The following is a 55831-nucleotide window of genomic DNA, read 5'->3' on the forward strand; positions in this document are numbered from 1 at the left end:
CCAGTAGGGAGTCGTCAGGTTGGAAATAGCTATCTATATTGTTTTGGTTATTTTTCTACTGGTAGTGGCAGCTTCACTAGCATGGTTAATGTGGCTGTTGGCGGCTAAGTGGCTTCCGTCAAAATGTGTCATGCCACCAAATCGGATGGCATTTGCGAGTGTGGTGCTTTCGTTGGTAACAGCTACGCTGTTTAATTTAGAACTTGAGAGTGGCGCATTATCAGCCCCGATATTTGTGTTGGTGTTTTCAGTCTTATGGTCGGCATTTTTAATACCGACAAGTGCTTTAACAAAGTATTTTGGGGGTATTAAACGTGCTTAAAAACACACATAACAAACCGCGGCATTCGGGGCCTACGGCCCCAGCGACGCTCACAAGTTCTCGCGCATGCGCACGGCGTTAGAGTTTTCTGGAGTTTCGATGAAATTTTTAGTGTCGTTGCTACTTTTATTTCCATTAATAACTTTTGCGTGTTCAAACACTGCAGTGCAACGTGAATTAAAGTCTTATGCACTGGTTTTATCTAAGGGTGAACTACTGGAAGTCGCAGTCTATTTCCCTTCCGAGGTCGAAAAAGCGAAAGCTTCGTCAACCAGAGTCGCGTACATGAAAAATAATAAAGTTGTGCTTTGGGTAGCAACGATGGTAGAGACACCATATCAGCTTGAAAACGAGCCAAAATTTGAGGGTTATAGTGTTTCATATTTAGTTGTTAATGCTGAAAAAATAAATGAAATTGAGTTGGCTGTTCAATACAGCTTTCCGACCGATGTATATGGTGGCGTAACTATGTGCGGACCTGTCCGCAATTACAAACTGTCTGAGTTATTAAGTGAAAAACTCTAACAATCGCCATCAAAAACGCGCCCGCTGGGCGCTCGACTCGCAACACGTTGCTCGCGTTTGTGGCGGGCGTTATGCATACATGGAAAATTTTGAGTCATGATTAAAACAATAATAGTCACAGAGAAAGATTACCTTAACTTCACAGATTATGTGTTTAGGCGCCTGTGTGCACCACAACAGAAGGGCGGTTCAGGTTTTCTCAAAAACATGATTATCTGGTGCATTTTAGCGATAGCTTTTATGTTTATATTTCAGATCGATTCAATATCATTATCTAGCTTCCATTGGCCGTCAGCGGCAATAGCTGTACTCCCTTTTGTTGTGTTTATTATCGCGTACTCTAGCAATATGCGTAAACTCCGTCAGTCGAGCACTCCCAATGAAAATGGCTTAATGCTTGGAGAGAAAACCATAGAGTTTGGTACTGGCGGAATTACAGAAATAAACCCACTTGGAAGTTGTTTCTATAAATGGGAAAGCGTTGAGTCAGTAGAAGATAATAATGGTGATCTTTATATTTTTTTAGATAAGCTTCTTGCCTTAATCATCCCAGCGTCTTCTTTTTCTTCAGATATAGAAAAAGCAGAGCTCCAAGCAATAGTGAAAAAGTATGTATAACAATGCCAGCCAAGGCGACGGCTTCTCCGTTGCAGCTTCGCCTACACTACGAAGCCGCGCTTGCTGGCAGCGTTATGGTTTTCCCAGTGGGAGGTATCAGTGCAAGACAATGAGATCGTAATCGGCATTGCCTGGTTTCAACCTGAAAGCTGGGTGCGGTTAAAGAAGATCGCTGATGATCGTGCTGATTTAGATGATAGCTACGACGAATGGAAGAAAAATGCAAACTCGGCATTAAGTGATATTCGCGCAACGGGCAAGATAGTGAAAAGAGTAAATGTTGATATTGACGAGCTACTTAGTTGGTGTAAGGCTCAAAATAAGCCAGTCAATTCAGCTTCACGGGCACAGTTTGTTTCGGGTAAGTTACGTGTTAAACCCAATAAACCATAACAAGGCCAGTCAGCAACGCTCCCGTTGGTCGCTGGACCTCAAACCTCGACTCGCAACACGTTGCTCGCGTTTGTGGCGGGCGTTATGCACTTTGAGAGGACGTCGAAATGACAAAACTATCTACTATTGGCCAAATTGCGATTACCGTTAGTGATGTGGAGAAAGCCCTAGCTTTTTACCGCGATGCATTGGGATTGGATTTTCTCTTCAGCGCTGGTCCCGAGCTTGCATTCCTGAATGCCGATGGGGTGCGCATAATGCTCAGCACTCCACAAGGAGCAGGAACGGTCGGCGCCAACTCTATTCTCTACTTCAAAGTCTCAAATATCGAAGCGGTCCATTCGTCTATCGTTGCGCGTGGTGCACAAAATGAGCGTGATCCACAACTTGCTGCCAAGATGTCAGACCATGAGCTGTGGACAGGATTCCTCCGGGACCCAGATGGGAACTTGGTGGGGCTTATGGAAGAAAAGCGGTAATGTTTGGCGTTGCGCATAACAAAGCGCAGCAATACGCGCCTGGCGGCGCCTTGGGTGCGCATGCTGCAAGCGTTAATGTCCGTTATTCGCTAATAGCAACCATCCGTAATAATTTTGGCTGCAAAAAGCCGTGCCGGCGTTTTAACAATACTGCCCGATAATACAGCATGCATTGTTGTGCTACTGTTATTGCAGCCAATATCTGTTAACGGGAGCCGGCTGATGGACGAAAAAAGCGCCGTTGTTGCAGAAATAGAACGTGAAATAAAAGCCCGCTATCGCTATTCCAAGTTCGATTTTGTGCTTAATCATCTGCTGTTATTGCTGGTGGTTGTGGCAAGCAGTTACCCGGCTTTTGCACAGATATTTGGTGATGGCCAGAGCAAGCTAACAGCTGCTATTGCGGCTATTCCGGCCTTTGTTTTACTGTTCCAGCGTACATTTAAATGGGAACAGCGTGGTGAATGGCATTGGGACTACCGCCGCAGGCTGATAGCAATACTGCGTGAAGTGCGCGACCAAGGGTTATCCGATAGCGATGCCAGTAAAAAACTGAATTTACTGGAAGAAGAGCTGGCCGGTAGTTTTCCTGGTGTTAATTATCCCGCCAGCAAAGAAAAGTAATAGGTTAACTTTTTTTGCCAGACCCTTCTACCATACCGCTGGTTTGGTAACTGCATGGCTGTGCTGTTATGCTTTATTGTGCGGCCTGGCACCATACTGTGCCTGGCCGGAATAAGCTGAAGGGGCGCTTATACCATGCACCATTGCGTACATCGCTTAACCCGCAGACACTGCCTTAAATTACTTACCGCCGCCATGGCGGCCGGCTTATTGCCGGCATGGCCCGGTTTTGCCGCCGATAGCATGCCTTGGCAAAAGCCGATTGGTAACAGCAATAACACCCTGCCGGTAATTGGTATGGGCACCTGGCGTACCTTTAACGTTGGCAGTGATCGGCAGCTGCTTGCTGCACGCACTGAACTGGTAAAAGCCTTTTTTGCACTGGGCGGCGGCCTGATAGATTCTTCCCCTATGTATGGCTCGGCACCGGATGTAATGGGGTATGCACTGGCGCAGCTTGGTAAAGCAGACAGCCTGTTTGCCGCCGAAAAAATCTGGAGCCCGGCCGGCGGCTCTGCCCGTGAGCAGGTGGCTGATTTGCAGCGGCGCTGGAATATAGCGCAATTTAATTTACTGCAGGTACATAACCTGACCGACTGGCGCGAACACCTGGCAGTGCTGCGGGAGTTAAAAGCCGCCGGCAAGGTGGGCTATATTGGCATTACCACCTCACATGGCCGCCGCCACGCTGAGGTGGAGCAGATAATGGCCGCTGAAGACATCGACTTTGTACAGCTAACTTACAATATTGCCCAGCGCGACGCCGAACAGCGGCTGCTGCCATTGGCGGCAGAGAAGGGCATAGCGGTAATAGCTAACCGGCCGTACAACGGCGGCAGTTTAATTAAAAACCTGAAACGCCGTGGCGAGCGCATACCCGGCTGGGCGGCAGAATATGGCTGCAACAGCTGGGCAGAGTTTTTGCTGAAATTTATTGTCAGCCACCCGGCTGTTACCTGTGCCATTCCGGCCACTACCCAGCTTGCGCATTTACAGGAAAATATGCGCGCCGGCCTTAATCCCATGCCAGCTGCCGCTGCCCGTCAGCAAATGGCGCGCTTTATCGAAGCGCTATGAACAACACCGGCGCGCTATGACAAGTTACGCCAGCTACCAGTTGCAGGATTTTGTCCCCTTTAGCGCTGAGGTGTATTTTCGCCTGCTTGAGCGTATCAGCGAAAGCTGGTGGCCACTGCATGTGCTCAGCCTGGCGCTGGGGATAGCAGCCGTTGTGCTGGCCTTAAAAAACCGTGGCCGGCTGGCGTGCCTGTTAATTGCACCGGTGTGGGCCTTTGTAGCGCTGGTGTTTTTCCGCCAGCACTATGCCCAGCTTAACTGGGCGGCTAACTATATTGCTTACGCTTTTTTTGCTCAGGCCATACTGCTGTTATTACCGGCGTTAACCGGCTTTGGCCTGAGTAAGAGCGCGGCGGCGACAATGCCTGGGCGTGGTGCGGTGGCAATTGCTATGGGGGGCGCTATTGCCGTTACCGGGCTGATTGTGCAGCCGCTTATTGCGCTGATGGGCGCTAGTGGCTGGCAAGTTCAGGTGTTTGGCATTCATGCCGATCCTACTGCTATCACCACGCTGGGCCTGGTGCTTATGCTGCTGCGGGGCTGGCGTGTGTGGCTGCTTGCTGCTATTCCGCTAATTTGGCTGTTGCTGTCAGGCCTGACCTTGTGGGTGTTACAGGCAACAGCAGCCTGGCTGTTGTTCGTGGTATTGGCCGCCGCGCTGAGCGCTTGCGTCCTTTTATGCCGATTTTTATCCGCAGCTGGCAGAACAAGATAGCCAAAATATGTTAATTTTGCCCTCTTTTAATCGTAACGGGCCCGCTATGGCTAATTCTGCTGCATCTGCTGCAATAGGTATTTTCGATTCCGGCATCGGAGGGCTCTCGGTCGCCCGTGCGGTGCGTGCACTGCTACCACACGAGCGGCTGCTTTACGTTGCAGATAGCGGCCATGCGCCTTATGGCGAAAAGACGGATGAGTATATTTACCAGCGCATGCATGTGATTACCCAGCAGTTGTTGGCGTCGGATGCCAAGGCGATAGTGGTGGCGTGTAACACCGCCACCACAGCAGCGATTGCTAAGCTAAGAGCAGAGTTCAGTGTGCCGATTATCGGTGTAGAGCCGGGGGTAAAGCCGGCAGTGCTGGCCAGTACAACCGGTGTGGTGGGGGTGCTTGCCACCCCGCGTACCCTGCAAACGCCGGCCTTTAGCCAGTTAAGTGCACGCTATGCCGGCAGCGCCCGTATTTTGCTGCAGCCGTGCCCTGGCCTGGTGCCGCTTATTGAGGCACTGGCGCTTAAAAGCCCAGAGCTGCGTCAGTTGTTGCAAAGCTATATTCAGCCGCTATTGGCACAAGGCGCCGACACCCTGGTGCTGGGCTGCACCCATTACAATTTTATCGCTGAGGTGATTGCCGACATTGCCGGGCCAGCGATCACTATAGTGCGCACCGAAATGGCGGTAGCGAAACAGCTGCAGCGCAGGCTTAGCGAGCTTGGTTTACTTAATAGCAGCGCTGAGCCGGCGCCTGACCACTTTAGCAGCAGTGGTGATAACGCCCTGTTTCAGCGTCAGCTACAGCAGCTCTGGTGTTTATAACACCAGATACTGCGGCCAGCCGAGTAACGGGCTGGTTAAACCCTGTTTGCCCTCGAAGGCATCGAGCTTTTCCGGTGAGGCCTGACTTGCCACCAGTTGCTGATACTTTTGCGCAAACTGCAGGGTGCGCAGCAGTGCCGGCATAAAATGCTGGCCTAAATCGGCGCGGATGGCGGCGGCATTGTCGGCCGGTAACTGTGCCAGGGCTGCATCGGTGTGGGCTTGAAAAAACGCCTCGTTAAACCACTCAGGCTTAAGCGTAATATTAACAATACGTTGTTTTAAATCGGGCCGCACTTTATCGCTGCCGGTCAACGCGCGGTAAAATACCACCTCGGCCAATACTTCCTCTAAGCTGAAATGCTCAAACTCATCAAACTGCTTACGGGCGTAAAATTGCTGCTGTAAAAGCTGCATTGACTGAGTACGCCGATGCTCGATAAGCGCTTGCTGATACTGCTGATAACCGTCCCATTCTTCGGCATCGGGCGGGCAGGAAATGCTTTGTAATAGCTGCTCGGCTACCTCACCATACAGTGAGGCTTTACCGGTCTTTTTGCTGACAGTGGCCAGCATGCTCCAGCCTTTTTGAAACGGCTTTACCAGACCTTCCGGTGCCTGCAATAGGGCTAATGCCCGGGCGGGGTCTTTTTCGCTCAGCTCCTGTAAACCCAGGCTTACCACGCCAATCACGTCATAAGCCGCTTGCTCCAGCAGGTGCATTTTGTACTTATTGTAGAACTTGTCGGCAAATTTCAGGCTCATTAGCACGGCTTTGCTTTTTATCTGCGCCAGCTCGGCGGATTTAAGTAAGCCTTCAGCACGGGCATAATTAAGCACCTGGCTTAAAAAAGGGCCGTTACTGCCATCACGAACGATTAACTGCATAACTGCTGACCCTTAATCCAGAAAGCTGAACATCTCGTCCACTTCGCTAAACGCATCGTCCGTAGCCTGGTTTTTCTCTTTGGCTTGTAGCACCAGCTCAGCCGCAAATTTGTTGATAATGCCTTCCCAGGGTGAATTTTCATTACGAATAAGTGCTTTAATGGCCGTTTCTACCTCAGGCGTAAGCTGGCGGATTAACGCCAGCAGGCTGCGCGGATCGTCAAAACCCAGATTGTGGGTATCTTCTGCCAGTTGCCGCTCGGTGTAGGCTTCGGCTTCTTCTAAATGCTCTTCATCTTCGTACAGCTTATCTTCCCAGTAGTTTTCATATTCGAGAATTTCACCACGGTAAATTTCGATAAACGGAATAGATAAATAGAACAAACCGGCCGGATCTTCGGCGATACAGGTTAAAATTTCGGCCTGCTTTTCTTCGCTATCCTGGGTGCGGATCAGATAAGTTAAAAAATCAAAGGTGTGCTGCTTTAACTCTTCGGCATTGTTTTTAATTTTCTCTTCCCAGTACAGCGGCTGCTGGCAGACAATGTCGCGAATACGCTCGGGCGTCATCAGTTCGGTCATGATTGACGGAAAAGAAATATCATGCTCGCTGTTAATCTGCGTAAGGGTAACAATATCAATTTGTTCAATGACTTCGGTTAACTGCTCATCGCTTAGGGTATTGGCAATCAGCTCGAACTTTTTACTGGCCTGCTTGGGGTCAACCACCGCCAGCTCTTTAATTTCCGCTACCGCAATTTCAATTAAACTGGTGCTCATTAAGCTTACTCTCCTTTAAAGCGGATATTGTCGTACTGATCGTCGTAGCCTTCTTCGTCACTGTCGTCGCTGTCATAGTCGTCGTTGCTGTCGTCATCAGCATAGTCGTCAGCATAGTTATCGCCGTCATTGGCGTCCTGGTCAGCGGCTTCAGCTGGGGCGCTATTGCGGCTTACTGCGCTAAGACTGGCGTTATCCAGCATAAATAACACGGCGCAGGCTTCAATTAATAAGCTTTGCGAGTAAGCGCGCACCGCTTTTACCAGCTCTAAATCAGCATTGGCAAAGGCAATAGCGGTTTTAAACTGGTCCCAGTGCGGCGCTTTGCCCGTTTGTAGCCAGCTTTGCCACTGGCTTTTGGCCGCTGGCGGAAACTTTACCCGGCCGTACAGCGCCATCGGCAGATATTCCGGCACCGAGTCGAGCATTTGGGGATCGGCCAGTAAAATGGCTTTCATTTTGGCGGTAAATTGCTCCAGCGCTTTGGGCGTATCCGGGTCCAGATAAGACTCGATGTTTTCCTGGGCATCGCGGTGAAGGGCGCGAATGCGCGCCAGATCCAGTTTTTCTGTCATAAGTGGCTCGTTTGGGCTTTGCTAATCGGCATGATTAAGGGTAGTACTGATCCCACAGTTCCTGCATGGCAGCAGCGGGGTCGGTTACAATGACGTTATTAAAATCTTTAATATAGGCCGCGCGTAGTTTGGCATCTGATAACACCTCATACGCGGCTTTTACCCGTTGCAACTGGGCGGCAGCAGCGTCTTTTTCCTCATCGCTTAAGCCGAGCAGTTTATCCGGGTGGTACTTATTGGCCAGACGGCGGTAAGCCTTTTTTATCTCATCTTCGCTGGCGTTACTTTTAACACCCAGGATGCGAAAGTGGTTAATCATAGCATTTCCTGCAACAACAACGATTTTATGCCGCTTAGCAAGTGCTGGCAACCGGCAAACAGCCGCTAATCATAGCAGAGCTGCGCCGGTTCACCTAGCTGTGTGCTGTCCGTTTTTACTAAGCGCAGGCGTTTTTACTCAGCAACGGCGCTTTTACTGTGTAGCGCCGATAAACCAGCGTGGGTCTACCGGCAGCGTAAACAGTAAAGGCGCAAATTTGTTAAAGTGAGCCGCATTGGCCGGGCAGTTAATATTGTCCGGGTAGTGCTTTTTCCAGGCATCATTTACCAGATAAACGGTATCGTTATACACCGCCACCCCCTCTATCGCGGTTTGCACCATAAATTCATAAGCCGGGCAGGGGCTGTCGGCCGGTGTGGGCGCATAGTAGGCCATTTGCTGCACAAAAGGCGCCTGCTGCTGGCTAATATCGATGATCCACAGCTGATCGTCATTACGCGCGGCCGCCACTAAATAACCCGGATGGCCGGCTTTTTTCGCCGGCAGATAATCCAGGCCGTTAATCGGGTGGTCTTTAGCGTCCGGTACCGGCAGCACAAAGCCGGTATCCTGCACCTTTACATAGCCGTCCTGTTGCCAAAAGGTTTTATCGTAGGGCGTTTTGAAAATCATTGGCGCATTGGCTGCATTTTGCTCCAGTGCCAGGTATAAATTGCCGGCATTATCAAAGGCTAAGCCTTCAATGCCATCGTTGGGGGCATTACCCACTAACGATGCCGCAGGAAACTGCACCGGCCGCACCGCGGTGATTTGTGCGCGGCTTAATGGTTTATCGGTGTCAATTTTTACCAGCAAAGTGGGGTAGTCTGTCGAGTTTGTTTCGCCATAGCGCGCTTTACACTCGGGGCTTAACTGCACAAAGGAGGAATCTTCCGTCACGCTGATAAACACGGTATCGTCGACTCTGTCCCAGGTTAGCGATTCAAAATCGGCATAGTGTTTAAACAGCTCGCCAAAACAGCCGTTTAGTACGCTATCGGCTACGGTGATGGGCAGTGGCTCTGCCAGCAGCTGTGCAGTTTGCGGGTTTATCCTCAAAAGCTTATTACGCATCGGCTCTGCCGCGCTATTGTCGCCTATATGAATAAGCTCACCGTGGCGCCAGGTAAAGCCAGAGCTTTGCGGATCGTTCAGGGTTTGGCCCTGTAAATCGGTGATCCATTTACCAGCGACGGGTTGCTCTGTGGCACCGATAGCGGCGGCGAAACATAAACTGGCTAAGTACAGGCTGGGCTTCATAGATGTTCTTCATAATCTTTAATTAACGCTATTTTGCCAGCCGAAGATGACAAATTAAACCCTGTTAGGTTTAGCAACGCTTAGGGTAGGTTTAGCTGCCGGCCGCCATCCAGCGCTATCACTTTACCGGTGATATAGCGACTGTTTAACAGATACTGCACGGCATTGCTCATTTCCTCGGCACCTGGCTCACATTGCAACAAGGACTTTCTCAGTGCTTTTTGTCGGTATGGCTCGTCGTCATGCTGGTTAAACATCAGTAGCGCTGGCGCTATGGCATTTACTTTTACTTTGGGTGCTAAGGCGCGGGCAAAGCTGTAGGTTAAATTCTCCAGCGCCGCTTTAGAGGCGGCATACGCCATATGTTTGCTGCTGCCAACGCTGGCAACAAAGTCGGTCAGGTGAATAATATCGCTGGCACCGTTTTGGGCCTGCAGTAGCGGCGTAAAAGCGCGGTTAAGTAAGTAGGGTGCTTTGGCATGTACGGCCTGCATCGCATCATAGATGGCAGCATCTTGCTTCAGGCCGTCTGGGCTTTGTGCGCCCGTTAAATCGGCTTTCCAGTCGGAAGCATTGTGAATAAGCGCGCGCAAACTGCCCAGTTGCTGCTGCATGCGGCTGATAAACGCCGCCAAGGCTGCTTGCTCAGTAACATCTAATTGCACACATTGCACGCCGGCGGCCCTTAACTGGGCCAGGCCGGGTTTTTCACTGCGGTAGGTGGCAATCACCTGATAACCGGCGTGCTGCAGTGTTAAAGCACAGTGCAAACCCAGCCGCTGGGCGGCGCCGGTGATAATAATGTTGTTTTCCATCAAAGAAGTTCCTGCTAATCGCTGCTAAGCTCAACGTTGTAACTGCTACGTGACAAAGATGATTTGGTTTGCCGACAGTGTAGAAAAAACCGACTAAACCAAGTCGCGCGCTAATCAGTACAAAACCACAGAACAATAAGGTCTTAAGGTAAACAAGACCACAAGTGCAGCAGTAACGTGACCATAAACAACATCAGAGGCAATATTATGACCAATAGCAGAAGACGTTTTCTTAAACTGTCCGCCGGCGGCGTGGTGGGCTTAAGCATGGGCGGCATCAGCTTAAAGGCTTTTGCCAACGAGCAGCTAGACCCGGAAAACCCGCAGGCTAAGGCACTGCAATATGTGCATAAATCAGCAAAGGAAGGACAAGACTGTGCCAACTGCGCGCTAATTCAGGGCAGTGACGGCGAGCCGTGGCGGCCATGCAGTATTTTCCCGGGTAAGCTGGTTAACAGCGAAGGCTGGTGTGCCGCCTGGGCGAAAAAGCCGGGTTAGTATTAACTATCAGGCCCGCTATCGCGGGCCTGATAAGTGTTAACATTCGATAATATTTACTGCCAAGCCACCGCGTGAGGTTTCCTTATACTTGGTTTGCATATCCTTGCCGGTATCCCACATGGTTTTGATTACCTTATCCAGCGACACCTTGTGATCGCCGCTACCGCGCAGTGCTAAGCGTGAAGCGTTAATGGCCTTAATCGCGCCCATGGCGTTGCGTTCAATACAGGGCACCTGCACCAAACCGCCCACCGGATCGCAGGTCAGGCCCAGGTTATGCTCCATACCAATTTCGGCGGCGTTTTCCACATGCGATGGCGTACCGCCAAGGACTTCGGTTAAGGCGGCAGCCGCCATAGAGCAGGCCACGCCCACTTCGCCCTGACAGCCCACTTCTGCGCCGGAAATAGAGGCGTTTTTCTTATACAAGATGCCAATAGCGGCGGCAGTGAGCAGGTATTGCACGGCAATATCCGGCGTAACCGGCTGAATAAACTTATCGTAGTACATCAGTACCGCCGGAATAATACCGGCTGCGCCGTTAGTCGGCGCGGTAACCACCCGGCCACCGGCGGCATTCTCTTCATTTACCGCCAGCGCAAACAGGTTCACCCAGTCCATTACCTGCAAAGGGTCACTGCTTTTTTCTGCCATCAGCTTTTTATACAGTGCCGGCGCGCGGCGTTTTACTTTTAAGCCGCCAGGCAAGATACCTTCAGTTTTAATGCCGCGCTCTATACAGGCACGCATGGTCAGCCAGATATTGTTTAGCTGGTCGGTAATTTGCGCCGGGCTTCTGAGAACTTTTTCGTTTTCCAGCATTAAAGCAGCAATCGACAAGCCGTGTTCTTTGCACAGGGCTAACAGCTCAGCGCCTGATTCAAACGGAAACGGCGGCGGGTTATCGGCAGCAAACTGGCTGGCGGCTTCTTTTTCTTTGGCGAAATCTTCGGCTTTAACAATAAAACCGCCGCCAATCGAGAAATACACGTCACTTAGTACGACGTTTTTGTCTTTGTCAAAAGCGATAAGCTCCATGCCGTTGGAATGCTCTTTTAGCGTTTTACGCCGGTGAAATACGATGGCGCCCTCGCGCGGGAAGCTGACCGGGTGGCTTTTTGCCAGCCGGATTTGCTGCTCATCATGCACTTGTTTTAACAAGCCCGGCACGGCATCCGGGTCAATGCTTTCCGGCAAATAGCCGGCTAAACCTAAAATCACCGCTTTGCCGGTACCGTGGCCAACACCGGTTTGGCCCAGCGAGCCATACAGCTCTACCTTGACGCTGGCCACTTTTTCCAGCAGGTTTTGCTCTGCCAAATCGTCGGTAAATTTTTTCGCTGCCCGCATTGGGCCCACAGTGTGTGAACTGGACGGCCCTATGCCGATGCTAAACATATCAAAAGCGCTGATAATCATAATTTATTCTGTTTGGTCGTTATCAAAGTAGCGTCATTGTAGCCCAAGCAGCGTGCTTCTGTAAGTCGGTTGGTAACTGGTCAGCGCTTATTACAGATGAGAAAAACTAATAGGAAATGCTAATGGCAAAAATTAATTCATTTAGCTTTTTTACGCCGATTAAAGCTTATTGCTTTGTGGTGTCACCTTAACTATATTCACGATTGTTATTTTTGAATATTTGAGGTGTGCTATGGCAACTACCAGCTTGAGTCTGGGTGAGCATTGGGAAGCCTTTATTAAGAATGAGATAGCCAGCGGGCGCTATGGCTCTGCCAGTGAAGTGGTGCGTGATGCACTTAGAACACTGGAAGAGCGTAAGAGTAAACTAGACGCCTTACGGGTGCATTTAGCTGAAGGAGCAAGGCAAGCCGGCAAGGGTGAGTTTGTCGAGAACTTCAGTATGGATGAGTTTATTCACCAGCTGGACAGCGACGTTTAATGGTGCGAAAGGCAAAGAAGCACTATCGGGTTACTCTTAGGGCCAGAGACGACTTGCTGAATATCGCGTGCTACACCGAAAGTTTATGGGGTAAGAAGCAACGCGATATTTATTTAAAACAACTCGAAAAACGTTTTGCCTGGCTGGCCGAAAACCCTTTACTGGGTAAACACCGCACGGATATCCAGCAGGGGTACTACAGTTTTCCGCAAGGTCAGCATGTAATTTTTTATCTGGTGGGTCAAAATGTTATTGATATTATCGGCGTGCTGCACCAACAGATGGACGTGATAGGCTACTTTAACGCACAGCTATAACAGCCACGCTTAATACTTATGCCAATTGCACACACAACCGATGCAAGATAGCGGCGGTAGCGCCCCAGATAAACTTATCCTGATAGGGCATGGCGTGTAGCTGCTGTATTTTGCCGCGCAGCGGCAGGCTGAATTGATAGCGGTTTTCCTGCTGCAAAAAATGCGTTAATGGCACTTCAAACACGCCGGCCACTTCGTCAACCTGCAAAATCCAGCGTCGCTGCGGTTTAAGCAAACCGACCCAGGGCTGAATGGTAAAACCGGTGCTGGTGCTTTGCAGTGGTAAGCGGCCTAAGAGTTCTACCGCGCTGGGTAATAAACCAATTTCTTCTTCGGCTTCTCTTAGCGCGGCCAGGCTACTGCTTTCGCCTGGCTCTATGCGCCCGCCGGGAAAGCTGATTTGCCCCGGGTGGTGGCGCAAATGCAGCGCACGCTGCGTAAACAACACCTGCAGTTTATCGCCGTAATCAACTAGCGGCACCAGTACCGCTGCCTGGTGTTTGTCACTGGCCGCGATCGTGTCGGCCGCAGCGGCTTGCTGTAGTATAAAGCGCTGGCGAAACTCACCTGCCAGCATCTTAGTGCTCCGTACCGGCCAGTACCGGCAGAATTTTATTTACTTTATCTAAGGTTTCCTGATATTCGCTATCGGCGTCAGAGTCAGCCACTATGCCGCCGCCGGCCTGACAATAAATGTGGCCATCGCTGCAAATCAGCGTGCGAATAGCGATATTGCTGTCCATATCACCGCTGCTGTTAATGTAACCGATAGCACCGCAGTACACCGAGCGCCGCTGTGGCTCCAGCTGCTCGATAATTTCCATTGCCCTAACCTTGGGCGCGCCGGTAATAGAGCCGCCGGGAAAAGCGCCGCGCAGTAAATCACAGGCGCTGTACTCGGGCGATAGCTCGCCGGTTACGGTGCTAACCAGATGATGCACGGCCGGAAAGCTTTCAATGGCGAACAGCTGTGGCACAGTAACGCTGCCTGGCAAGCAGACTTTGCCTAAATCGTTACGCAGTAAATCGACGATCATCACGTTTTCGGCGCGATCTTTGGCCGAATGGCGCAGGTTATCGGCTTCTACTTCGTCGGTCTGCGGGCAAATACCACGCGGCCTTGTGCCTTTAATCGGTTTGGTTTCTACCTTGCCACTGTGTAGCTGTAAAAAGCGCTCGGGCGAAATGCTCAGCACCGCGCCTTGCGGCAGGCGGATAAAGGCGGAAAAGGGTGCCGCGTTTTTATCGCGTAGCTGCAAATAGGCCTGCCATTCATCACCCTGATACTGTGCGCTAAAGCGCTGGGTCAGGTTTATCTGGTAACAATCGCCACTTAGCAGATATTGCTGCACCTGATTAAAGCGGCTGACATAGCCGGCTTTATCCATATTGGCCTGCCAGGGCGTGCTTAAGCTAAAAGCCGGCGTTGTCGGCACTTTTTGCACTAAGCGCTGGTGCAGCTTTTGCCAGCCTTGTAAGGCATTACCGCGATAATCGACATACCACAACTGCTTTTGCTGTTTATCCAGGATAAGCGCCCATTGGTAAAGGCCTACCGCCAGATCGGGCAGTTTGATATCGGCCTCTGCACGTACCGGCAGTTTTTCGATATAACGGCCTAAATCATAACCAAAGTAGCCCAGCGCGCCGCCAACAAAGGGCAGGGTGCTGTTAACCGGGGCAGGAAAATAGCGCTTTAGCGCGCAGTTAAGTACAGTAAACGGGTCTTCGTTGTAGGTATGCGCGCCTTGCTCATCCGTTAAAATGCTGACACCGTTTTTCGCCTCTAAGGTGGCGACAGGCTCTGCCACTAAGATGTCATAGCGGCTGTTAACGTGCTCTGGCGCAGCCGAGTCGAGCAGCATGGCCCACGGCTGCTGAGCGAAGTGGCTGAACTGCACAAGTAGGTTGTCCGGTGTTTCAGCGTAAATTTCCGCTGGAATAAGGTACTGCTGCATCAATGGGGCTAGCCGCTGTTTCTGATGCGCGCTATCATACCAGCACCCGCTAAAATAGTTAAACATGGCGCAGCCAGAGGCGTCAGAGGACAAGTAAAAATGACGGTTATTCGCCAGCAAGACTTTATCGACAGCATCGAAGATGCGCTGCAGTACATCTCTTATTATCACCCGCTGGATTTTATCAAAGCGCTGGAAGTGGCCTACCACAAAGAGCAAAACCAGGCGGCGAAAGATGCCATTGCACAAATTTTAATTAACTCGCGTATGTCGGCCGAAGGCCACCGGCCGATTTGTCAGGACACCGGTATTGTCACCTGTTTTGTCAAAATTGGTATGGACGTAAAGTGGGACAAAACCGATCTGACGGTGCAGCAGATGGTAGACGAAGGTACCCGTCGCGCTTATTTAAACCCGGATAACCCGCTGCGCGCCTCTATCGTGGCCGACCCGGCAGGCCTGCGTAAAAACACCAAAGATAATACGCCGTCAGTGGTGCATATCGATTTAGTGCCGGGCCATCATGTTGAAGTGATGATTGCCGCCAAAGGCGGCGGCTCGGAAAACAAAACCAAGATGGCGATGCTTAACCCGTCTGATTCTATTGTCGATTGGGTGCTGGAAACCTTACCGAAAATGGGCGCCGGCTGGTGTCCGCCGGGTATGCTGGGTATAGGTATTGGCGGTACCGCCGAAAAAGCCGCCGTGCTGGCCAAAGAAGCCTTAATGGAGCCGGTGGATATTCAGGAGCTGATTGCCAAAGGCGCAGAAACGGCTGATGAAAAGCTGCGCTTAGAGCTGTATGAAAAAGTGAACAAACTGGGGATCGGTGCCCAGGGTTTAGGTGGCTTAACTACGGTTGTTGATGTGAAAATTAACAGCGTACCGACCCATGCTGCCAGCTTACCGGTAGTGATGATCCCTAACTGCGCTGCCACGCGCCATGTGCACTTTCATTTAGATGGCACGGGGCCTGCCGATATTCAGCCACCAAAACTGGAAGATTGGCCGCAGGTGACCTGGGAGCTGGGCGCCAATGTGCGCCGGGTGAATTTAGATACGGTAACGCCGGAAGATGTGCAAAGCTGGCAAGCCGGTGAAACCGTGCTGCTTAGCGGCAAAATGCTTACCGGCCGCGATGCCGCGCATAAACGCATTGCCGATATGTTAAACCGTGGCGAGCCGCTACCGGACGGTGTGGACTTTAAAAACCGCTTTATCTACTACGTTGGCCCGGTGGATGCTGTGGGCGATGAAGTAGTAGGCCCGGCCGGCCCGACTACCGCGACACGGATGGATAAATTTACCGATATGATGCTGTCGCAAACCGGTTTGCTGGGCATGATTGGTAAATCTGAGCGTGGTGATAAAACTGTACAGAGCATTAAAAAACACAAAGCGGTGTATTTAATGGCAGTGGGCGGTGCAGCCTATTTAGTCTCCAAAGCGATTAAAAAAGCCCGCGTGGTGGCCTTTGCCGATTTAGGTATGGAAGCCATTTACGAGTTTGACGTGCAGGATATGCCGGTAACAGTAGCAGTTGACCCCAACGGTAACAATGTGCACCAGCAGGGGCCGGCTATCTGGAAGGCGAAAATTGAAGATCTGGATGCGGCACTAAAAGCCTAAACCTGACCAAGGCTACAGCACTGCTGTGGCCTTTATTTTTTCAGCTTATAACAACAAAAAATCAAGGGATACGCATGAAAAAGACCTTAGTTACGCTGGCGCTTATAACCTGCGCCAGCGCCATGGCCAAGGGGCCATTAACGGTAGAGCATTTAAACCGCTTTAATAAACTGCACGATGTGGTGTTGTCGCCTGATGGCCGTTTTCTGGCCTATGGTCTGACTAACGCCGGTTTTAGCCCGGCCGACAGCTCATCTGACTTGTACCTGATGGATTTATCCAACTTAAATAAAGTCACCCGCTTAACCCAAAGCGCCGGCCGTGAAAGCCAGCTGCAGTGGGCAAGCGACGGCCAGAGTCTTTATTTTATTGCCGATCGTAGCGGCTCGAACCAGGTATGGCAATTGCCACTGTACGGCGGTGAAGCGCTGCAGGTCACCGATTTGCCGCTGCCGGTAGAGGGCTTCAAAGTAGCTGCCGATGGTAAGCAAATTGCGCTGTCACTATCAGTTAAACCCGGCTGTCAGAATCTGCAATGTACGCTGGACGCCAAAGCCGCTGACACAGCGAAAAAAGACACGGCCATGGCCTATGACCAGCTGATGGTGCGCCACTGGGATCACTGGTTAACGCCGTACCGCAGCCATTTACATGTGGCGGCATTGGGGCAGGGCATCGTGAAAGACGCCAGCAACCTGATGAGTGAGTGGAACACTAATATTGCCGGTATGAAAGAAGTGGCCTTTACGCCGGATAATCAGCGGTTGGTGTTTAGCGCTAAGATCCCGGCAACAGATCAGGCCTGGCACACCAATTACGATATCTTTATGGTGCCGGTAACGGGTGGTGAAAAGCAGAATTTAACGGCCGCCAACCCGGCCTGGGATGCACAGCCGTCGTTCTCCAGCGATGGCCGCTTTATGGCCTACAAAGCCATGAGTAAACCACAGGCCGAAGCGGATAAATTCAGCCTGATGCTGCTGGATATGGTGACCGGGCAGAAAAAAGAGCTGGCACCCGAGTTTGACCGCTCAGTAAGCGATTATAAATTCGGCCCGGATAACCGCACTGTGTATGTCACGACGCAGGATGTCGGCCAGTACAGCATTTATGCTATTAACACCGGCTTTGGTGATGTGCGTAAAGTGTTTGGCGATGGCACCGCAGGCGCACTGAATGTCGCCAGCGATAAACTGGTGTTTACCAACCACAAGCTGGATATGCCGCCGGAGGTATTTCAGTTAAACCTCGATGGCAGCAATTTAACCCAGCTAACCGACATTAACGCCGACTGGCGCAAAGACGTGCAATTTGGTGACTATGAGCAATTTAGCTTTAACGGCGCCAATGATGAAACCGTGTACGGTTATCTGGTAAAACCGTGGAATTTTGATGCCAAGAAAAAATACCCGCTGGCCTTTTTAGTGCACGGCGGCCCGCAAGGCAGCTTCGGCAATATGTTTAACGAGCGCTGGAACGCGCAGATGTATGCCGCCCAGGGCTACGCGGTGGTGATGGTCGATTTTCATGGCTCTACCGGCTATGGCCAGGCCTTTACCGACTCGATTAGCCGTGACTGGGGCGGTAAGCCGCTGGAAGATTTGAAAAAAGGCTTTGAGTACATTGTAAAAGCCCAGCCCTGGATCGACGGCAACCGTGCCTGTGCATTGGGCGCGTCATACGGTGGCTATATGATGAACTGGATTGCCGGCAACTGGCCAACCGGCTTTAAGTGTCTGGTAAACCATGCCGGTTTATACGATATGCCAAGCTTTTACGGCAGCACCGAAGAGCTGTGGTTTCCGGAATTTGATTTAGGCGGCCCGGCCTGGAACGCCGACTCTGACTATCAGAAATTTAACCCGGCCGCACACGCCGACAAATGGCAAACACCAATGCTGGTTATTCACGGTTTAAAAGATTACCGCGTGCCTTATGCGCAGGGGTTAGGCGCCTTTACTAACCTTCAGCGCAAGGGTATCGACTCGCGTTTAGTGATTTTCCCGGATGAAAATCACTGGATCTTAAATAAAGATAACCGTGTGCGCTGGTACAACGAAGTGTTTCAGTGGCTGGAGAAGTACACTAAACCCTAAGTTAGTTTGACAGAACCCTGCATAATGCAGGGTTCTGAGTTTCGTGCAGGGGTAAAGCTGAATGCGACAAGAAGGCCGGTTTGTGCTAAACCAACCGTTGAAGGCATGGATGCCTGAGACGAGCCTACAGGGATGTATCTACGGCGTGTTGGTGTGTACAAACCGGCCTTCTATTTACAACACTATCCCCGGAGATCCCTATGGCTTTTGACTTTCAACAATGCCGTGATTATTGCCTGATGCAACTACAAAGCGTGGAAGACTTTCCGTTTGGCCCTGATATTTATGTGTATAAAGTCGGCAAAATATTCGCCATTCTAAGCGAACAGGATGGCGTGGCGCGGGTGAATTTAAAATGCGACCCTGCAGAAGCCGTTATGCTGCGCGATATTTTTCCGGCGATTACGCCCGGTTATCATATGAATAAACAGCACTGGAATACCGTGTTGCTTGATGGCAGCGTGCCGGATAACGAGATAAAACGCCAGATAGAGAATTCATATCAGTTAATCGTAAACAGCCTGCCCAAAGCGAAAAGGCCGCTGTTAACACAATAGGAAAAGAATATGCCGTTATCTGATGTCGTGATCTTAGCTGGTGCCCGCACCGCTATTGGCAGTTTTAGTGGCAGTTTAGCCGGCTTAAGCCCGGCGCAGCTGGGCACGGTGGCGGCACAAGCGGCAATACAGCGCGCTGGCGTAGTGGCAACGGATATCGACCATGCGGTGTTTGGCCATATCATTACTACCAGTGCTGAAGATGCTTATTTAGCCCGGCATATCGCGTTAAATGCCGGTATGGCGCCAGGCTCGGCCGCCTTTAATGTGAACCGTTTATGTGGCTCGGCGCTGCAGTCGGTGATCTCCGCCGCGCAGCTGATACAACTGGGGCAGAGCAAGATTGCCCTAGCCGGTGGTGCCGAGAGCATGAGTAACGGTGCTTATTTGCTGCCCAGGGTGCGGCGCGGGCTGAAAATGGGCCACAGTGCTATCACCGATTTAACCCTGGGTATTTTAAGCGACCCGTTTGGTAGCGGCCATATGGGCATTACCGCTGAAACCATAGCGGCGCAATATGGTTTTAACCGCGCCGATTTAGACGCCTTTGCGCTGCAAAGTCAGCAGCGGGCGGCTTATGCCCGGCAGCAAGGCTATTTTGACGAGCAGATAGTGCCACTAACAGTGCCAGCAGGTCGCAGCGAAGTGCTGTTTAACCGTGATGAGCATATCCGTGCTGATACCAGCCTGGATAGCCTGGCGCAGCTTAAACCGGCATTTAAAGCAGACGGCATCGTTACCGCCGGTAATGCTTCAGGGTTAAATGACGGCGCGGCGGCGCTGCTGCTAACCAGTCGGTTTGAAGCTGACAAACGTGGTTTACAGCCACAGGCGCGCATTCTTGGTTATGCCTTTGCCGGCGTCGAGCCGGGTGTGATGGGGCTGGGGCCAATACCGGCAGTGCAGCAGGTGCTGGCGCAAACAGGCTTAACGGTGGCCGATTTAGACGTGATTGAATCTAACGAAGCGTTTGCTGCCCAGGCGATGGCGGTAAGCCAAAGCCTGGGTTTTGACAGCAACAAGGTAAACCCCAATGGTGGCGCTATTGCCCTGGGCCATCCGGTGGGCGCGACCGGCTCGATATTGCTCATCAAACTCATAGCGGAGCTTAAGCGCATTAATGGCCGTTTTGGCTTGGTGACCATGTGTATTGGTGGTGGCCAGGGCATAGCGCTATTGGTAGAAGCGTTATAACAACGGCTTAGGTAAATCGTGCTAGTTAATTTAAAAAGACGTAGCGCAAAGCCTTTGCGCTACGTCTTTATTGTGTCAGGCCTGCTCAGCAGCAATCTGCTTTAACGCTGCCGCTAATTGCGCCGGCTCCTGCGCACCGGAAATCAGGTATTTATTATTAATAATAAAGGCTGGCACTGAGGAGATACCCGCTTGCTGATATTTGGCAATATCCTGCTGCACGGTATCGCGGTAAGCATCGCTGGCCAGTATGCGCTGTGCTTCGCCGCTATCCAGCCCGGCGCTCGCGGCGCAATCAGCTAATACTTTTGCATCTGATACATCTTTGGCCTCACCAAAATAGGCGTCAAACAGTGCCAGTTTCATTGCGGTGGCTTTTTGCTCTGTCGCCTCTGCCCACTTTACCAGCCGGTGTGCGTCAAAGGTGTTGCAGGTAAAGCGCTGCTGCATCCTGGTAAAATTAAGCCCTAAGTCAGCAGCTATTTGCATCATATTGGCCTGAGCTTGGCGCATTTCCTCTTCACTGCGGCCATATTTACGGCTTAGCGCCGGTAAAATAGGCTCCTTCGGCGCGTTTTTATCCGGGTTTAGCTCAAAGGCATGCCACTGAAGTTCAATATGTATATCCGGCAGACTAGCCAGCGCCTGCTGCAATCTGGCGTAGCCAATAGCACACCAGGGGCAGGCGATATCGGATACCAGATCAATTTTGATACTGCTCATTTTGTTTCTGCCTCTGCCGGTAAGCTCAGCAGGTAGTTGACCAGCGCATTAAACTGCTGCTGTGAGGAGACGGCGCTAATGTTGACCAGATATTTGTTGTTTACGACAAAGCTGGGTACTGAGCGGATATTCGCCGCTGCTACTGCGTCATCATATTCAGTCACCAGGCTATTAACGGGGAGGCTGTCAAAATGCGCATCCAGTTGCACCTGCTCTACACCAATACTGGCAAACAGCTTGGTGATATCGCTGCGGTTTTGTGGCGGTTTACGCTGTTGATGAATTTGATTAAACAGCGCGGCGGTAAAGGCGTCTTCAATGTTTAACAGCCCGGCAGTGGCGTGGGCGCGTTGCACAGTAGCGGCCATATTGCCGCCTAAAAACGCCACCGGCACCTTATGTAGCGGTGTGCCCGCCGGCAGGGCTTTTTTCAGCTCGGCGACAATAGGCTCAAAGTTATAGCAAAACGGGCAGTAGTAAGAAAAATATTCCACTACCTGTGCGTTTGGGCTTGGGGGCGTGGCCAGTAGCTGATAATGCTCGTCTTGCATAAAGCTATCGCTGGCAAAGCTTAGCTGGCTGGCTAATAACAGTAGTGCGGCAAAAAGAAATTTCATAGTGTGTCCAATACCTGATGACGTTAACTGAAACGCTATCACAGCGCAGGCGGCGAACCAAGTTGGCTGGCCAGATAATCGACCAAAACCCGCACTTTTGCCGACAAGTGCCGGTTTTGCGGGTACAGCGCCCAGATACCATCGTCGGGTTGGCGCAGCTCGTTGAGTACAGCAACCAGCTCGCCGCTGTTCAACTTATCAGCGACGTAATAATCGGGCAGTTGCACCAGCCCCAGCCCTTTAAGTGCAGCATCCAGTAGCGCCACACCACTGTTGCAGACAATACGGCCCTGAGGTTTGAACTGGACCACTTTGCCTTGTTGCATAAAACGCCACTGTGCCACTGTGCCGGTCAGGCATTGATGGCTGGCCAGTTCGGTTAAGTTGGCCGGGGTGCCATATTTGGCCAGATAAGCCGGCGACGCCACGACATACTGGGTGCGGCTGGCCAGTTTACGTGCAATCAGGCTGGAGCTTTCCAGCGTGCCTAAGCGAATGGCTAAATCAAAGCCGCCCTGCACTAAGTCCAGTTTGCTATTGCTAAGCTGTAAATCAAGCTCTGTATCCGGGTATAGCAGCATAAAATCATGCAGCAGTGGCGCAATGCGGGTTTCGCCATAAAACACCGGCGCAGTGAGTTTAATTTGGCCGCGCGGTGTCGCTTTTAAATTAGCCAGGGTGCGATTGGCTTCGTCTAAACTGGCGACCAAATGTTTGCAATGCTGCAAATACAGCAAGCCTTCTTCGGTTAAACTGACACTGCGCGTGCTGCGATACAGCAGTTTAATCGCCAGGCTGGCTTCCAGCTCGGCAATATTGCGGCTTACCTGCGCCACAGAGATACCCAGCTGCTTTGCGGCCTTGGTAAAACTTTGCAGCTCTGCTACTGCAACAAATTCGCTGATGCCGGTCCAGTGTTTCACTAAGCCCTATGCTCCGTCAACAGGCTGCTTGCGTTACAACACCCGCCCTGGCTCGCCACAGCAACTCGCCCTTGTGCCTACGGCAGGGCTCAGACACTCTGTGGCGACCAGAACGGGGTTCTAACCGCAGCCTTCCGTTCGGTTAATTGTTTCATATTTGAAAAACTGATTTGCATTTTAATGCTATTAGTACTGATATGGCAAAAATAAAAATCAGGTTACACTTGCTGGGTGTAGATGTTGCCTGTGCAAACAACAAAAAGGATAAATTGATGCAAATGATCAAAACACGCGCTGCGGTGGCCTGGGGCCCGGGCCAGCCATTATCGATTGAAGAAGTAGATTTAATGCCGCCACAAAAAGGCGAAGTGTTGGTGCGTATTGTTGCCAGCGGCGTGTGCCATACCGATGCCTTCACCTTATCGGGCGAAGATCCTGAGGGTATTTTTCCGGCTATTTTAGGCCACGAAGGCGGCGGTATTGTAGAAGCGGTGGGCGAGGGCGTCACTTCAGTGGCGGTGGGCGACCATGTTATCCCGCTGTACACGCCAGAGTGTGGCAAATGTAAATTTTGTTTATCCGGCAAAACCAACCTGTGTCAGGCCATTCGCGCCACCCAGGGCAAAGGTTTAATGCCGGATGGCACCACGCGTTTCTCCAAAGACGGTAAGCCGATTTATCACTATATGGGCACCTCAACCTTCTCGGAATACACCGTATTGCCGGAAATTTCACTGGCGAAAATTAACAAAGCGGCGCCGCTGGAAAAAGTCTGCTTGCTCGGCTGCGGTGTCACCACCGGCATGGGCGCTGTGGTTAATGCCGCTAAGGTGAAAGAAGGTGATACCGTCGCCGTATTTGGCTTAGGCGGTATTGGTTTATCGGTGATTATCGGCGCGGTGATGGCCAAAGCCGGCCGTATTCTTGCCATTGATATTAACGAAGATAAGTTTGATATCGCGAAAAAACTTGGCGCTACCGATGTGGTTAACCCGAAGAAATTCGACAAGCCGATTCAGGATGTGATTGTTGAGATGACCGATGGCGGGGTGGATTACTCCTTTGAGTGTATTGGCAATGTCAATGTCATGCGCTCGGCGCTGGAGTGCTGCCATAAGGGCTGGGGTGAGTCGGTGATTATTGGTGTCGCCGGTGCCGGCCAGGAAATTTCAACCCGGCCGTTTCAGCTGGTTACCGGCCGGGTGTGGCGCGGTACTGCTTTTGGTGGTGTAAAAGGCCGCTCGCAGCTGCCGGAGTATGTTGAGCGCTACTTAAACGGCGAGTTTGAGCTGGACACTTTTATTACCCATACCATGCCGTTGGAGAGGATCAATGAAGCTTTTGACTTGATGCATGAGGGTAAGTCGATTCGGACGGTGATTCATTTTTAATTCTGTATCTTTCCGAGTCAGGACGGATTACAACGCCCGCCCTGGCTCGCCACAGCAACTATGTCGGGCTATCCTGCCCGACACCAGAGGCCAGCCAACGCTGTTCAAATTCGTTCCAGACGAATTTGTCGCCAGCCTACGGCAGGGCTCAGACACTCTGTGGCGACCAGAACGGGGTTCTAATCCTCTTTATCAGAGAACTAAAGGTCACCCATTATGGCAGCATCCGAGACAACCAAATTAACCAAAGTGAGCGAACAGCTGTGTTTTGGCGGCAAACAAATCCGCTTTAAACATCCATCATCCGTATTGCACTGTGAGATGCAGTTCTCGGTGTTTTTACCACCACAAGCCGATAACGCCAGGGTGCCTGCACTATACTGGCTGTCGGGTTTAACCTGCACCGATGAGAACTTTTCCAGCAAAGCCGGGGCACAGCGCATTGCCGCCGAGCTTGGCATTGCCCTGATCATACCGGACACCAGCCCGCGCGGTGACGGTGTGCCGGATGATGACAACGGCGCTTATGATTTTGGCTTAGGCGCTGGCTTTTATGTTAACGCTACGCGTGAGCCATTCGCCCGGCATTACCAGATGTACGACTATATCGTCAGCGAATTACCGGCACAGGTAGAAGCAGAGCTACCGCTGTCAGATAAACGCAGCATTAGCGGCCATTCAATGGGTGGCCATGGTGCTTTGGTGATCGGCCTGCGTAACAGCCAGCGTTATCGCAGTATTTCGGCGTTTTCGCCAATTGGTAACCCGGTAAATTGCCCCTGGGGCATTAAAGCCTTTACCGGCTATTTAGGCGAAGATAAAAGCCAATGGCAGCAGTACGATGCTTCAGTGCTGCTGGCTGAGGCGCAAAAGCCGCTGCCGATTTTGGTTGACCAGGGCAGCGCTGACAGCTTTTACCCTGAGCAGCTGCGTACCGACAGTCTGATAGCGGCGGCAAAGCAAAGCGGCGCGCCGGCACAAATTCGGCTGCAGCAAGGTTACGACCATAGCTATTACTTTATTGCCAGTTTTATTGAGCAGCATCTTAAGTTTCACGCAGGATATTTACTCGGTTAAAACGCTTTGCTGCAACACCCGCCTTGGCTCGCCACAGCAACTCGCCCTACTGCCTACGGCAGGGCTCAGACACTCTGTGGCGACCAAAACGGGGTTCCAGCCCGCGTTTGAAAGCTCATTTGTATCGCCAAAGCTGGTTTTATCGCTTCAGTTACTGGCATACTTGGCTAACTATGTCCGCATAAAGGAGCACTGCATGAGCTACGATAACAACAATATTTTCGCCAAAATTCTGCGCGGCGAAATCCCCAGTTTTAAAGTGTATGAAGATGATTACACCCTGGCCTTTATGGACATTATGCCGCAGGCTGATGGCCACACCCTGGTGATCCCAAAATTTGCTGCGCAAACCCTGCTCGATATACCAGCAGACCAGCTAAGCCATACGATGACCACAGTACAAAAAGTGATGTCGGCGCTCAAATCTACCTTAGGTGCTGAAGGCGTGGTGCTGATGCAACTTAACGGCGAAGCAGCCGGCCAAACGGTGCCGCATCTGCACTTTCATCTGATCCCCGAGCATTTATCGAAGCTAAAAGGCCACGGTGCGGCGATGGGCGATATGGAAAAAATTAACGCCCTGGCGGAAAAAATTCGCGCCGCGTTGTAAATCGGCTTAAGCTTTGGCAAATATAACAATAATAAGCTGTCATGCCGTATTTTTATCACACCTTATCTGAGTTAACCCGGCGAGTGTCGGGCTCTGTGCTTTGGCGCAATCTGCTGCTATTTTTGCTTTGGTTAGCGGTGTGGATGTTAGGTTTGCTGGTCGAATATACCGAGCATGCCAGTGTCTGGTTTCCGGCGGCCGGTTTAACCTTTGCTGCACTATTTATTGGCGGCGTACGGGTAATGCCAGTGCTGGTAGCCGCTTGTGTCTGTATTACCTACTGGGCCGGGCATTACTATCAGCTAAACCTGAGTTTCTGGCAGTTAACCCAGGCCGGGTTGCTGTTTGCTATCGCCCATATTCTGCCGTATTACGTTGGCGCCCGGCTACTTCGGCATATTGCGCTGGGTACGGTTTTTAATTTGCCGCTGTTTGTCATTAGCTTTTTAGTCATCGCAGCGCTTGCAGCGCTGCTGGCAACAGCGCTGGTGATCTGTGCTTTGGTAATATCTGGCATGCTGCCATTAGCGGAGGTTAGCCGTACCTGGCTACCATTCTGGGTTGGTGATATGGCCGGTGTTATCGTGATAGCGCCGCTGTTTGCCAGTTTACTGAGTGCGTTATACCCAGCCCCCAAGTTTGTGTTAGATAATGTGCTGGGGCCGCAGCAACGTATTGCCAGCAACCAGTTTAAGTACAAATTACTGCTGAATATCAGCTTGCTCAGTCTGGCGATGCTGCTGGCCTGGTATGCCGATACGCCGGAAAGCGCCTTTGCTATCTTCTTTTTAGTGATCCCGCATATGTGGATCGCCAGCACCGAAGCGCCGTTTTATAACGCAGTCAGTGTGGCGTTAAGCAGCTTTGTGATTGCCTTATTAGTAAACCTGCTGGCGCTGATGGATTATGTCATGGTGTACCAGTTTGCCATTAATGTGATTGCCGCCAATGCCTTGTTTGCCCTGGCCGTACCCAGTTTAACGGCGGCTAATCAGCAGCTTAAACTGGTAGCCTCTACCGATAGCCTGACTCAGGTGGCCTCGCGTGAGCACTTGCAGCAACGGGCGAGTTTAGAGATTAGCCGCAGCCTGGAGCAACACCAGGCTTTGTGTTTAATGGTGTTTGATATCGACCACTTTAAGCAAATTAACGACAAATACGGCCACAGTAAAGGCGATGAAGTGCTGCAGCAGGCGTGTCTGGCGGCGCAGCAAATGCTCAGGCCAACCGATGTGATAGGCCGCTATGGTGGTGATGAGTTTGTCGTGATCCTGCCGCATACCGAGCAGGACGTTGTAGTGGCGATAGGGCAGCGTATTATTGAGCGGCTAAAACACATTACACTGGATGAGCAGTTAACGGTATCGGCCAGTTTTGGTGTTGCCGCATTGAAAGCAGATGATAATTTTCGCAGCCTATTTGAACGTGCCGATACGGCTTTGTACCGCGCTAAGCAGCAGGGGCGCAGCCAGGTTGCCTGGCACTAGGCTAAATATGGCGTTGTCATGTTATTTTCACTTGAGCTGGCAGTGAATTCTGCTTAAGGTAGCCGGCCTGTTTTTATCCTTTACTGTATTGGGTTGAGTTATGAAGCGCTCACTGCACACTACCTTTTTGCAAATTGCCTTTCTGTGTACTGCATTGTGCAGTGTATTTTTTCTTCCTGCCTGCACTACGCCATCAGCAGACAACGCTGGCTTGACACTGCGCCTTATTCATATTAACGACACCCATTCACAGTTTGACCCAAGCCCGGCCGCCTTTAAAAACGCCGACAATCAGCCGCTTTATACCTTTATTGGTGGCCATCCGCGTTTGCTGACACAAGCAGCGCAATTGCGCCAGCAAGCCCGGCAAGATGCGACAGCTGCGCTATTTTTACACGGCGGTGATGCCTTTAAAGGCAGCGCCTATTTTGAGCTGTTCGAGCAGCGTATTAATATCGATATCCTGAATAGGATGAATATTGATGCGATGGCACTGGGCAATCACGAATTTGATATTGGCCTTAACAAACTGGCCGACTTTATCGACAACGTCAATTTTCCCGTGTTGGCGGCCAATGTCGACACCTCAGCTGAACCCATACTGGCAGACAGTGAAAACTTAAAGCCTTATCAGTTATTTGTGCTGGAAAATAACCAACTTAGCGCCATTGCATCCATAAGCCAGGCGGCCGGGCGTGAGCTGGTGGCGGTATTGGGTTTGGCGCTGGAAGATATGCGTGCGATATCGCCCGATACCGGCGCTTTAGTGTTTGACAGCGAAGTGGCCAGCGCGCAGCGCACTGTCGATAGCCTGCAACAGCAAGGCGTGAAGCATATTATTGCGCTGACGCATTTGGGCCATCAGCGCGACCTGGCGCTGGCCAGCGCGGTAAATGGTATCGACGCCATCGTCGGCGGCCATTCGCACAGTCTGCTGGGCGATTTTCGCCACTGGTATTTAGGCCAGCAGCGGCCCTATGCCGAGCTTATTACTAACCCCGACGGTGTTGGCCGTACCTGTGTGGTACAAGCCGGCCAGTTTGCCCAGGCAGTGGGGCAGGCTGAACTCACATTTAACCGCGATGGCCGCCTAACGGCCTGCAGCGGCGGCAATACCTTGCTGGCCAGCCGTGATTATTTCAGCTCAGCACTTCGCACCGACGACAGCCGTATTGATAGCCAGGCACAGCAGGCGACAGCGCGTTTTGTGGCCAGGTTGCCGGGTACCGCCATTGTTGAGGAAAACCTAATGCTGCGCGCTGTGTTGGATAACAGCTACTTGCCGGCGGTACGTGAGGCCTATGGCAAGGTCATTAGCGTAACAGATGCCGAAGTCGCGCATGTGCGTTTGCCTGGCTCGGGTGGCAGTGATCAGCATGGCTCTAAGCTTGCCGGCCATATTGCCGATGCCATGCTGTGGTATTTGAATACTGATGATGTGCAGCGGCTGATGAAAAAGCCGGTGCAGCTGGCACTGATTGGCGCCGGCAATATCCGTGCGCCGCTGCCGGCTGGTGAAATACGTGAGGGCAATATCCGCCTGGAAGTCTTGCCCTTTAATACGCCGCTCAGTGTGCTAAGTGTAACGGGCAGTGAGCTTAGAGCTTTACTTAGCGGCATTATCAGCCAGTCGGTGGTAGCCGGTGCCCATACCGGTAAATACCCTTATGTCGCCGGCATGCGTTACACTGCCAAGCAAAACGGGCCAGATACGGCAATTCTTACTCAGTTAGATATTCAGCAGCAAGGCCGTTGGCAACCTTTGGATGACAAGGCGCGCTATACGCTAGTCACCACCAGTTATCTGGCCGATGGCAATGACGGCTGGCAGCTACTGCAACAACTGCAGGCCGAAAAAACTGACCGCGTAGATATGGTGCTGCGTCAGCAGCAACCTGCGTTGTATCCGGTAACCAAGGTAGAAGCAAAGGCCGACAGCAGTGGCAAGCTTTCTTTTGCTGCCCGTTATTATAATTTGCCCGCACTGCCGTGTAATAGCGAAGGGGTAGATTGTAAAGTAGCAGCACAGGCTTTTATTGACTACCTGCAAGCAAAACCTGAGCTATGGCAGCAACAGCGCGAGCCGACGGTGACTCTGTTACGTTGAAAAGATCAAAGAAGAGATTAGGGCAGTGTAAACTGCCCTAATCTAAAGAAATTCCATATATATCACGCTGTAGATTACTGAGAACAAACAAGAACCCATCATCCACGCTGCCAGCATTTTGTCGCGTTTGGTCGAGATTTTGTGCAACAAGTAAGGGTCGATAAACATAGCGAACTCGCCCCAAATCGATGGCGGAGTAACCAGTTTTATTGCATAAGTGGCCACCCGCCAGCCGGGACCGTCCCATTGGCTAATGGTATCTTTGTTAAGTGCTCTAAGCTTCTTCTCCAGTGGCCGCATGCTTAATTGAGCAAACACCAACCAGGAGGCGGCGAAGTTGAGCATTACAAAGATGCCGAAGACAGTAGCAATATCCAGAGTATTATTTAACTCTGTAACAGACATTAGTGTTCAGCCCCTTGTGAAGTTCTGAAAAGCTAGTTATTCAATAAACAAGGTAAAGCCAATTGCCATTGCTATTGCTGTCAACCAAGAAAGCCAGAACCATACAGCTCTTTTGGTATCAGCGGATGTTGCCAGCTTATGTAGCAAATAGGGATCTAAAAACATCGTGTAGTTTCCCCAAATATGCGGTGGCAGGACTAGTTTTATCGCATAAGTGGCCACCCGCCAGCCAGGGCCATCCCAATCGCTTAGATTGTCTTTGTTAATTTCACGCAATTTTTTCTCAAGTGGTCGCATGCTGTAATGGGCAAAAACAAGCCAAGAGATTGCGGCGTTTAGCAGCACAAAAATACCAGCCAATAAATACTGTAATTCAAAGTCTGTGTGGTTAATGCCTTTGTCCATTAGCTTTTAACTCGTAATTTGAGCGCGCTTTTATTGTATGTGTTATGAAAATGTCTCAACGTACCAAATGCATAAAATAACGAACAACAGACCTGACAACATTAACCAAAACGCAAGTGTTTTGTCTTTAGTCGTAGCTAATTGTTTAAGTAAGTGAGGATCAATCAGCATCGTATTTTTACCCCAAAATGATGCTGGCAACACCAGTTTCATCGCGTAGGTAACCACCCGCCAGCCCGGCCCGTCCCACTGACTGATCGAATCTTTATTCAGCGCTTTTAACTTCTTCTCTAATGGCCGCATACTCAGGTGCGCGAATATCAGCCAGGAGAGAAAAAAATTGATCATAAATGCAAACATTAAGATGGTTGCTGTGAACAAAATATCGTCAGAGGTGAACTCTGAAATCATCTTCTCCCCCTGGTCGAATAATTTGCACTTCGATCGTAAATGACACCAGCACCAGTTTTTGCTGCTGAATTAACGTATTTAGCTGAGTAGTAACCTGCTGCTAATGCGGTTAAGCCTGCTCCGGCTAGAATAACCCATCCAGCAGGCGTCCAACCCAATGCAATACCTACTTTTGTCATTGCCGCAGCGGTAGATGCGAAAGCAATTTGTGCTGTATATGCACCTGCAGCAGTACTGGCACCAAAACCGGTAATTTCTTGTACTGCAACTCGATGATAATCTTGTCCTTGCTGTTTTGCATCTGCAACACTGTAAGCTCTGAGTCCAGCATCAATCAGGATTACACTGTTCCCAAGATATGTTGCTCGCTTGGACATATTGCGTAAAGTTTTAACATCAGTTGATTTTGTCACTTCAAGTTTGGCAACAGTAGATTGGTTTAACCTGCCAGACATAGCGATATTAGTGCCTCGGTTGGCACTAGCGATAGCGCTTCGGGCTCTGGGAGACTTGAAGTTAGCAAGGTGTCGCTTGAGTTGATATTCAAAGGTTTGCTGTAGTTTTCCATGATGAGTTTTAGCAATTTGTTCAAGGCGTCGTATTTCAACTTTGGTTGCGCCTTGCTTTCTGGCTTCGTATATCTGCAATAATGCTTTTTCATACTTAGCCATACTTTCCATCAAGCCGTTTCTGCTTGAGGAGAGTGTGCCTGCCAGCGCACCACTTAAGGTGGAACCATCGTCTTTTAAGTATGGATAAATATGCTCATCATACATAGCTGCCAGTGCCAGCGTATTGTCAGAACCGATACTTTCTACGGTATGACCGATCACTTCGCGCTGTTGCTGCGGAATAGTACACATTTGGCTGTAAAAATCATGAGCGTCTGCCGCCCCGGCATTTAGCACATAGGGCTGGTAGGGCTGCAGAATATCGGCAACTATGCTTCTGTTATTGCGATAAAACTGCTGCTGCCAGTTTTTATCTGCAAAAGCAGCATCAGCAAATAACCTATTCGTATGTTGCGGGCGGGTGTTTAACAGAATATCAGCCATAACCATGTCCTTATCGGTAAATAGGGCTGATTTTACGGTGTGGCTAAAATTGGTGCAATAATTGTTTACAATTAATTATCTGTGTATTTCTTTATTTATCACCTTAACGTTTAAATTTGGTTTCTAAAATCACCGATGAGTTAGTGCGCTCTACGCCGTCTAAATTACCGATATCATCCAGTATATGGCTTAGCTGCTCGGTGCTTTGCGCCTGCACTATAGCGATAAGATCGTACTCACCGCTGATGGCATACAACGCCGACACCTGCGGTATCTGTTTTAGCTCAACGTTGGTTTTGGCGGTTAGTTTTTGCCGCACTTTAATACTGACATGGGCCGATACTAAGGATGCCAGATAATCCTCGCCGTAATCGACCGAATAGCCTTTGATGACGCCGCTTTGCTCTAAGCGGGCGATGCGGGTTTGTACTGTAGAGCGCGATAAATTAAGCATCCGGGCCAGGTCAGAAATACTGGCCCGGGCATTGTGTTTCAGCGCTGCGAGTAACTTCTCATCTTCCTTGCTTATCATTTTGTAAAACCTGCACGTTAAATTGCAATATTAAGCTGTAAAATTGCTGATAATGATACTGCAATATGACATGGCTGACCAATATAATAAAGACACTTTTTACAGCGCCGCCAAGTATTATTCGAACCAAGGCCGGCTAAACGTAGGCAACAGTGAGGTTTTTATGCAGGTAACAAGAAGTTTGTTCGACGAGGTGATGGTACCTAACTATGCACCGTCAAAAATTATCCCGGTAAAAGGGGAAGGCTCACGGCTGTGGGATCAGGATGGCCGCGAGTTTATCGACTTTGCCGGCGGTATTGCCGTTAACTGTTTAGGCCATTGCCATCCGGCGTTAGTGACGGCGTTAAAAGAGCAGGCCGACAAGCTGTGGCACTTATCTAACGTGATGACCAACGAGCCGGCGCTACTGCTGGCCAAAGCGCTGGTAGAGGCAACCTTTGCCGAGAAAGTTTACTTTGCTAACTCAGGCGCTGAAGCCAACGAAGCGGCATTAAAGCTGGCACGCCGTTATGCCAAAGACAAGTACGGCGAGCAGAAAAACCAGATCATTGCCTTTAAACAGGGCTTTCATGGCCGTACTTTCTTTACCGTGACCGTAGGTGGACAGCCGGCCTATTCTGATGGTTTTGGCCCCAAGCCAGAGGCTATCGTGCATGGCGAGTTTAATAACCTCGATAGCTTAAAAGCGCTGATCAGCGACAACACCTGCGCTGTGATGGTAGAGCCGGTGCAGGGCGAGGGCGGTGTTATGCCGGCCACGGTTGAGTTTATTAAAGGCGTACGCGAGCTGTGTGATGCACATAACGCCCTGCTGATTTTTGATGAAGTACAAACCGGCGTTGGTCGCACCGGCGAGCTGTATGCCTATATGGGCTATGGCGTAACGCCGGATATTTTAGCCACCGCCAAAGCGCTGGGCGGCGGTTTCCCGATTGGCGCTATGTTAACTACGACCGAGATTGCCAAGCATTTGGTGGTTGGCACCCATGGCTCGACTTACGGCGGAAACCCGCTGGCCTGTGCGGTGGCCTTGGCGGCGCTTAACACCGTAAATACGCCAACCGTTTTAGCGGGCGTAAAAGCTAAAGCGCAGCTGTTTAAAGACGGGCTGAACAAAATTAACGAGAAATACCATGTATTTAGCGAAGTACGTGGCCAGGGCTTATTAATTGGCGCCCAGTTAAACAGCGATTACGCCGGCAAAGCACGTGACTTTATGCTGGCGGCGGCCGACCAAGGCTTAATGGCCTTAGTGGCTGGCACCAGCGTGATCCGCTTTACGCCATCGCTGGTTATTCCGGATGCCGATATCGCTGCAGGCTTAGCCCGCTTTGAGCAGGCGGTCGCACAAGTGGTTAAGGGCTAAGTTATGTTAGTGATCCGGCCGATAACGGCAGCGGATTTTGCTGCACTGAAGCAAATTGCTATTGAGTCTGGCGCGGGGTTTACCTCGCTGCCGGTGAATGATGCACGTTTGCAGCAAAAAATTGCCCATGCCGAACACAGCTTTGCTGCCAGGGTAGAGGGCCCGGGCGATCAGGGCTATCTGTTTGTGCTGGAAGATACACAAACCGGTGAAATTGTCGGCACCACCGGTATTGAGGCGGCAGTGGGCTTAAGTACGCCGCTGTATCACTTTCAGCAAAATACCGTTATTCACCACAGTGCTGAGCTAAACGTCTTTAACCAGTTAAAAACCCTGACGCTATGTAACGACTACACCGGCGCGTCAGAGATTTGTACCTTGTTTTTGCGTGAAAGCTACCGGCGTAACCATGCCGGCCGGTTTTTATCCAAGGTGCGGTTTTTGTTTATGGCCGAATACCCCGAGCGCTTTAGCGATCGGGTAATTGCCGAGATGCGTGGCGCGGCCGACAGTGACGGCCAGCCGCCATTCTGGCACTGGCTGCAAAAGCTGTTTTTAACCATTGATTTCCCCACTGCCGACCATTTAATTGGTATAGGTAAAAAAGCCTTTATTGCCGAGCTGATGCCGCGCCACCCGATTTATGTTGGCTTATTGCCCGAATGTGCGCAGCAGGTGATTGGTCAGGTGCATCAAAACACCAAGCCGGCGCTGAAAATGCTGGAAAATGAAGGCTTTGCCCACCGCGGCTATATCGACTTATTTGATGCCGGCCCTACGGTAGAAGCGCGCTTAAGCCAGATCAAATCAGTGGCGGCCAGTAAAAAAGTGCCGGTGAAAATAGCTGAGGTACAGGGCGAGCAAACGCTGGCGGTGGCGAACACTGAGCTGCAGGGCTTTCGTGCCAGCTTTAGTAAAAACGCAAAGTTTGATGCAGATCAGCAGCAATTGCTGCTAACTAGCGAGTTTGCCGATACACTGCGGCTGCGCGATGGCGACCTGGCAAGATTTATTGTATTGGACAAGGCCTGAGGGCCAAGCAAGTAATAACGTGTAATGAAAAGGCGGATAAAAAATGCATACTGATGTAAAAGTGTTGTTTGCCAACCTGTGGCAAGACTATGTAGCCGTAACTCCTTCTGCCAAAAAAGTACACCAGTTACTTGGCAGTTCGCAGCAGGATGATGTGATTAACGATCATATTGCGCTGCGTACCTTTAATCTGGAAAAAGTCGGGCTGGAAAAACTGGCCGCGCACTTTAAAGCGCTGGGCTATGAAGAGTGTGGTGAATACCATTTTGAGGCGAAAAAGCTGTATGCCAAGCACTATGAGCATCCGGATCGCAGCCTGCCAAAGGTGTTTATCTCTGAGCTGTTGCTGGATAAATGCTCGGCTTACCTGCGGGATACCATCACCGCCTTGGTTGAGCAAATTCCCGCTGAAGCAGTAACTGCCGATAACTTTCTGTACAGCGGTACGCACTGGCAGGTAAACCAGGCCACCTATGAAAAGCTGCTGGCAGAAAGCGAATACGCCGCCTGGGTTGCCGCCTGGGGCTACCGTGCGAATCACTTTACGGTAAGCGTGAACGAGCTGCACAGTTTCGATACGTTAGAGCAAGTGAATGCAGCGCTTAAAGAGGCTGGCTTCCTGCTAAATACGTCTGGCGGTGAAATTAAAGGCACGCCAGAGGTATACCTGGAGCAGTCATCAACGTTGGCCGATTTACATCCTGTGCAGTTTAGCGATACCGTTGCGACCATTCCAAGCTGCTTCTATGAGTTTGCCCGTCGTTATCCGCTGGCTAACGGCTTGCTGTACACCGGTTTTGTTGCGGCCTCTGCTGATAAAATTTTTGAGAGCACTAACGCCCGTTAATACGGTAGTGTGACGTGTAAAGTGATCGGGGCCAGCAGCTTTGCTGGCCTTTTTTATTGCTGCCCGGCGCGATTTTGGTTGATCTGCGGCAACTTTCGTTCTGTACTGCACTCTTAGCAAACGCAAACTACCGATAAGGGTTTATCTGCCAGTGGTTAAAACTATTTTTGCCATTACGCTGCTGGGTGTTGTTGCGGCATTGCCGCTAGCGCAGGCCAGCACTATCACCACACAAATTATTCCGCTGCCGCACCCGCCTAATGGCAGTGTGTTGCATTTGGCCGACAATAAACAACTGGCGGTGTCCGGCTTCAGCCAGTTTGAGCGTTGGTTAAGTGTGGTCAATTTAACCGATTACAGCAGCCGCATGCTGCCGATACCCGATGATGCACAATATTTTAGTCAGGCAAAACTGGCCGGTAGCAGTGGTGACACCCTGGTGTTTCTCGGGCTGGGCGGTGTCAGTGTATTAAGCGCTGACGGCAGCTATGCCCAGCGTATTGTCACCAGCGAGTCAATTTACCGGGTACTGGATAAAAACCGCCTGCGCGAAGCCGATTTTGTTGTCGATTTAGGTTCGGGCCTGAGTGACTTTTTAATTCCGGATTTTCAGCACACACATTTATACCGTCAGCAGAGTGACGGTAGCTTTGTGCATTACCCGCTTACTGTGTCCGCCCAGATGCGCAGTTGGCGTAATAGCCCGGACTATACACCCAGACGTCACTTTATTGCCGATGTGAATAACGATGGCAGGCAGGATCTTGTTTTTGTCGCTGACGGCAAGTTTCAGCTGTTTCTGCAGCAAGCCGATGGCAGCGTTAACACAGCACCTGTCGTTGCAGATTGGCCGGTAAGCCTGTCGACCGAGCAGGAAGCTGATCAGCGCAACGATGCCGGGCGCAGCTATAACGGCCAGAATATCGATACGCTGCGTGATATCACTGATATCGACGGCGATGGCATAGTCGATTTAGTGATTAACCGCGAGCAGCTGGCCGACGCACTGGAACGTAACAACAGCTTTCGTATTCATTTTGGCCAAATGACAGAGCAGGGGCTTAATTTTAACGCTGAACCAGAGACTTTTATTACTACGGATACCTCGCCAATTGATGTGGTGATAGACGATTTTAACGCCGATGGTCGCAAAGATTTTTATATCCCCAGCACCCATTTTGGTGTCGGCACTATCGTACGGGTGTTACTGCGTGGCAGTGCAAATTTAGATATCGATTTTTACCTGCTCAGCCAAGATCGGCAGTACCCGAAAAAAGCCGATTTTCGCCAGCAAGCCACTATCGATGTCAGCATTGGTAATCTGCGCTACGATATGCCGCTGTTTAAACTGGCGGATATGCAGGGAACCGGGCATAAATCGCTATTGGTGGGGGAAGGTAGCGGGCAGTTAAAGCTGTACCAGCACGAGGATAAACGTTTATTCAGCCGGCGCGCTGAGCGCTTTAAACTGGCGCTGCCGCGTGATGCCAGCCGCGCCAAAGTATTTGATTTAAACGGCGATGGTAAAGAAGATTTGGTACTGCCGTTTGACAGCCAGGAGGCTGAGCAATACCGCAATCAACTGCATTTGCTGATTATGCCATAGTGGCTTATTCCACCATTGCCATCACATCGTTAATCATGTCGTCCATGGTTAACAGGCCACTCAGCTGGTTATCGCGCAGCACCAGCAGCCGTTTTAATTTATGTTGTGTCATCAGGCTGGCGGCATGTTTTAGCGCCAGCTGCTCAGTAACTGCAATAGCCGGTTTAACGCAAACGTCGTAGACGTTGATAAGGTCAATATCGCCTTCTTCGGCAATAATGGTTTTCAGAATATTGGTGTAGGTAATAAGGCCGTAGGCATCGTGCTCATGTTGGCGGTCAACTACCAGGCTTTTTACCTTATGTTTTTTCATCAGGCTCATGGCTTCGCGCAAGGTGCTAAAAGGTGAAATACAAATTACCGGGCTGACCATCAAGTCTTTTACCAGTTTAACTGCCATGCTGTTGCTCCTAGTTGTCTTGCTCGCGCAAATGTTGTTCAAATTTCATGATCTGGCTCATATCAATACCGGTCAGATGGTCAATCGGCACAGTGAACGCTATACCGCGTGACTTACCGTCCTCAAGCAAAATAGCCTGCATCTTTTTTAAAATAGGCAAAGATAAATGCTTGGCGACTACCATCAGTAACACCGACTGGCTGCCTTCAAAGGTCATACCAAAAAAGGTTTTTTTACTCTCACCCCCTATGCCTTTACCGCTCAGAATAGTAATGCCGGTGGCGCCGGTTGCCTGGGCTTGTTCTATCGCCGTTTGCTCCAGCTCTTCCGGGGTAATCACGACAATGGCAGAAAATTTCATACCGGTACACTCCTGCGTTTTATAAGTTGCTCTACCACTATGGCGTACAACATAACGGTAATAATAGGAAAGATAGAGGCAAAGGCGATTAGACCAAAGCCATCAATTAATACATTGCGCCCTTCAATTGACGAGGCCAGGCCAATGCCCAGCGCGGTCACCAGCGGTACAGTAACCTCAGAGGTGGTAACGCCACCTAAGTCAAAGGCCAGTGCGGTAATATAAGCCGGCGCCAGAGCGGTTAGCAGTACCACCAGCAGGTAACCGGCCATAATGTAATAGTGAATAGCGTCGCCGCTGATAATACGATACACGCCAACGGTAATGCCTATGGCGACACCCAGTGCCACGATAAAACGGATCACCGAGCCTTTGAGCTTACCGGGCGATGCTTGCTCAGCCTGCTCGCCTATGGCAATAAGTGCCGGCTCGGCCATGGTGGTGGCAAAGCCAATCATAAAAGCAAACAACAAAATAAGCGCAGTATAGTTTTTTGCAATCAGCTGCTCTGCCATCAGGCTGCCAACCGGAAACAGGCCCAGTTTTAACCCCAGCACAAAGGCATAAAGCCCTAATAACACCATGCTAAAGCCCAGCACCACCTTGATTGGGTTTGCCAGCGGCCGGCGCAAAATAACATACTGAAACACCAGTACCACTAACATCATGGGCAGAATGTCTTTGAGCATAGTGGCCAGATCGATGAGAGCTTTTACCAACCAAAATACCGGTTTCGCCTCTGTCGCAGCGGCAACAACAGTGGCCGCCGTACTGTAGTTATATACCCAGATGCCGTACAGCTGTACGCTAATCATCGGTACCATCACCGCCAGTGCCACTAGCCCAAAGCCATCCATCAACGGGTTGCGGCCTTTAATTGAGCTGGCCAGGCCCAACCCCAGAGCGGCAATTAACGGCACCGTGACGATGTTGGTGGTCACGCCGCCGGAATCATAGGCCAGGCCGACTATTTCGGCCGGGGCAAAAAAAGTCACGGTAAGCACCAGAATGTAGCCACCAATCATTAACCAGTGAATTGGCCAGCCTAAAATAATGCGCAAAATACCCAGCGCCATCACCATACCGACCGAGCAAGCCACAATTAAGCGCAGCGTTAAGCCATTAACCCGGCCTTCGCTAATCAGCTGCGCCTGCTGTGCTACGGCAATCAACGCCGGCTCGGCAATCACAGCGGCAAAGCCGATAGCAAAGCCAAACAGCAGTAACAGCGGCAGCGAGCCTTTGCGGGCAAATTGGTTGGCCAGGTTTTTACCCACCGGAAAAATGCTTAAATCTAACCCGAGTAAAAACAGCGCTATACCAATAGCAACAATCAGTAAGCCAATAATAATGCTAAGCGGCTCAGGCGGTAGGGTTTGAAAAATAGCCAGCTGAAAAAACAGCACCACCGCCACTATTGGCAGCAGGTTTTTCAGCGCATGTAAAAATTGATGCAGAAACTGCTGCAGTAACAGCACCGGGGCTCCACGGCTTAAGGTTTAAAACTGCAACACAGTATAGGTTATTTTGTCTGGAACTGATTGATCAGGAACAAATAAAGTGCCTAAAGCTAAGGTTTATCTGCATAAACCTTAACGCATAAGACGAGGTAAAAGAGAGTCAATTATGACCAAGTTAGCCGACGTTATGATATGAATCTTCATAACCTGAGTTAACAGGCTAACAATCAGTGCAGCGGAGGGTTAGCTCCCTTCAACTTTGCTGCAAGTACGCACTTTTTTATTTGAACCTATCACTTTTTCATTACGGCACACTAATCTGCCTTCCTCTGAGTTCTCTGCAGCCGCTTGAGGGGCTGTCGTGGCCTCGGTAGAGGTAGGTGTCGCCTCTGAGCTAGCTTTTTCTGTTGATGCACAAGCAGTTAGCATGAAAATGACAATAGTAGTAACAAGAATACGCAAGATAAAATCCCTAAATTAGTTATATTGCTGCGACACAGTATTTAACTGTTAAGGTTTTTGCAATGCTAATAAATAAATATTTACAATTTAATCGGGTAGTGGGCGTTTTCATTAGCAAATGGGGTCAGAGTTCTCTGACCCCATTTTTGGCGATTAACGCGGTTCAAACTCAAATGGCAGGCGTTTTACCTCACGCAGGCCAATTTCGTTGAGGCTATTGGCATCGTACAAACGGCCATTCACCATCGTATGGGTTACCCGATCGCTTTGGCGGATATCTTCAAGCGGGTTGCCGTCAATCACGATTAAATCAGCCAGTTTACCCACTTCCAACGAGCCTAGCTGATGGTCCATACCAAAGGTTTTTGCCGGGTTGATGGTAGCGGTTTTTAATGCTTCCAGCGGGCTCATACCACCCTGGGCGAACATCCAGATTTCCCAGTGTGCGCCTAAGCCTTCGCGCTGGCCGTGGGCGCCGATATTGGCTATTACACCAACATCGCTCAGCTCTTTGGCGGTTTTAACCACATTAAAATGGTTGTAGTGATGCTCTGGTGCTTTTGGCCGGCGCATACTGCGTGGCGCCAGCTGGTCCATCGGCACATAGGTACGTAATTTGGGGTGTTTCCACACTTCGGTTTTGTCATACCAATAGTTTTCACCCCAGATACCGCCATAGGCCACGTTTAGCGTTGGGGTGTAGGCGGTGCCACTGGCCTGCCACAGCTGTTTCACATCCTCATACACTTTTGCCGCAGGCAGCGCGTGTTCTATGGTGGTGTGGCCATCGACTATCATGGAAAGGTTATGCTGCATTAACGAGCCGCCCTCGGGCACCACCATCATATTCAGCTCACGTGCCGCTTGTATTACCTGCTGGCGCTGGTTGCGCCGTGGCTGGTTATAGCTTTTAACGCTAAAAGCACCGGCTTTTTGCAAGCGCTCTAAGTGAAATTTGGCATCCTCCAGGCTGTCGATATGCGAGGTATAACCCGCGCCCTCAGCGCCATATAAAATGGTACCGGTGGAGAAAATACGCGGCCCGGCAATGCGGCCGGCCTTTTGCATTTCGCTGGCAGCGAATACTTCGCGGGTATCATTGGACGGGTCGTGAATGGCGGTTACGCCAAAAGCTAACGAGGCATAATTCAGCCAGTTTTGCTGTGGGATGATCTGATTACTGCCCTGGCTGCCATGGGCATGGGCATCAAATAAGCCCGGCATAATAGTTTTTCCAGTAATATCAAACACTTTTGCTTTGACTGGAATGGCAATATCAGCCCGTTTACCTACGGCGATAATCTTGTTGTTTTCAACTACGACCACGCCGTCCTGAATGACCTCATCGCCATTCATGGTAATCACCTGGCCGCCAACAAAGGCCACGGTGCCGCGTGGGCTGTCCACTGCAGCGTTAAAGCCAAGGTTAACGCCATTTTTGGCGGCAAAGTCGGTTTTACTGTCAAAGCCAAACAAGCCGTCGATGCTGGCATGGTAAAGCTCCGGCCCTAAGCTCCAGTACAGGTGACGGCTATCACCGGCCCAGCTGATATATTCACCGGCGCGCACCGACAGCTGTTTTACTGGAAACTGTTTATCGCTGCCGCTAACATCAATAGCGCTGCCACGCTCGGTAAAGGGCGTAACAAACACTTTAAAGCGATCGGCAAAGGCCAGGTATTTGCCATCTGGCGACAGTTTAAACTCGGTGCCAAATTTGGCCGTGTACAGCGTTTGCTGGCTGTGTTTGGTTAAATCGATACGGATCAGGCTGGGCGCTTTGCCATAGTCCATCGCATACACGGCGTCATTAGCAGCAGCAAACATCGGCGCGCGGCCATTGCGGCTGATAAGCTCCGGCGTGCCGCCTTTATGGCTGATTTTATACAGGCCGGTGTTTAACGACCACTGCCGGGGTAACAGGCTGCCGGCGCCGGTTTTGCGGTACACCACGGTTTTGCCATCCGGGCTGAACACCGGCTCGACATATTTGCCCGGCTCGCTGGTCAGTTTGCTGATACGGCCGTTACGTAAATTCAGAATATTCACCGCGCCCTGGCTGTTATCATTCCAGCTGACGTACACCAGCTCTTTGCCGTCACGGGAGAACTGCGGGTAATATTCAAAGTCGGTGCTTTGTTTGGTTAAGCGTCTTGGCTTGGGGTTAGCCACATCAGTAATATACAAATGCCCCAGCGCGGTAAATACCGCTTGTTTGCCATCGGGCGATACCTGCACAAAGCGCAGCATCTTAGTATCAAACTGCTCCTGATCCAGGTTTTGCTTTATCCGTACTGCGGTTTGAACTTGCTTAGTGGTATCTACGCTAAACGGCACAGTCGCCAGCTTTTTGTCGGCAACACTGAGCTGTTTAATTTCACCGCCGGACCAAAACAACAGCGCTTTGTTGTCCGGCGTCCAGGCCAGTGTAGGATAAACGCCATGAATAGCCCAGGTTTCCTGCATATCGCGGTCTAAGCCGTCATACAACTTAATATGCTCACCGTTTTGCAAGTCGTACAAAAACAGCGTGCTTTGAAAATCTACCCGGCGGATATAGGCCAGATATTTGCCATCCGGTGACGGCGTCGGGCGGATAGCGCCACCAGCGCCGTCTAATACCACTTCCCATTTGCCGCTTTCACGCTCAAAGCGCTTTATTTTATAAATGCCGCTTTCGGAGTCTTTGCTGTAATGGAAGGTTTTGCCCGGTGTGTCATCCTGTGAAAAGTAAATGTATTTGCCGTCGGGTGAAAATGCCGGCTCGCCTAAGTCTTTTTGATCGTTCGGCCGCTCGGTCAGCATAATGCCGCTGCCACCGGTTTTATGGTACTGCCAAATCTCACCGGCGCCCAACGAGCGGCTGGCGGTAAAGTGCTTGCGCGCCACAATAAACTCGCCGTCCGGGCTCCAGGCAGGGCTATTGAGCAGGCGGAAGGTTTCGTTAGTGACTGCGCGCTGGTCGCTGCCGTCAGCGTTCATCAGCCAGATATTATCGCCGCCGCCTTCATCGCTGGTGTAGGCAATATATTTGCCATCCGGGCTAAAGGTGGGCTGCATTTGCCAGCCAATGTCCGGCGTTAAGCGTTTAGCCTGGCCGCCGCTCACCGGCATGGTGTAGATATCGCCCAGTAAGTCAAAAGCGATTGTCTTGCCATCCGGGCTTATTGCCACGTTCATCCAGCTGCCCTGGTTAACCTTAATATTAACCTCATTAAACTGGCCCTGCGGCGCGTTAACATTCCAGGCCGGGGCTTTGTCGGTTTCGGCATGCAGAAAAAAACTGCTTAGCATCAGTGCCAGCAGACTGGGTGTAAAAGCTTTCATCATCGGTTCCTTGGAGGTGAGCTGTTATTATTATCAGAATATGGCTTACCAGAGTGACATAAACTGGTTGCAGAGTTAAGTTTTTGCTGGCTGCAGTGCGCTGAAAGTCACTACATAGGAGACAAAGTGCGCTATTGTTGCATTTTACTGCTTTGCAAGGATATTGCTGAGCCAGATCAAAGGTTCAGGAAATCAGTCTTGTAATATAGCCGCAACTGGTACAGATTTTACAGGGCACATAAGCGGAGTCTGAGATGAAATTTAAACTTATTATGGTGTTTACCGACATTGATAAAACCGACAAGTTGCTGGACGCCGCCCGGCAAGCTGGTGCTACGGGAGCGACGATTATCTCCAGTGCAAAAGGGCAGGGCCTTGGCAAAGCCATCGGTATTTTTGGTCTGGAGCTGTTAAACCCCCGTGATGTAATTCTGGTGCTGGTAGAGCAGCGCCGCGCCGACCATGTGTTGGAAACCATAGTAGATATTGGTGGGCTGGATGAAAAGCTGGATACCGGCATTGCCATCATGCTGGACGTTGAACGTGCGCTAGGGTTAACTGAACATATCCGCACGCTGGAACGTAACATTCCGGTTGAGTAACCCACCATTAGCCCTAAACAGACAAACCGGCAAATTTATCTGTTAGTACTGGTCAGCCGGACCGCGTCATTGCTATTATTGCGCTAAGTTATTGACATAGCATAAAGGTCTGCCAGTTTAGGCTGGCAGGCCAGCCGCTTTTCTGTTTAGCGAGAGCTCATATCATCATGTTTGTTGTCGACCAATTAATAATGCTGGCCGCTATTCTGATTTTGCTGGGTATTTTATCCAGCAAACTGTCGGCCCGGCTTGGCTTACCTATGCTGGTGCTGTTTTTACTGGTCGGTATGCTGGCAGGTGAGGACGGCATTGGCCGTATTGCCTTTGACAACCCGCAAGCAGCGCATGCGCTGGGTACGCTGGCACTGGCACTGATTTTGTTTGACGGCGGCTTACAAACGCCGGTGCAGTCAATTAAACAGGTGTGGAAACCTGCCTCTATACTCGCCACGCTGGGTGTATTGATTACAGCCGTGGCGACTGGTGTCGCAGCCAGTTACATCCTGCAAATTAGTTTACTGGAAGGTCTGCTGCTGGGCGCTATCGTTGGTTCAACGGATGCGGCTGCAGTATTTTCGTTGTTGCGTAATGCCGGTATTAACCTTAACAGCCGGCTTAAATCGACTCTTGAAATAGAAAGCGCCTCGAACGATCCGATGGCTATTTTCCTCACTGTAGGTTTGTTGGAAATTTTGGTTAACGGCCTAAAGCCTGGCGTGGGTTTGTTGCAGTTGTTTTTGCTGCAAATGGGGCTGGGTGCCATCATTGGCTTAGCAGTTGGCTACGGCATTATCAGTATTATCAATCGTATTCATCTGCAGGCCAGTGGTTTATATCCGATAATGGTTACGGCCGCGGGCTTACTGGCGTTTGGTGTGGCGGCCAACCTGGGCGGTAGTGGCTTTTTGGCGGTATTTATTTGCGGTGTTATTGTCGGCAATGCCCGCTTTGTATTTCAGCGCACCACATTTTTATTTCACGACGGTCTGGCCTGGCTAAGCCAAATAACCATGTTTGTTATGTTGGGCTTGTTAATTACACCTAGTTCGTTACTTACAGTATGGTGGCAGGGTTTATTAATTGCCGCGGTGTTAGTATTTGTCGCCCGGCCTATTGCGGTGCTACCTGTGCTAAAGCTGTTCGGTTTTAACAGCCGCGAAATGACATTGGTATCCTGGGTAGGGCTTCGTGGTTCTGTGCCGATTATTCTGGCGATTTTTCCGCTGATGTTTGGTCTTGGTAGTGCCGAGCTGATTTTTAACGTGGTGTTTTTCGTGGTATTGATTTCGGCAACCTTACAAGGCTCAACTTTGGCCTGGGTGGCGCGTAAGCTAAAATTGATTGAACCCTTACCGGCTAAAGCGCCAGCTACACTGGAGATTACCTCATTAGGTGAGGTAGACGCCGAGATTGTTGAATACACCTTGTCGGATAACTCGCGGGCAGCCAACCGTCGTTTAGCCCGTATGGCACTGCCCGAAGGTGTGGTGGTGGCGATGATTACCCGGCAGGAAAAAGTGATACCGCCGCGCGGGTCTACGGTGTTGCAGGCCAACGATCATCTGTTTGTGGTGATGAAAAACGACTATAAAGCCATAGTAGAGCAGGTATTTGCCGACAAAGGCTTCAAACCGGCCAAAGTAGCCACTGAGTTCAGACTTAAAGGCACCAGCACGCTGATGGATATCGATTGGTGTTTTGGCTTTAATTTAGCTCTGAGCCATGCAGATATGTCGCTGGAGCAATTGTGTAAACAGCAACTGGGTGACACCCTGGCAGAACAGCAACAGTTTAGCATAGAGCAGTATCAGTTTACTGTGGCCGAAATGGTCGGTGAGCGGGTCACTACGGTATTGCTGCATGTTGTTGCGCAGACTGAGGCCGATACGGCATCGTCTGGTGCAGACAACGCAGTGTCTGAATGAGAAAAATCTTGTGATTGAATCACCTTGTGTAGCCTGTTGCCGGCTAAACGCCGATAAAGTCTGTGTTGGCTGTTATCGTCATATTACCGAAATAGTTGACTGGAACCGGCGTACAGATGATGAAAATGCGGCTATATTACAACAAGTTGCTATAAGAAAACGTCAGGCTGAGCACACAGGTGATATTGAAGGCCTTACCAGCCCAATTACTCAGGCCGAGTGGCAGGCGGCAAAACAACAGGTACGTAACCGTTAAGGAATAACTATGGTTGACTGGCAGCTGGTGTTTAATATCAGTCCTTTTGCCTGGACTGAGCTGGGTACAGCATTACTGTGCGGTTTTATTATTGGCCTGGAGCGGCAGCTACGAGGTAAACCGGCCGGTATACGTACCAGTATTCTTATTGTGATGGGCACCTATGTGTTTATTGCCGCGTCGATGTCGGTGAACAGCAATATGACCGATCCGTCACGCATTATCGGCCAGGTGATTACCGGCGTTGGCTTTTTAGGTGCCGGTGTGATGCTGGCGCGTGATGGCATGGTACTGGGTGTAACCTCGGCTGCAACGATTTGGGTGCTGGCAGCTATTGGTGTCTGTATTGGCATCGGCCAGGATCTGGTAGCAATAAAACTGTCGGTACTGGTGGTGGCGGTATTGGTGGGTATAGATATACTGGAGAATTCATCGTCAGCGATGCGCCGTGGCGTGCATCGTACTTACAATGAATGGTTGCACCGGGCTAATGGGAGTTTGTTTGGCCGGCGGAAAGAGGATCAGGTTGCTGCGGCAAAGCAGGATATTGACGACCCGCATTAACAACGGCATGCAATTAAAAAAGGCGCTATAAAAGCGCCTTTTTTATGAAAATCAGTATATTAGCTGGCGCTACGCTCTTTGATCGTGTTAATGATTGGCGAGCTGGCAAAACCATTGCTATTGGCCCACTCGATATCACCTGAAGCGGCTACCTGGCTGCCTGGTAACTGGCTGATAATAAAGCCGGCAGCGTCTGCAGCGTTGTGCTTAATAGCGTGGCGAACCAGTGGTAAACCGTCACATACGATACCATCGTAAACGTTACGCAGACGTAAACGGTTGTCTGATAAGGCTTTGCGCAGGTTATTTTTGTTATCTGCAGCAACGTAAGAGCAGATAGACATGGCTAACTGGTCGTCGGCAGCAACCGGAGCACTGATAAATGAAGTAGTGGCGATAACAGCGGCTAAAGTGAATAATTTTGCTTTCATATTCAAGCTCCAAAATGAGTTAAGGTTCAATCATCAGTACAACAACTGTTGCAACACACGAAAGGACATAAGGCATGTCGTTTAACTCTGACAGAGCAGAATAAACATCGCACTTAGCGACGGCAGCCCAGCTATCGTAGAAGTCAGCTTACTGACAACCTTAGACCTGAAGCTTTGCGTGTTCACCCTTTCGGGTGACTTGCCTTTCGAGCGTGCGCATTCTAATAAGCGCTTAATTTTTATGCAAGCGAAATTTTCAGCAAAACAAAAATATTTTTAACTTTAATCGCTTAGCTAAACAGCCCTGATGGCGGCAGTGTTGCTGGCGCACTGCTGGGTAACCAGTGTTAGCGCCTCGCAGGTAAGCTTCGCACTCATGCTGGCAGCACCGGCAAGGCGGCAAGCTTGTTCTGGCAGTAACGGCAGTTTTAGCAGAGCACCCTGTAAATTAGTGTTCTGATGTTTGATATAGTGCATTAAACCATAATAAGCATGGTTGGCGACGCCAGTGCCGGCATGATAAGACAATTGAGCCGGGATCTGTTGCTGTTGCAAGGTACTGACCAGTGCTGCCAGCGGCAGGTTGCTAAAGTAAGCGGCCGGGCCATGTTGTGCGGTCAGGCTGTCTTTGGCAATCTGGTTATCCTGATCCGGGCTTAGGCAGTGGTTAATATTTAGCGCAACCTTTTCCAGGCTGATTTGTGTTTGTGCTGCATCTTGTGCCAGCAGCAACAGCACCGCCGGTTTATGCTGGGTAATCAGCTGCTCCAGCACGACTAAACTGCGTTTAAATGCATAAGGCAGTGCAGCTAACTGCAGCTGATAGCCGTCAGTGCTGCCAGTCTTCACCAGCGGTGTTAACGCATTAAATAAGGTGTGCTTATCCTGTGGGCTGGCCGCATCCAACGCGGCAAGTAGTATGGTACGCATCGGCGTTCTGCTCCTTCAGCTTAGCGCTGTTAACATACTACAGCCGTTAGTGTATTGCCAGATCCAGCACCAGTAGCGATGACACTGCGCGCTGCCAGCGCTGCTGCAACTGCTGTGCGCTGTCATTGCTAAGCTGTGGCGATAGCCTCTGGCCAGCGCGCCATACCTGGCTGATGTCCGTTAGCTTTGTAAACCAGCCCAGCTGCAATGCCGCCAAAAAGGCGGCACCCAGTGCGGTGGCGTCACTGTTGGCAGCGGGCTCAACCCTAAGCTGGCAGATATCGGCCAGCGCCTGCAAAAACCATTGGTTTACCGTCATGCCGCCATCAACCCGCAGCTGGCTAATATTAATGCCATCACTTTGCATCGCCTTAAGTAAATCCTGGCTTTGATAGGCCACGCTTAATAGTGCCGCGGCACAAAGTTGTGGCGCACCGCTGTCGCGTGTCATGCCAAGCAGTGCCGCTCTTACCTCAGGCTGCCAGTAGGGCGCACCCAGGCCGGTAAAGGCCGGGATCAGTAGTTCCGACTGCTGATAATAGCTTTGGCTGGCCAGGTGTTCTGTGTCACTGGCCTTTTGTATCACACCCAGCTTGTCGCGTAGCCACTGCACCGTGGCGCCGGCCATAAAAATGCTGCCTTCCAGTGCATAGGTCGCCTGGCCGTTAAGTTGCCAGGCTAGGGTGCTTAATAACTTATGCTGGCTACGTAGCACCTTTTTACCGGTATTGACCACCGTAAAGCAGCCAGTGCCATAGGTGCTTTTACTCATACCAGGCTCGGTGCAGGCCTGGCCCAGCAGTGCCGCTTGCTGATCGCCAATCATGCTTAATATCGGTATGGCAGTGCCAAACAGTTCTGCGCTGGTATGGCCAAACAAGCTGGCATTATCCTTAATGCTTGGTAGCAGCTGCGGCGGGATACTAAACAGCGTTAACAGCTCGTCATCCCAGTCTTGCTGTTGCAGGTTAAACAGCAGGGTGCGGCTGGCATTGCTGGCATCGGTGGCATGCACTTTACCGCCGGTCAGGCGCCACAGCAGATAGCTGTCGACGGTACCAAAACACAACTCGCCACGCTGTGCTTGCTGGCGTGCATCGGGCACGTGATCGAGCAGCCAACGTAGTTTAGTGGCAGAGAAATACGGGTCGGCTAACAGGCCGGTTTTTTGCTGCAGCAGCGGCTCCTGGCCGCTGGTTTTGAACTGCTGGCAATAATCGGCACTGCGCCTGTCTTGCCAGACAATGGCCGGATATACGCAGTGGCCGCTGTCTTTATGCCATAAAACGGTAGTTTCCCGCTGATTCGTTATGCCTAAAGCAGCAATATCGGCTGCGCTCAGTGTAGCTTGCTCAAGAGCCTGACGAATGCAGCTGACGACACTTTGCCACAGCTGCTCAGGGTCTTGTTCTACCCAACCAGGCTTGGGGTAATGTAAGCTAATTTCCTGCTGCGCTTGTGCCACCACCTCAAGCTGGCGGTTATACACTATGGCGCGGCTGGAGGTGGTGCCCTGGTCTATGGCAATCAGATAGTCTGGCATGGTGTAACGCTTAACCTTTTGCTTTAGTTATTGTTTAGCCTAGCAGCAAACGGCTACACTGCCTATCAGTAAAGCGGAGGCCATGATGATAGTAACGTTTAAAACCAAAGCCAGTGGTGATGTGACCTATACCGGTGACATTGCCCTGACGCTGCTGAAGATGATGGGGCGCGATGATAAAGTGCCTTCTGCTTTATATGCTGAGGATGTCACACCGGCGCTTGAAGCGCTGCGCGCTGCACTGGCGCAGTATGTTGCCCGCCAACAGGCTGAATCGGCTAACCATGACAAGGATCCTCATCAGGACGCTGCACAAAAGCGCAGCATTGCGCTAACGGTGCGGGCGCAGCCTTTATTGCAGTTACTGGAAAAAGCGGCGAAAAAACACTCCCCGGTGCTGTGGCAATAACTTAGTGTGCTGACAGCCTGTCGCTAGGCTGTGATCAGTTTGGCCGGGCCGGCAGGCTGAGCTGCACCTGTAGCCCGCTTTGGGTATTGCCAAGCCAGATATTACTTAGTTGGATACTACCGCCGTGTGCTTCTATAATGTCGCGGCATAAACTTAAGCCTATGCCCGAGCCACCGGTTTTACTGGTGTAAAACGGCACCAGCGCATGTTGTAGCTGCTCGTCACTCATGCCACCACCATTATCGCGCACACAGATTAACAGCTCTGTAGCCTGCTCGCTAAAGCTAAGGCTGATAAGATGTGGCGCTGAGCCAGACTCATGGGCATTTTTAATAATATTCAGCAACGCCTGCTGCAACTGCTGCGCATCGGCTTGCCAGGTGCGCATGGGCAACTCGCCGCTCAGCTCAAACTCGTATAAATCCTGTAACTGATTAACCAGTCTGGGCCAGTTAACCGGGCTAAGGTTGGGGCGGGGTAGTTTGGCAAACTGTATATAGCCCTGCACAAATTGGTTAAGTGCCTGGCTGCGCTCGCTGAGGGTGCTAAACAGGCCTGCCAGTTCGTTTTGTTGTAAGGCTCTGGCACGCTGCTCACCGCTAAACGCCAGCGATGACAGCGGCGCCAGGGTATTATTCAGCTCGTGGCCTATGACTCTTAGCAATTTTTTCCAGGCGTTTAGCTCCTCACGCTGAATTTCCCGTGTCATTGGTTTGAGTAAAATAAGCTGATGATGCTGCTGATTTAACTGAAACTGACTGAGCGACAAATGCCAGATGCTGTTATCGGGCAAATGCAGCAGGCCTTGCTGTTTGGCGGCTATAGCCTTCGCCAATAGCGGGTGGGCGCTAAGTACAGTGTTAAGCCTGGCACCGTCGAAAGCTTTACCCTGGCTTAGCAATTGGCGCGCTGCAGGGTTACTCATCAGGATAATATCTTGCCGGTCGGTTAGTAGCAGCGCACTGGGGCTGCTTTGTAACACGGTGTCCAGCAGTAATTCGCGCTGGTACAGCGTGGCACGCTCTTTTCGCAGCTGGGCTGACATCAAGTTTAAACTGCCGGCCAGCGCGCTTAACTCGTGTACAACAAGCTGATTGGCGTTGGTATTAAAGCTGCCATCCTGCAGGTTTTGTGCATGCAGGTTAACGGCGTTCACTTCGCGCCATAGCGGCGCCATTGCCCACCGTTGTAACAACGCCAGTACAATGCCGGCAGCAATAATACTGGCACTGAGGCGCCAGTCAGCTGTGTAAAACTGCTGTTGCAACACAAGTAACAGCAGGGTTAGCGCCAGACATACAAGGTCAAGCCGCCGTTGGCTGCCCAGGCGCAGTGCTTTGGCAACGTATTGGCGGTTAGGGCGCGGCAATGCCGTAATACTCCATGCGCCGGTACAAGGCCTGGCGGCTAATGCCCAGCTGCTTTGCCGCGCGGGATACCACACCACCGGCTTGCCGTAGCGCCTGCTCCAGTGCTGCGCGGTCAATATCGTCCAGTGCCCGCTTGCCACTTACCACATCAGGTAAGCCCAGATCCTGGCTACTGATCTCATTGCTGCGACTTAATAACAAGGCGCGCTGACAAACATTTTGCAGCTCGCGCACATTGCCCGGCCAGCTGTAGCTTTGCAGCAGCTGCTCAGCCTCGCTGCTTAGGGCTTTTTTAGCGGCTAAAAACAGCCGTGCCAATGGCAGTATGTCGTCTTTACGCTCGGCCAGGGCCGGTAACGCCAGCTGCACCACATTAATGCGGTAGTATAAATCCTGGCGAAATTCGCCGCGGCCTATCGCCGCTGTTAAATCGGTATTGGTGGCACTGATAAGCCGAACATCCACTTTGCGCGTGAGGCTTGAACCTAAGCGCTCGAACTCGCCGGTTTGCAGTACACGCAGCAACTTGGCCTGACCGGCCAGCGACAAATTGCCAATTTCATCTAAAAACAGGCTGCCACCGTCGGCGGCCTCAAAGCGGCCAATACGGGTTTTAGTGGCGCCACTATAGGCACCGGCTTCGGCACCAAACAGCTCAGCTTCCATTAAATCGCTTGGCAGCGCACCCATATTCAGTTTGATAAAGGCTTTATCGCGCCGGTTGGAATTGGCATGCAGCACATTGGCAATGCCTTCTTTGCCGGCCCCATTGGGGCCGGTTATTAGCACTGCGGCGTTTGACGGCGCCAGTTGCAGTGTCATCTGTAATAACTGTTGCATCTGGCTGCTGGCAAACACCAGGCCGCATAAGTCTTTACCGGCAAAGTTGCTATGGCGTGCCTGCTCGGCCTTTTGCTGCTGCAGCGTCAGTTGCTGCAGCTTTAGCGCATTGGCTACGGTAAGCAGCAGACGCTGATCATCCCAGGGTTTGGCGATGTAATCTGTAGCGCCGGCTTTTACCAACTCGACCACCATTTCCAGCTGAGTCCAGGCGGTCATCAGTACAATAGGAATGTCCGGATACTGCTGGCGTAGCTGGTAAAACAAGGTTTTACCCTGCTCACCTTGCATCTGGCCGGCGCTGAAGTTCATGTCCTGCAAAATCAGCTCAATCTGGTGTGCTGCCAATAGCTGCCAGGCCTGCTCGGGCGAGCCGGCGCACAGCACCTGGTAACCCTGCAGCGCGAACAGGGTTTGCAGCGCCTGGCAAATCGGTTGATTATCGTCAATCACCAATAATTTCAGCATGTTTTATAAGGCTTTAGTGGCAGTGGCCGGTGATACCCGGGTGGCAATGGCCGCAGGATACCATGTTGCTACCGTGACACAAAGTAGTAACACCGCTATGGTAATTAGCGGTAAATAGCCACTAAGTGCCGGTATTGAGATCACCTGCGCCAGCGCCTGGTTTAGCAGTAGCGCCAGCATAACACCGAGCAGGGCGCCGACAGCGGTGCAAAGCCAGTTTTCACTTAGCAGTTCGATAAAAATAGTGTTTTTGCTGGCACCTAACGCTCGTTTAATGCCAATTTCCTGCTGGCGTTTTAAAGCATGAAAATAGGTACTGCTGTAACTGGACACCATAGTGACCAGCAACATTAAGGCGCTTAAGATGGCCAGTAACATCGCCAGACCATATTCGTTGCGGTACAAGCGCTGATGCTGCTCTGCAAGGGTGCGGATATGAAATATTTCTATATTTGGCTCAACGGCACGTAACGTCTGAACAAGTTGCTGCCTGACTGCATCAGCGCGGCCGGGGGCTGTGCGCAGTAAGATGCTGTAGCCCCAGTCTACGCCAAAGGGGGGGGCAACCTGGATGCTGTTAAACATCACATTAGTGCCGCTGCGCTGGCCGTAAAAGTCAGAGATAACTGCAGCCAACCGGCCGCGGTTAAGCTGCTGGCCAATAGCCGGTTTGTCAGCAAATAACTGTCTGGCCAGGCTTTGTGTTATCACCACATCCGGCTGTACCGGGTTATCCAGCGATACCGACTGCTGTGGCAGTTCGCCTTGCAGTAACTTGCTGTCGAACACGTGGAAAAAGTCTTTTGAGACAAAATACATGGGCACCGATGGTTGATTGCTGCGGCCTTCTTCACCGTCCAGATAGACATTGCCGTTATTACCGCCCTGCAGGATTGCCGACTGGTTAGAATAAGCTGCGGCAACCACGCCAGGTAAGGCACTAACAGCTGCCAGTTGCCGGTTGAGTAACTCTTCCAGTGCCGGATACACCCGCAGCGAGGCCGTAGTGGGTTTAAGTTGCACCAGCACGATATTGTTCAGATCTAATCCGGTAGGCTGGTTTAGCTGCTGATGAGTTTGTTGTGCCAGTAATATACTGTTTAACAGCAGCGCCAGTGTCATGGCCAGCTGCAGTAATAGCAGGGCGGTGACCACCTTACGGCTGAGTAGGCCTTTTATCAGTAAATAGAAAGACATGAGGGTTATTCCTTAAGCTGCTGATTTAACGTACCAAAAGAGGCGCGAAGCGACGGATATAAGGTGACCAGATAGCTGCAGACAACGGCGATGGCAAGCAGGCCCAGTAGCAAGGGCAGATCCCAGTCTGAAAACAAACGGTTGGCAGGTAACAGCTGGTTCATCAGCTTGATACCGGCATAACCGGTAAGCAGGGCACCGGCAATGGTAAAGCTGGCCATCAGCAACACATCGACCAGCATCTGCAGTTGTAACTGGCTGCGGCTGGCGCCCAGCGCGCGGCGCAGGCTAAACTCATACTGGTTACTTAAATAGCGGTTTAACGATAAGTGGCTGGCATTAAACAGACACACCAGCAAAAACAACAGCGTAACTAAAGCAAAGGCCTTAATGTCGCTACTGTCGCCACCAAAGTAGCTGACAATATCCTGCATCGCGACCAGTTGGTTATTTGGCTCTGACGGGTGGCGGCCGGCCGCTTTTTCATCCATCACCAGATTGTGCATAAACTGACGATACGCCTGCTGTTGTGCCGGCGTATCCAGCTGTACCCAGTATTGCAGCTGATGCAGGGCACCGGTGCGGCCCTGGGTGCTTAACTGGCGATAGTCGGTATCATCAAAGGTGGATGACTGGCTGTTTGACAAATAATTCATGTCATAGCCGGTTTCCAGTGGCAGATAGATATCGTCAGCATCAGTTAAATGATTGCGGTTGTTGGCGTCATACAGCCGGGGTAGCATTTGCCAGCTATCCAGTACCGCGCTGACCGTAACATTGCGGTCATCCAGCAGCAGGGTTTCACCTATCACTTCAGTGCGGCCAAACAGTTTTTCCGCACTGGCCCGGGTTAAAATCACTTCGAGGCGGGCGCTGTTATCAGGCCAGATACTGCCATGCAGCAGCGGCACCTCAAACATTGTGAAAAAATCGCGCTGAGTTAGGCGGATGCTGACCGGCAATGGCGGTTGGTCGGCGTTTACACGCAGGTAACCGTCTGCACTGTACATGGCGGCAGCCTGAGTGGGAATGCCTGACTGGCTGAGCTTTTGCACATTACTGTAACTTAAAACCCGCGGTGTGCGGCAATCTGTAGTGCACTGATAAGGCACCAGATTTATCATCGGAAAAAACAGCTTGTCGCTTTTATGTGGCAAGGGGTCGCTGTTTAACTGATAGTAGAAAGTGGCATTGGCAAAAAATACCCCCAGACCCACGCTTAAAATAAAAATAGTCAGCGCATAGGGCAGCGGCGCACGCTTAATGCCTTTGAGGCTGACTTTCAGATAATAAATAAACTGTTCCATTTGCTTTACCTTATGCGCTATGTGCTGCCAGCGGCTCATACAAGGTGCTGTCGTGCAGCTGACCATCGATGATCTGAATATGCCGCCCGGCGCGGCGCGCCTGATCCGGGTCATGCGTCACCATTAAAATGGTGCAGCCTTGTTGGTTAATTTTTTCCAGCAGTTCCATCACCTGCCGTGCCATTAATGAATCCAGGTTACCGGTGGGTTCGTCAGCCAGCAAAATGCGCGGCTCACCGGCAATGGCGCGGGCAATAGCGACGCGCTGCTGCTGGCCGCCAGAGAGCTGGCCCGGCAAATAATCGCGCCGGGCATGCAGGCCTACCAGCTCTAATGCCTGCTCAATACGGCGTTTACGCTCGGCGGCATTAAAGCCGCGATAACGTAACGGCAGTTCGATATTGTCATAGATGCTAAAGTCTTTTATCAGATTAAAGCTTTGAAAGATAAAGCCGATTTTTTCATTGCGCAGTTTAGATAAGGCTGCATCGGATAAGCCTTTAACCGACTGGCCATCGAGTAAATAATCGCCGCTGTCAAAGTGCTCCAGCGTGCCAAGGATATTCAGCAGTGTAGACTTACCCGAGCCGGACGGGCCGGTCAGGGCGGCAAACTCGCCTTCGTTTACCTGCAGGTTTACCTCGCGCAGGGCATGGGTTTCAATTAGTTCGGTACGGAAAATCTTGCTTAAATTGCTTAACTTAATCATTTTGTAGTCCTTTTTTGCTAACCGTTAGTTCAGGTTTACTCTGTCCAGATCTTTAAACTCACTTAAGCTGGAAATAACCCATTGTTCGCCTTCAGTGGCGCCGCTTAAAATCTCTACCCATTGCACCGACAAGGCGCCCAGCTCGATATTTTTGCGCAGTGCCTGGTTATCCAGCACCTGATAGGCCTGACGGCCACCGCCGGAGCTGACAAAGTCGCCGCGGGCAATTTTCAATACATTCTGCTTGTGTTCCAGAATAACCCGGGCGGTTAAACGCTGGCTCTGGCGCAGGGCGGTGCTGTCGGCCT

Annotated in this window: 60 protein-coding genes and 1 riboswitch (1 of these 61 cut by a window edge); of the genes, 30 read left to right on the forward strand and 30 right to left on the reverse strand. The window is 51.0% G+C overall.

Annotated features, from left to right (window positions below; translation table 11 throughout):
- The first annotated feature begins 19 nt into the window (after nt 1-19).
- From RNAN_RS19060 to murI, 9 genes are all read left to right on the forward strand, one after another.
- The gene (locus RNAN_RS19060) at nt 20-322 is read left to right on the forward strand and encodes a hypothetical protein (protein WP_148275633.1); all 303 of its coding nucleotides are present in this window, start codon (nt 20-22) and stop codon (nt 320-322) included.
- A gap of 99 nt (nt 323-421) precedes the next feature.
- Nucleotides 422-847: a hypothetical protein gene (locus RNAN_RS02620; protein ID WP_040551475.1), complete on the forward strand. Its 426-nt coding sequence runs from the start codon at nt 422-424 to the stop codon at nt 845-847.
- 96 nt (nt 848-943) lie between these two features.
- Nucleotides 944-1465, forward strand: a complete 522-nt coding sequence (locus tag RNAN_RS02625) for a YcxB family protein (protein ID WP_040551476.1) — start codon at nt 944-946, stop codon at nt 1463-1465.
- A 99-nt stretch (nt 1466-1564) separates the two neighbouring features.
- Nucleotides 1565-1858, forward strand: coding sequence for a hypothetical protein (locus tag RNAN_RS02630; protein ID WP_040551542.1), 294 nt, complete (start codon nt 1565-1567; stop codon nt 1856-1858).
- A gap of 107 nt (nt 1859-1965) precedes the next feature.
- The gene (locus tag RNAN_RS02635) at nt 1966-2337 is read left to right on the forward strand and encodes a VOC family protein (RefSeq protein ID WP_040551478.1); all 372 of its coding nucleotides are present in this window, start codon (nt 1966-1968) and stop codon (nt 2335-2337) included.
- Nucleotides 2338-2559: 222 nt separating this feature from the next.
- A complete protein-coding gene (locus RNAN_RS02640) occupies nt 2560-2961 on the forward strand; it encodes a hypothetical protein (RefSeq protein ID WP_008218507.1) in 402 nt (133 codons plus the stop codon).
- Between the two features lie 135 nt (nt 2962-3096).
- Entirely contained in the window at nt 3097-4038 is a 942-nt protein-coding gene (locus RNAN_RS02645) for an aldo/keto reductase (RefSeq protein ID WP_040551480.1), read from the forward strand.
- Nucleotides 4039-4054: 16 nt separating this feature from the next.
- Nucleotides 4055-4753, forward strand: a complete 699-nt coding sequence (locus tag RNAN_RS02650; protein WP_008218513.1) for a DUF6064 family protein — start codon at nt 4055-4057, stop codon at nt 4751-4753.
- Nucleotides 4754-4799: 46 nt separating this feature from the next.
- Nucleotides 4800-5576, forward strand: a complete 777-nt coding sequence (gene murI, locus RNAN_RS02655) for a glutamate racemase (RefSeq protein WP_040551544.1) — start codon at nt 4800-4802, stop codon at nt 5574-5576.
- On the opposite strand, the gene atcC is transcribed toward murI, so the two are convergent.
- From atcC to folM, 6 genes are all read right to left on the reverse strand, one after another.
- Nucleotides 5571-6464 carry a cold adaptation protein AtcC gene (atcC, locus tag RNAN_RS02660; RefSeq protein ID WP_008218517.1) on the reverse strand — a complete coding sequence of 298 codons (894 nt, stop codon included), beginning with the start codon at nt 6462-6464 and terminating at the stop codon, nt 5571-5573. The genes murI and atcC overlap by 6 nt on opposite strands.
- Before the next feature lie 12 nt (nt 6465-6476).
- A complete protein-coding gene (gene atcB / locus RNAN_RS02665) occupies nt 6477-7244 on the reverse strand; it encodes a cold adaptation protein AtcB (RefSeq protein ID WP_008218519.1) in 768 nt (255 codons plus the stop codon).
- Between the two features lie 5 nt (nt 7245-7249).
- Nucleotides 7250-7819 (reverse strand): cold adaptation protein AtcA, encoded by a 570-nt coding sequence (gene atcA, locus RNAN_RS02670; protein WP_008218520.1) that lies wholly within the window; start codon nt 7817-7819, stop codon nt 7250-7252.
- A 34-nt stretch (nt 7820-7853) separates the two neighbouring features.
- Nucleotides 7854-8138 (reverse strand): cold adaptation protein ActJcold adaptation protein ActJ, encoded by a 285-nt coding sequence (atcJ, locus tag RNAN_RS02675; RefSeq protein WP_008218522.1) that lies wholly within the window; start codon nt 8136-8138, stop codon nt 7854-7856.
- A gap of 153 nt (nt 8139-8291) precedes the next feature.
- Nucleotides 8292-9398 carry a hypothetical protein gene (locus RNAN_RS02680; protein WP_008218524.1) on the reverse strand — a complete coding sequence of 369 codons (1107 nt, stop codon included), beginning with the start codon at nt 9396-9398 and terminating at the stop codon, nt 8292-8294.
- 80 nt (nt 9399-9478) lie between these two features.
- Complete coding sequence (gene folM, locus RNAN_RS02685) at nt 9479-10213, reverse strand: dihydromonapterin reductase (RefSeq protein WP_008218527.1); 735 nt, start codon at nt 10211-10213, stop codon at nt 9479-9481.
- Between the two features lie 207 nt (nt 10214-10420).
- Here folM and RNAN_RS02690 point away from each other — a divergent pair, with 207 nt between their 5' ends.
- A complete protein-coding gene (locus tag RNAN_RS02690; RefSeq protein ID WP_040551483.1) occupies nt 10421-10711 on the forward strand; it encodes a high-potential iron-sulfur protein in 291 nt (96 codons plus the stop codon).
- Nucleotides 10712-10750: 39 nt separating this feature from the next.
- Here RNAN_RS02690 and RNAN_RS02695 read toward each other — a convergent pair whose 3' ends face one another.
- Nucleotides 10751-12133, reverse strand: a complete 1383-nt coding sequence (locus tag RNAN_RS02695) for an L-serine ammonia-lyase (RefSeq protein WP_008218532.1) — start codon at nt 12131-12133, stop codon at nt 10751-10753.
- Between the two features lie 232 nt (nt 12134-12365).
- On the opposite strand from RNAN_RS02695, the gene RNAN_RS02700 reads away from it, so the two are divergent.
- Together RNAN_RS02700 and RNAN_RS02705 are read left to right on the forward strand one after the other, a co-directional pair.
- On the forward strand, nt 12366-12614 hold the full coding sequence (locus RNAN_RS02700; RefSeq protein WP_008218534.1) for a type II toxin-antitoxin system ParD family antitoxin: 249 nt from the start codon (nt 12366-12368) through the stop codon (nt 12612-12614).
- Nucleotides 12614-12931, forward strand: coding sequence for a type II toxin-antitoxin system RelE/ParE family toxin (locus RNAN_RS02705; protein WP_040551485.1), 318 nt, complete (start codon nt 12614-12616; stop codon nt 12929-12931). Before RNAN_RS02700 ends, RNAN_RS02705 begins: the two co-directional genes overlap by 1 nt.
- Before the next feature lie 16 nt (nt 12932-12947).
- Here RNAN_RS02705 and RNAN_RS02710 read toward each other — a convergent pair whose 3' ends face one another.
- Together RNAN_RS02710 and pabB are read right to left on the reverse strand one after the other, a co-directional pair.
- Nucleotides 12948-13508 carry a CoA pyrophosphatase gene (locus RNAN_RS02710; RefSeq protein ID WP_008218538.1) on the reverse strand — a complete coding sequence of 187 codons (561 nt, stop codon included), beginning with the start codon at nt 13506-13508 and terminating at the stop codon, nt 12948-12950.
- Between the two features lies 1 nt (nt 13509).
- Complete coding sequence (gene pabB / locus RNAN_RS02715) at nt 13510-14889, reverse strand: aminodeoxychorismate synthase component I (protein WP_008218540.1); 1380 nt, start codon at nt 14887-14889, stop codon at nt 13510-13512.
- A gap of 99 nt (nt 14890-14988) precedes the next feature.
- On the opposite strand from pabB, the gene RNAN_RS02720 reads away from it, so the two are divergent.
- The 4 genes from RNAN_RS02720 to bktB all read left to right on the forward strand — a co-directional run bounded on the left by RNAN_RS02720 (nt 14989) and on the right by bktB (nt 20365).
- The gene (locus RNAN_RS02720) at nt 14989-16518 is read left to right on the forward strand and encodes a fumarate hydratase (RefSeq protein WP_008218543.1); all 1530 of its coding nucleotides are present in this window, start codon (nt 14989-14991) and stop codon (nt 16516-16518) included.
- Between the two features lie 74 nt (nt 16519-16592).
- Complete coding sequence (locus RNAN_RS02725) at nt 16593-18614, forward strand: S9 family peptidase (RefSeq protein ID WP_008218545.1); 2022 nt, start codon at nt 16593-16595, stop codon at nt 18612-18614.
- A 200-nt stretch (nt 18615-18814) separates the two neighbouring features.
- On the forward strand, nt 18815-19171 hold the full coding sequence (locus tag RNAN_RS02730) for an MmcQ/YjbR family DNA-binding protein (protein WP_008218546.1): 357 nt from the start codon (nt 18815-18817) through the stop codon (nt 19169-19171).
- Nucleotides 19172-19180: 9 nt separating this feature from the next.
- On the forward strand, nt 19181-20365 hold the full coding sequence (gene bktB / locus RNAN_RS02735) for a beta-ketothiolase BktB (RefSeq protein ID WP_008218547.1): 1185 nt from the start codon (nt 19181-19183) through the stop codon (nt 20363-20365).
- A 75-nt stretch (nt 20366-20440) separates the two neighbouring features.
- Here the strand turns inward: bktB and RNAN_RS02740 are convergent, their stop codons facing one another.
- From RNAN_RS02740 to RNAN_RS02750, 3 genes are read right to left on the reverse strand one after another with little or no spacing between them, the layout of a single operon-like run.
- Nucleotides 20441-21088, reverse strand: coding sequence for a DsbA family oxidoreductase (locus RNAN_RS02740; RefSeq protein WP_008218548.1), 648 nt, complete (start codon nt 21086-21088; stop codon nt 20441-20443).
- Nucleotides 21085-21705, reverse strand: a complete 621-nt coding sequence (locus RNAN_RS02745; RefSeq protein WP_008218549.1) for a thiol:disulfide interchange protein DsbA/DsbL — start codon at nt 21703-21705, stop codon at nt 21085-21087. The genes RNAN_RS02740 and RNAN_RS02745 overlap by 4 nt, the downstream gene beginning before the upstream one ends.
- 38 nt (nt 21706-21743) lie before the next feature.
- A complete protein-coding gene (locus tag RNAN_RS02750; RefSeq protein WP_008218550.1) occupies nt 21744-22628 on the reverse strand; it encodes a LysR family transcriptional regulator in 885 nt (294 codons plus the stop codon).
- A 281-nt stretch (nt 22629-22909) separates the two neighbouring features.
- Here RNAN_RS02750 and RNAN_RS02755 point away from each other — a divergent pair, with 281 nt between their 5' ends.
- The 5 genes from RNAN_RS02755 to RNAN_RS02775 all read left to right on the forward strand — a co-directional run bounded on the left by RNAN_RS02755 (nt 22910) and on the right by RNAN_RS02775 (nt 29300).
- Nucleotides 22910-24019, forward strand: coding sequence for an S-(hydroxymethyl)glutathione dehydrogenase/class III alcohol dehydrogenase (locus tag RNAN_RS02755; protein WP_439645775.1), 1110 nt, complete (start codon nt 22910-22912; stop codon nt 24017-24019).
- Between the two features lie 216 nt (nt 24020-24235).
- The gene (gene fghA / locus RNAN_RS02760) at nt 24236-25096 is read left to right on the forward strand and encodes an S-formylglutathione hydrolase (protein WP_008218552.1); all 861 of its coding nucleotides are present in this window, start codon (nt 24236-24238) and stop codon (nt 25094-25096) included.
- Between the two features lie 196 nt (nt 25097-25292).
- A complete protein-coding gene (locus RNAN_RS02765; RefSeq protein WP_008218553.1) occupies nt 25293-25706 on the forward strand; it encodes an HIT family protein in 414 nt (137 codons plus the stop codon).
- Between the two features lie 41 nt (nt 25707-25747).
- The gene (locus RNAN_RS02770) at nt 25748-27193 is read left to right on the forward strand and encodes a GGDEF domain-containing protein (protein ID WP_008218554.1); all 1446 of its coding nucleotides are present in this window, start codon (nt 25748-25750) and stop codon (nt 27191-27193) included.
- Between the two features lie 100 nt (nt 27194-27293).
- Complete coding sequence (locus tag RNAN_RS02775; RefSeq protein WP_008218555.1) at nt 27294-29300, forward strand: bifunctional metallophosphatase/5'-nucleotidase; 2007 nt, start codon at nt 27294-27296, stop codon at nt 29298-29300.
- A gap of 42 nt (nt 29301-29342) precedes the next feature.
- Here RNAN_RS02775 and RNAN_RS02780 read toward each other — a convergent pair whose 3' ends face one another.
- From RNAN_RS02780 to RNAN_RS02800, 5 genes are all read right to left on the reverse strand, one after another.
- Nucleotides 29343-29705 carry a hypothetical protein gene (locus RNAN_RS02780; RefSeq protein ID WP_008218556.1) on the reverse strand — a complete coding sequence of 121 codons (363 nt, stop codon included), beginning with the start codon at nt 29703-29705 and terminating at the stop codon, nt 29343-29345.
- Nucleotides 29706-29741: 36 nt separating this feature from the next.
- Complete coding sequence (locus tag RNAN_RS02785; protein WP_008218558.1) at nt 29742-30110, reverse strand: hypothetical protein; 369 nt, start codon at nt 30108-30110, stop codon at nt 29742-29744.
- A gap of 42 nt (nt 30111-30152) precedes the next feature.
- The gene (locus RNAN_RS02790; RefSeq protein ID WP_008218560.1) at nt 30153-30521 is read right to left on the reverse strand and encodes a hypothetical protein; all 369 of its coding nucleotides are present in this window, start codon (nt 30519-30521) and stop codon (nt 30153-30155) included.
- A complete protein-coding gene (locus RNAN_RS02795) occupies nt 30518-31576 on the reverse strand; it encodes a hypothetical protein (RefSeq protein WP_008218563.1) in 1059 nt (352 codons plus the stop codon). Before RNAN_RS02795 ends, RNAN_RS02790 begins: the two co-directional genes overlap by 4 nt.
- 103 nt (nt 31577-31679) lie before the next feature.
- On the reverse strand, nt 31680-32108 hold the full coding sequence (locus tag RNAN_RS02800) for an Lrp/AsnC family transcriptional regulator (RefSeq protein WP_008218564.1): 429 nt from the start codon (nt 32106-32108) through the stop codon (nt 31680-31682).
- Between the two features lie 163 nt (nt 32109-32271).
- Between RNAN_RS02800 and RNAN_RS02805 the strand changes: the two genes are divergently transcribed.
- From RNAN_RS02805 to RNAN_RS02820, 4 genes are all read left to right on the forward strand, one after another.
- Nucleotides 32272-33477: an aspartate aminotransferase family protein gene (locus RNAN_RS02805; protein ID WP_040551550.1), complete on the forward strand. Its 1206-nt coding sequence runs from the start codon at nt 32272-32274 to the stop codon at nt 33475-33477.
- A gap of 3 nt (nt 33478-33480) precedes the next feature.
- The gene (gene astA, locus RNAN_RS02810) at nt 33481-34509 is read left to right on the forward strand and encodes an arginine N-succinyltransferase (protein ID WP_008218566.1); all 1029 of its coding nucleotides are present in this window, start codon (nt 33481-33483) and stop codon (nt 34507-34509) included.
- Between the two features lie 43 nt (nt 34510-34552).
- Nucleotides 34553-35356 carry a DUF1338 domain-containing protein gene (locus RNAN_RS02815; protein WP_008218567.1) on the forward strand — a complete coding sequence of 268 codons (804 nt, stop codon included), beginning with the start codon at nt 34553-34555 and terminating at the stop codon, nt 35354-35356.
- 151 nt (nt 35357-35507) lie between these two features.
- Entirely contained in the window at nt 35508-36962 is a 1455-nt protein-coding gene (locus tag RNAN_RS02820) for an FG-GAP repeat domain-containing protein (RefSeq protein ID WP_008218568.1), read from the forward strand.
- Between the two features lie 4 nt (nt 36963-36966).
- Here RNAN_RS02820 and RNAN_RS02825 read toward each other — a convergent pair whose 3' ends face one another.
- The 4 genes from RNAN_RS02825 to RNAN_RS02840 form a co-directional block, all read right to left on the reverse strand.
- Nucleotides 36967-37362 carry a CBS domain-containing protein gene (locus RNAN_RS02825; RefSeq protein ID WP_008218569.1) on the reverse strand — a complete coding sequence of 132 codons (396 nt, stop codon included), beginning with the start codon at nt 37360-37362 and terminating at the stop codon, nt 36967-36969.
- 10 nt (nt 37363-37372) lie between these two features.
- Complete coding sequence (locus tag RNAN_RS02830; RefSeq protein ID WP_008218570.1) at nt 37373-37723, reverse strand: P-II family nitrogen regulator; 351 nt, start codon at nt 37721-37723, stop codon at nt 37373-37375.
- A complete protein-coding gene (locus RNAN_RS02835; RefSeq protein WP_008218571.1) occupies nt 37720-39201 on the reverse strand; it encodes a DUF1538 domain-containing protein in 1482 nt (493 codons plus the stop codon). Before RNAN_RS02835 ends, RNAN_RS02830 begins: the two co-directional genes overlap by 4 nt.
- 597 nt (nt 39202-39798) lie before the next feature.
- A complete protein-coding gene (locus RNAN_RS02840; protein ID WP_008218573.1) occupies nt 39799-42972 on the reverse strand; it encodes an amidohydrolase family protein in 3174 nt (1057 codons plus the stop codon).
- A gap of 254 nt (nt 42973-43226) precedes the next feature.
- Here RNAN_RS02840 and RNAN_RS02845 point away from each other — a divergent pair, with 254 nt between their 5' ends.
- From RNAN_RS02845 to RNAN_RS02860, 4 genes are all read left to right on the forward strand, one after another.
- Nucleotides 43227-43574: a P-II family nitrogen regulator gene (locus tag RNAN_RS02845; RefSeq protein ID WP_008218575.1), complete on the forward strand. Its 348-nt coding sequence runs from the start codon at nt 43227-43229 to the stop codon at nt 43572-43574.
- A 167-nt stretch (nt 43575-43741) separates the two neighbouring features.
- Nucleotides 43742-45499, forward strand: coding sequence for a potassium/proton antiporter (locus RNAN_RS02850; RefSeq protein WP_008218578.1), 1758 nt, complete (start codon nt 43742-43744; stop codon nt 45497-45499).
- 10 nt (nt 45500-45509) lie between these two features.
- Nucleotides 45510-45755 (forward strand): DUF1289 domain-containing protein, encoded by a 246-nt coding sequence (locus RNAN_RS02855; protein ID WP_008218580.1) that lies wholly within the window; start codon nt 45510-45512, stop codon nt 45753-45755.
- Between the two features lie 9 nt (nt 45756-45764).
- The gene (locus RNAN_RS02860; RefSeq protein ID WP_008218582.1) at nt 45765-46319 is read left to right on the forward strand and encodes an MgtC/SapB family protein; all 555 of its coding nucleotides are present in this window, start codon (nt 45765-45767) and stop codon (nt 46317-46319) included.
- A gap of 59 nt (nt 46320-46378) precedes the next feature.
- Here RNAN_RS02860 and RNAN_RS02865 read toward each other — a convergent pair whose 3' ends face one another.
- The 3 genes from RNAN_RS02865 to glpK all read right to left on the reverse strand — a co-directional run bounded on the left by RNAN_RS02865 (nt 46379) and on the right by glpK (nt 49223).
- Complete coding sequence (locus RNAN_RS02865) at nt 46379-46750, reverse strand: DUF3718 domain-containing protein (protein WP_008218583.1); 372 nt, start codon at nt 46748-46750, stop codon at nt 46379-46381.
- A gap of 118 nt (nt 46751-46868) precedes the next feature.
- Nucleotides 46869-46964: riboswitch (cyclic di-GMP riboswitch) on the reverse strand.
- An 80-nt stretch (nt 46965-47044) separates the two neighbouring features.
- Complete coding sequence (locus RNAN_RS18595; RefSeq protein ID WP_008218584.1) at nt 47045-47680, reverse strand: pyroglutamyl-peptidase I; 636 nt, start codon at nt 47678-47680, stop codon at nt 47045-47047.
- A 46-nt stretch (nt 47681-47726) separates the two neighbouring features.
- Nucleotides 47727-49223, reverse strand: coding sequence for a glycerol kinase GlpK (glpK, locus tag RNAN_RS02875; protein ID WP_008218585.1), 1497 nt, complete (start codon nt 49221-49223; stop codon nt 47727-47729).
- An 82-nt stretch (nt 49224-49305) separates the two neighbouring features.
- Here glpK and RNAN_RS02880 point away from each other — a divergent pair, with 82 nt between their 5' ends.
- Nucleotides 49306-49632, forward strand: coding sequence for a DUF1840 domain-containing protein (locus tag RNAN_RS02880; protein WP_052027245.1), 327 nt, complete (start codon nt 49306-49308; stop codon nt 49630-49632).
- A 34-nt stretch (nt 49633-49666) separates the two neighbouring features.
- Here RNAN_RS02880 and RNAN_RS02885 read toward each other — a convergent pair whose 3' ends face one another.
- The 6 genes in view from RNAN_RS02885 to RNAN_RS02910 are tightly spaced (at most 24 nt apart) and all read right to left on the reverse strand, a layout consistent with a single transcriptional unit that may run on beyond the window.
- Entirely contained in the window at nt 49667-51001 is a 1335-nt protein-coding gene (locus RNAN_RS02885) for a sensor histidine kinase (protein ID WP_008218590.1), read from the reverse strand.
- Complete coding sequence (locus tag RNAN_RS02890; RefSeq protein WP_008218592.1) at nt 50988-52310, reverse strand: sigma-54-dependent transcriptional regulator; 1323 nt, start codon at nt 52308-52310, stop codon at nt 50988-50990. The genes RNAN_RS02885 and RNAN_RS02890 overlap by 14 nt, the downstream gene beginning before the upstream one ends.
- A gap of 3 nt (nt 52311-52313) precedes the next feature.
- Entirely contained in the window at nt 52314-53507 is a 1194-nt protein-coding gene (locus tag RNAN_RS02895; RefSeq protein ID WP_008218594.1) for an FtsX-like permease family protein, read from the reverse strand.
- Nucleotides 53508-53512: 5 nt separating this feature from the next.
- Entirely contained in the window at nt 53513-54814 is a 1302-nt protein-coding gene (locus RNAN_RS02900; RefSeq protein WP_040551557.1) for an ABC transporter permease, read from the reverse strand.
- 10 nt (nt 54815-54824) lie between these two features.
- Nucleotides 54825-55523, reverse strand: coding sequence for an ABC transporter ATP-binding protein (locus tag RNAN_RS02905; protein ID WP_008218599.1), 699 nt, complete (start codon nt 55521-55523; stop codon nt 54825-54827).
- A 24-nt stretch (nt 55524-55547) separates the two neighbouring features.
- On the reverse strand, nt 55548-55831 hold the final stretch of the coding sequence (locus RNAN_RS02910; RefSeq protein ID WP_008218601.1) for an efflux RND transporter periplasmic adaptor subunit. It continues 985 nt past the right edge of the window; the window shows 284 of its 1269 coding nt (coding positions 986-1269); the start codon falls outside the window, past its right edge — the gene reads right to left on this strand; it ends in the stop codon at nt 55548-55550.

The organism is Rheinheimera nanhaiensis E407-8, assembly GCF_000296695.1.
Lineage (GTDB): Bacteria > Pseudomonadota > Gammaproteobacteria > Enterobacterales > Alteromonadaceae > Alishewanella > Alishewanella nanhaiensis.

What these genes read in the sequence shown, in the direction of transcription:
- RNAN_RS02620 (WP_040551475.1), top strand. Translation starts at nt 422, where the DNA reads ATGAAATTTTTAGTGTCGTTGCTACTTTTATTTCCATTAATAACTTTT.
- RNAN_RS02625 (WP_040551476.1), top strand. Translation starts at nt 944, where the DNA reads ATGATTAAAACAATAATAGTCACAGAGAAAGATTACCTTAACTTCACA.
- RNAN_RS02635 (WP_040551478.1), top strand. Translation starts at nt 1,966, where the DNA reads ATGACAAAACTATCTACTATTGGCCAAATTGCGATTACCGTTAGTGAT.
- RNAN_RS02640 (WP_008218507.1), top strand. Translation starts at nt 2,560, where the DNA reads ATGGACGAAAAAAGCGCCGTTGTTGCAGAAATAGAACGTGAAATAAAA.
- RNAN_RS02645 (WP_040551480.1), top strand. Translation starts at nt 3,097, where the DNA reads ATGCACCATTGCGTACATCGCTTAACCCGCAGACACTGCCTTAAATTA.
- RNAN_RS02650 (WP_008218513.1), top strand. Translation starts at nt 4,055, where the DNA reads ATGACAAGTTACGCCAGCTACCAGTTGCAGGATTTTGTCCCCTTTAGC.
- murI (WP_040551544.1), top strand. Translation starts at nt 4,800, where the DNA reads ATGGCTAATTCTGCTGCATCTGCTGCAATAGGTATTTTCGATTCCGGC.
- atcC (WP_008218517.1), bottom strand. Translation starts at nt 6,464, where the DNA reads ATGCAGTTAATCGTTCGTGATGGCAGTAACGGCCCTTTTTTAAGCCAG.
- atcB (WP_008218519.1), bottom strand. Translation starts at nt 7,244, where the DNA reads ATGAGCACCAGTTTAATTGAAATTGCGGTAGCGGAAATTAAAGAGCTG.
- atcA (WP_008218520.1), bottom strand. Translation starts at nt 7,819, where the DNA reads ATGACAGAAAAACTGGATCTGGCGCGCATTCGCGCCCTTCACCGCGAT.
- atcJ (WP_008218522.1), bottom strand. Translation starts at nt 8,138, where the DNA reads ATGATTAACCACTTTCGCATCCTGGGTGTTAAAAGTAACGCCAGCGAA.
- RNAN_RS02680 (WP_008218524.1), bottom strand. Translation starts at nt 9,398, where the DNA reads ATGAAGCCCAGCCTGTACTTAGCCAGTTTATGTTTCGCCGCCGCTATC.
- folM (WP_008218527.1), bottom strand. Translation starts at nt 10,213, where the DNA reads ATGGAAAACAACATTATTATCACCGGCGCCGCCCAGCGGCTGGGTTTG.
- RNAN_RS02690 (WP_040551483.1), top strand. Translation starts at nt 10,421, where the DNA reads ATGACCAATAGCAGAAGACGTTTTCTTAAACTGTCCGCCGGCGGCGTG.
- RNAN_RS02695 (WP_008218532.1), bottom strand. Translation starts at nt 12,133, where the DNA reads ATGATTATCAGCGCTTTTGATATGTTTAGCATCGGCATAGGGCCGTCC.
- RNAN_RS02700 (WP_008218534.1), top strand. Translation starts at nt 12,366, where the DNA reads ATGGCAACTACCAGCTTGAGTCTGGGTGAGCATTGGGAAGCCTTTATT.
- RNAN_RS02705 (WP_040551485.1), top strand. Translation starts at nt 12,614, where the DNA reads ATGGTGCGAAAGGCAAAGAAGCACTATCGGGTTACTCTTAGGGCCAGA.
- RNAN_RS02710 (WP_008218538.1), bottom strand. Translation starts at nt 13,508, where the DNA reads ATGCTGGCAGGTGAGTTTCGCCAGCGCTTTATACTACAGCAAGCCGCT.
- pabB (WP_008218540.1), bottom strand. Translation starts at nt 14,889, where the DNA reads ATGCAGCAGTACCTTATTCCAGCGGAAATTTACGCTGAAACACCGGAC.
- RNAN_RS02720 (WP_008218543.1), top strand. Translation starts at nt 14,989, where the DNA reads ATGACGGTTATTCGCCAGCAAGACTTTATCGACAGCATCGAAGATGCG.
- RNAN_RS02725 (WP_008218545.1), top strand. Translation starts at nt 16,593, where the DNA reads ATGAAAAAGACCTTAGTTACGCTGGCGCTTATAACCTGCGCCAGCGCC.
- RNAN_RS02730 (WP_008218546.1), top strand. Translation starts at nt 18,815, where the DNA reads ATGGCTTTTGACTTTCAACAATGCCGTGATTATTGCCTGATGCAACTA.
- bktB (WP_008218547.1), top strand. Translation starts at nt 19,181, where the DNA reads ATGCCGTTATCTGATGTCGTGATCTTAGCTGGTGCCCGCACCGCTATT.
- RNAN_RS02740 (WP_008218548.1), bottom strand. Translation starts at nt 21,088, where the DNA reads ATGAGCAGTATCAAAATTGATCTGGTATCCGATATCGCCTGCCCCTGG.
- RNAN_RS02745 (WP_008218549.1), bottom strand. Translation starts at nt 21,705, where the DNA reads ATGAAATTTCTTTTTGCCGCACTACTGTTATTAGCCAGCCAGCTAAGC.
- fghA (WP_008218552.1), top strand. Translation starts at nt 24,236, where the DNA reads ATGGCAGCATCCGAGACAACCAAATTAACCAAAGTGAGCGAACAGCTG.
- RNAN_RS02765 (WP_008218553.1), top strand. Translation starts at nt 25,293, where the DNA reads ATGAGCTACGATAACAACAATATTTTCGCCAAAATTCTGCGCGGCGAA.
- RNAN_RS02770 (WP_008218554.1), top strand. Translation starts at nt 25,748, where the DNA reads ATGCCGTATTTTTATCACACCTTATCTGAGTTAACCCGGCGAGTGTCG.
- RNAN_RS02775 (WP_008218555.1), top strand. Translation starts at nt 27,294, where the DNA reads ATGAAGCGCTCACTGCACACTACCTTTTTGCAAATTGCCTTTCTGTGT.
- RNAN_RS02780 (WP_008218556.1), bottom strand. Translation starts at nt 29,705, where the DNA reads ATGTCTGTTACAGAGTTAAATAATACTCTGGATATTGCTACTGTCTTC.
- RNAN_RS02785 (WP_008218558.1), bottom strand. Translation starts at nt 30,110, where the DNA reads ATGGACAAAGGCATTAACCACACAGACTTTGAATTACAGTATTTATTG.
- RNAN_RS02790 (WP_008218560.1), bottom strand. Translation starts at nt 30,521, where the DNA reads ATGATTTCAGAGTTCACCTCTGACGATATTTTGTTCACAGCAACCATC.
- RNAN_RS02795 (WP_008218563.1), bottom strand. Translation starts at nt 31,576, where the DNA reads ATGGCTGATATTCTGTTAAACACCCGCCCGCAACATACGAATAGGTTA.
- RNAN_RS02800 (WP_008218564.1), bottom strand. Translation starts at nt 32,108, where the DNA reads ATGATAAGCAAGGAAGATGAGAAGTTACTCGCAGCGCTGAAACACAAT.
- RNAN_RS02805 (WP_040551550.1), top strand. Translation starts at nt 32,272, where the DNA reads ATGCAGGTAACAAGAAGTTTGTTCGACGAGGTGATGGTACCTAACTAT.
- astA (WP_008218566.1), top strand. Translation starts at nt 33,481, where the DNA reads ATGTTAGTGATCCGGCCGATAACGGCAGCGGATTTTGCTGCACTGAAG.
- RNAN_RS02815 (WP_008218567.1), top strand. Translation starts at nt 34,553, where the DNA reads ATGCATACTGATGTAAAAGTGTTGTTTGCCAACCTGTGGCAAGACTAT.
- RNAN_RS02825 (WP_008218569.1), bottom strand. Translation starts at nt 37,362, where the DNA reads ATGGCAGTTAAACTGGTAAAAGACTTGATGGTCAGCCCGGTAATTTGT.
- RNAN_RS02830 (WP_008218570.1), bottom strand. Translation starts at nt 37,723, where the DNA reads ATGAAATTTTCTGCCATTGTCGTGATTACCCCGGAAGAGCTGGAGCAA.
- RNAN_RS02840 (WP_008218573.1), bottom strand. Translation starts at nt 42,972, where the DNA reads ATGAAAGCTTTTACACCCAGTCTGCTGGCACTGATGCTAAGCAGTTTT.
- RNAN_RS02845 (WP_008218575.1), top strand. Translation starts at nt 43,227, where the DNA reads ATGAAATTTAAACTTATTATGGTGTTTACCGACATTGATAAAACCGAC.
- RNAN_RS02850 (WP_008218578.1), top strand. Translation starts at nt 43,742, where the DNA reads ATGTTTGTTGTCGACCAATTAATAATGCTGGCCGCTATTCTGATTTTG.
- RNAN_RS02860 (WP_008218582.1), top strand. Translation starts at nt 45,765, where the DNA reads ATGGTTGACTGGCAGCTGGTGTTTAATATCAGTCCTTTTGCCTGGACT.
- RNAN_RS02865 (WP_008218583.1), bottom strand. Translation starts at nt 46,750, where the DNA reads ATGAAAGCAAAATTATTCACTTTAGCCGCTGTTATCGCCACTACTTCA.
- RNAN_RS18595 (WP_008218584.1), bottom strand. Translation starts at nt 47,680, where the DNA reads ATGCGTACCATACTACTTGCCGCGTTGGATGCGGCCAGCCCACAGGAT.
- glpK (WP_008218585.1), bottom strand. Translation starts at nt 49,223, where the DNA reads ATGCCAGACTATCTGATTGCCATAGACCAGGGCACCACCTCCAGCCGC.
- RNAN_RS02880 (WP_052027245.1), top strand. Translation starts at nt 49,306, where the DNA reads ATGATGATAGTAACGTTTAAAACCAAAGCCAGTGGTGATGTGACCTAT.
- RNAN_RS02890 (WP_008218592.1), bottom strand. Translation starts at nt 52,310, where the DNA reads ATGCTGAAATTATTGGTGATTGACGATAATCAACCGATTTGCCAGGCG.
- RNAN_RS02895 (WP_008218594.1), bottom strand. Translation starts at nt 53,507, where the DNA reads ATGTCTTTCTATTTACTGATAAAAGGCCTACTCAGCCGTAAGGTGGTC.
- RNAN_RS02900 (WP_040551557.1), bottom strand. Translation starts at nt 54,814, where the DNA reads ATGGAACAGTTTATTTATTATCTGAAAGTCAGCCTCAAAGGCATTAAG.
- RNAN_RS02905 (WP_008218599.1), bottom strand. Translation starts at nt 55,523, where the DNA reads ATGATTAAGTTAAGCAATTTAAGCAAGATTTTCCGTACCGAACTAATT.